42 protein-coding genes are annotated in these 57,671 nt (G+C 72.5%); 19 read left to right on the top strand and 23 right to left on the bottom strand.

Going from position 1 to position 57,671, the window contains the following annotated elements:
- The first annotated feature begins 194 nt into the window (after positions 1 to 194).
- The gene (locus CG740_RS06780; protein WP_100574029.1) at positions 195 to 2,537 is read left to right on the top strand and encodes an FG-GAP-like repeat-containing protein; all 2,343 of its coding nucleotides are present in this window, start codon (positions 195 to 197) and stop codon (positions 2,535 to 2,537) included.
- A gap of 302 nt (positions 2,538 to 2,839) precedes the next feature.
- Positions 2,840 to 7,180: a bifunctional nitrate reductase/sulfite reductase flavoprotein subunit alpha gene (locus tag CG740_RS06775; protein WP_234376103.1), complete on the top strand. Its 4,341-nt coding sequence runs from the start codon at positions 2,840 to 2,842 to the stop codon at positions 7,178 to 7,180.
- A 40-nt stretch (positions 7,181 to 7,220) separates the two neighbouring features.
- On the opposite strand, the gene CG740_RS06770 is transcribed toward CG740_RS06775, so the two are convergent.
- Both CG740_RS06770 and CG740_RS06765 read right to left on the bottom strand, forming a co-directional pair.
- Positions 7,221 to 9,176 (bottom strand): MFS transporter, encoded by a 1,956-nt coding sequence (locus tag CG740_RS06770; protein WP_100574027.1) that lies wholly within the window; start codon positions 9,174 to 9,176, stop codon positions 7,221 to 7,223.
- Between the two features lie 229 nt (positions 9,177 to 9,405).
- Positions 9,406 to 12,033: a serine hydrolase gene (locus CG740_RS06765; RefSeq protein WP_234376102.1), complete on the bottom strand. Its 2,628-nt coding sequence runs from the start codon at positions 12,031 to 12,033 to the stop codon at positions 9,406 to 9,408.
- A 145-nt stretch (positions 12,034 to 12,178) separates the two neighbouring features.
- On the opposite strand from CG740_RS06765, the gene CG740_RS06760 reads away from it, so the two are divergent.
- From CG740_RS06760 to CG740_RS06750, 3 genes are all read left to right on the top strand, one after another.
- Positions 12,179 to 12,943, top strand: a complete 765-nt coding sequence (locus tag CG740_RS06760) for a GOLPH3/VPS74 family protein (RefSeq protein ID WP_100574025.1) — start codon at positions 12,179 to 12,181, stop codon at positions 12,941 to 12,943.
- A 227-nt stretch (positions 12,944 to 13,170) separates the two neighbouring features.
- On the top strand, positions 13,171 to 14,040 hold the full coding sequence (locus CG740_RS06755; protein WP_100574024.1) for a helix-turn-helix domain-containing protein: 870 nt from the start codon (positions 13,171 to 13,173) through the stop codon (positions 14,038 to 14,040).
- A 171-nt stretch (positions 14,041 to 14,211) separates the two neighbouring features.
- Positions 14,212 to 14,415 carry a DUF397 domain-containing protein gene (locus CG740_RS06750; RefSeq protein WP_100574276.1) on the top strand — a complete coding sequence of 68 codons (204 nt, stop codon included), beginning with the start codon at positions 14,212 to 14,214 and terminating at the stop codon, positions 14,413 to 14,415.
- Positions 14,416 to 14,520: 105 nt separating this feature from the next.
- Here CG740_RS06750 and CG740_RS06745 read toward each other — a convergent pair whose 3' ends face one another.
- Positions 14,521 to 15,360: a hypothetical protein gene (locus tag CG740_RS06745; RefSeq protein WP_100574023.1), complete on the bottom strand. Its 840-nt coding sequence runs from the start codon at positions 15,358 to 15,360 to the stop codon at positions 14,521 to 14,523.
- An 81-nt stretch (positions 15,361 to 15,441) separates the two neighbouring features.
- Between CG740_RS06745 and CG740_RS06740 the strand changes: the two genes are divergently transcribed.
- Together CG740_RS06740 and CG740_RS06735 are read left to right on the top strand one after the other, a co-directional pair.
- A complete protein-coding gene (locus tag CG740_RS06740; RefSeq protein WP_100574022.1) occupies positions 15,442 to 16,224 on the top strand; it encodes an SDR family oxidoreductase in 783 nt (260 codons plus the stop codon).
- Positions 16,225 to 16,615: 391 nt separating this feature from the next.
- Positions 16,616 to 18,256 carry a sodium:solute symporter family protein gene (locus CG740_RS06735; RefSeq protein ID WP_100574021.1) on the top strand — a complete coding sequence of 547 codons (1,641 nt, stop codon included), beginning with the start codon at positions 16,616 to 16,618 and terminating at the stop codon, positions 18,254 to 18,256.
- 441 nt (positions 18,257 to 18,697) lie between these two features.
- Here CG740_RS06735 and CG740_RS06730 read toward each other — a convergent pair whose 3' ends face one another.
- The 3 genes from CG740_RS06730 to CG740_RS06720 form a co-directional block, all read right to left on the bottom strand.
- The gene (locus tag CG740_RS06730) at positions 18,698 to 19,822 is read right to left on the bottom strand and encodes an ADP-ribosylglycohydrolase family protein (protein ID WP_100574020.1); all 1,125 of its coding nucleotides are present in this window, start codon (positions 19,820 to 19,822) and stop codon (positions 18,698 to 18,700) included.
- 71 nt (positions 19,823 to 19,893) lie between these two features.
- Positions 19,894 to 22,413: a tetratricopeptide repeat protein gene (locus CG740_RS06725; protein WP_324901064.1), complete on the bottom strand. Its 2,520-nt coding sequence runs from the start codon at positions 22,411 to 22,413 to the stop codon at positions 19,894 to 19,896.
- 126 nt (positions 22,414 to 22,539) lie between these two features.
- The gene (locus CG740_RS06720; protein ID WP_100574018.1) at positions 22,540 to 25,164 is read right to left on the bottom strand and encodes a bifunctional FO biosynthesis protein CofGH; all 2,625 of its coding nucleotides are present in this window, start codon (positions 25,162 to 25,164) and stop codon (positions 22,540 to 22,542) included.
- Positions 25,165 to 25,366: 202 nt separating this feature from the next.
- Here CG740_RS06720 and CG740_RS40795 point away from each other — a divergent pair, with 202 nt between their 5' ends.
- A complete protein-coding gene (locus CG740_RS40795; protein ID WP_100574017.1) occupies positions 25,367 to 25,636 on the top strand; it encodes a CocE/NonD family hydrolase C-terminal non-catalytic domain-containing protein in 270 nt (89 codons plus the stop codon).
- A 65-nt stretch (positions 25,637 to 25,701) separates the two neighbouring features.
- On the opposite strand, the gene CG740_RS06710 is transcribed toward CG740_RS40795, so the two are convergent.
- On the bottom strand, positions 25,702 to 26,532 hold the full coding sequence (locus CG740_RS06710) for a TIGR03619 family F420-dependent LLM class oxidoreductase (protein ID WP_100574275.1): 831 nt from the start codon (positions 26,530 to 26,532) through the stop codon (positions 25,702 to 25,704).
- Positions 26,533 to 26,753: 221 nt separating this feature from the next.
- On the opposite strand from CG740_RS06710, the gene CG740_RS06705 reads away from it, so the two are divergent.
- From CG740_RS06705 to CG740_RS06695, 3 genes are all read left to right on the top strand, one after another.
- Positions 26,754 to 28,277, top strand: a complete 1,524-nt coding sequence (locus CG740_RS06705; protein WP_100574016.1) for a CehA/McbA family metallohydrolase — start codon at positions 26,754 to 26,756, stop codon at positions 28,275 to 28,277.
- A 128-nt stretch (positions 28,278 to 28,405) separates the two neighbouring features.
- Positions 28,406 to 28,993 carry a Uma2 family endonuclease gene (locus tag CG740_RS06700; RefSeq protein ID WP_100574015.1) on the top strand — a complete coding sequence of 196 codons (588 nt, stop codon included), beginning with the start codon at positions 28,406 to 28,408 and terminating at the stop codon, positions 28,991 to 28,993.
- A gap of 81 nt (positions 28,994 to 29,074) precedes the next feature.
- A complete protein-coding gene (locus CG740_RS06695; protein ID WP_100574014.1) occupies positions 29,075 to 29,398 on the top strand; it encodes a putative quinol monooxygenase in 324 nt (107 codons plus the stop codon).
- A 50-nt stretch (positions 29,399 to 29,448) separates the two neighbouring features.
- On the opposite strand, the gene CG740_RS06690 is transcribed toward CG740_RS06695, so the two are convergent.
- From CG740_RS06690 to CG740_RS06665, 6 genes are all read right to left on the bottom strand, one after another.
- Positions 29,449 to 30,909: an aldehyde dehydrogenase family protein gene (locus tag CG740_RS06690; RefSeq protein ID WP_100574013.1), complete on the bottom strand. Its 1,461-nt coding sequence runs from the start codon at positions 30,907 to 30,909 to the stop codon at positions 29,449 to 29,451.
- Positions 30,906 to 32,645, bottom strand: a complete 1,740-nt coding sequence (locus tag CG740_RS06685; protein WP_100574012.1) for an N-acyl-D-amino-acid deacylase family protein — start codon at positions 32,643 to 32,645, stop codon at positions 30,906 to 30,908. The genes CG740_RS06690 and CG740_RS06685 overlap by 4 nt, the downstream gene beginning before the upstream one ends.
- A gap of 460 nt (positions 32,646 to 33,105) precedes the next feature.
- Entirely contained in the window at positions 33,106 to 34,227 is a 1,122-nt protein-coding gene (locus tag CG740_RS06680; protein WP_100574011.1) for an LLM class flavin-dependent oxidoreductase, read from the bottom strand.
- A gap of 137 nt (positions 34,228 to 34,364) precedes the next feature.
- Positions 34,365 to 35,150 carry an SDR family NAD(P)-dependent oxidoreductase gene (locus CG740_RS06675; RefSeq protein WP_100574010.1) on the bottom strand — a complete coding sequence of 262 codons (786 nt, stop codon included), beginning with the start codon at positions 35,148 to 35,150 and terminating at the stop codon, positions 34,365 to 34,367.
- Positions 35,151 to 35,217: 67 nt separating this feature from the next.
- The gene (locus CG740_RS06670; RefSeq protein WP_100574274.1) at positions 35,218 to 36,126 is read right to left on the bottom strand and encodes an LLM class F420-dependent oxidoreductase; all 909 of its coding nucleotides are present in this window, start codon (positions 36,124 to 36,126) and stop codon (positions 35,218 to 35,220) included.
- Between the two features lie 209 nt (positions 36,127 to 36,335).
- Positions 36,336 to 37,556: an amidohydrolase family protein gene (locus tag CG740_RS06665; RefSeq protein ID WP_100574009.1), complete on the bottom strand. Its 1,221-nt coding sequence runs from the start codon at positions 37,554 to 37,556 to the stop codon at positions 36,336 to 36,338.
- A 218-nt stretch (positions 37,557 to 37,774) separates the two neighbouring features.
- Between CG740_RS06665 and CG740_RS06660 the strand changes: the two genes are divergently transcribed.
- Positions 37,775 to 40,786 (top strand): AfsR/SARP family transcriptional regulator, encoded by a 3,012-nt coding sequence (locus CG740_RS06660; protein WP_100574008.1) that lies wholly within the window; start codon positions 37,775 to 37,777, stop codon positions 40,784 to 40,786.
- 206 nt (positions 40,787 to 40,992) lie between these two features.
- The gene (locus CG740_RS06655; protein WP_234376101.1) at positions 40,993 to 41,196 is read left to right on the top strand and encodes a hypothetical protein; all 204 of its coding nucleotides are present in this window, start codon (positions 40,993 to 40,995) and stop codon (positions 41,194 to 41,196) included.
- A 239-nt stretch (positions 41,197 to 41,435) separates the two neighbouring features.
- On the opposite strand, the gene CG740_RS06650 is transcribed toward CG740_RS06655, so the two are convergent.
- From CG740_RS06650 to CG740_RS06640, 3 genes are read right to left on the bottom strand one after another with little or no spacing between them, the layout of a single operon-like run.
- On the bottom strand, positions 41,436 to 41,807 hold the full coding sequence (locus CG740_RS06650) for a fic family toxin-antitoxin system, toxin component (RefSeq protein WP_100574006.1): 372 nt from the start codon (positions 41,805 to 41,807) through the stop codon (positions 41,436 to 41,438).
- Positions 41,804 to 42,022, bottom strand: a complete 219-nt coding sequence (locus CG740_RS06645) for a hypothetical protein (RefSeq protein WP_100574005.1) — start codon at positions 42,020 to 42,022, stop codon at positions 41,804 to 41,806. Before CG740_RS06645 ends, CG740_RS06650 begins: the two co-directional genes overlap by 4 nt.
- Before the next feature lie 32 nt (positions 42,023 to 42,054).
- Positions 42,055 to 43,647, bottom strand: coding sequence for a FadD3 family acyl-CoA ligase (locus CG740_RS06640; protein WP_100574004.1), 1,593 nt, complete (start codon positions 43,645 to 43,647; stop codon positions 42,055 to 42,057).
- Between the two features lie 94 nt (positions 43,648 to 43,741).
- Here CG740_RS06640 and CG740_RS06635 point away from each other — a divergent pair, with 94 nt between their 5' ends.
- The 3 genes from CG740_RS06635 to CG740_RS06625 are packed head-to-tail and all read left to right on the top strand — an operon-like array spanning position 43,742 to position 46,095.
- A complete protein-coding gene (locus CG740_RS06635) occupies positions 43,742 to 44,890 on the top strand; it encodes a lipid-transfer protein (RefSeq protein ID WP_100574003.1) in 1,149 nt (382 codons plus the stop codon).
- 3 nt (positions 44,891 to 44,893) lie between these two features.
- On the top strand, positions 44,894 to 45,325 hold the full coding sequence (locus CG740_RS06630; RefSeq protein WP_100574002.1) for a Zn-ribbon domain-containing OB-fold protein: 432 nt from the start codon (positions 44,894 to 44,896) through the stop codon (positions 45,323 to 45,325).
- Complete coding sequence (locus CG740_RS06625; RefSeq protein WP_100574001.1) at positions 45,322 to 46,095, top strand: enoyl-CoA hydratase/isomerase family protein; 774 nt, start codon at positions 45,322 to 45,324, stop codon at positions 46,093 to 46,095. Before CG740_RS06630 ends, CG740_RS06625 begins: the two co-directional genes overlap by 4 nt.
- A 51-nt stretch (positions 46,096 to 46,146) precedes the next feature.
- Here CG740_RS06625 and CG740_RS39565 read toward each other — a convergent pair whose 3' ends face one another.
- Positions 46,147 to 46,737: a hypothetical protein gene (locus CG740_RS39565; RefSeq protein ID WP_159030246.1), complete on the bottom strand. Its 591-nt coding sequence runs from the start codon at positions 46,735 to 46,737 to the stop codon at positions 46,147 to 46,149.
- A 100-nt stretch (positions 46,738 to 46,837) separates the two neighbouring features.
- A complete protein-coding gene (locus CG740_RS06615) occupies positions 46,838 to 48,037 on the bottom strand; it encodes a DNA glycosylase AlkZ-like family protein (RefSeq protein ID WP_100573999.1) in 1,200 nt (399 codons plus the stop codon).
- Positions 48,038 to 48,171: 134 nt separating this feature from the next.
- Here CG740_RS06615 and CG740_RS40790 point away from each other — a divergent pair, with 134 nt between their 5' ends.
- Complete coding sequence (locus CG740_RS40790) at positions 48,172 to 49,011, top strand: hypothetical protein (RefSeq protein ID WP_234376100.1); 840 nt, start codon at positions 48,172 to 48,174, stop codon at positions 49,009 to 49,011.
- 76 nt (positions 49,012 to 49,087) lie between these two features.
- On the opposite strand, the gene CG740_RS06605 is transcribed toward CG740_RS40790, so the two are convergent.
- The 3 genes from CG740_RS06605 to CG740_RS06595 form a co-directional block, all read right to left on the bottom strand.
- Positions 49,088 to 49,888 (bottom strand): putative protein N(5)-glutamine methyltransferase, encoded by an 801-nt coding sequence (locus CG740_RS06605; protein ID WP_100573998.1) that lies wholly within the window; start codon positions 49,886 to 49,888, stop codon positions 49,088 to 49,090.
- A gap of 79 nt (positions 49,889 to 49,967) precedes the next feature.
- Positions 49,968 to 52,328, bottom strand: coding sequence for an outer membrane protein assembly factor BamB family protein (locus tag CG740_RS06600; protein ID WP_100573997.1), 2,361 nt, complete (start codon positions 52,326 to 52,328; stop codon positions 49,968 to 49,970).
- 209 nt (positions 52,329 to 52,537) lie between these two features.
- Positions 52,538 to 53,329, bottom strand: a complete 792-nt coding sequence (locus tag CG740_RS06595) for a VOC family protein (RefSeq protein WP_100573996.1) — start codon at positions 53,327 to 53,329, stop codon at positions 52,538 to 52,540.
- Between the two features lie 475 nt (positions 53,330 to 53,804).
- On the opposite strand from CG740_RS06595, the gene CG740_RS06590 reads away from it, so the two are divergent.
- Positions 53,805 to 54,452: a TetR family transcriptional regulator gene (locus CG740_RS06590; protein WP_100573995.1), complete on the top strand. Its 648-nt coding sequence runs from the start codon at positions 53,805 to 53,807 to the stop codon at positions 54,450 to 54,452.
- A 154-nt stretch (positions 54,453 to 54,606) separates the two neighbouring features.
- Here the strand turns inward: CG740_RS06590 and CG740_RS06585 are convergent, their stop codons facing one another.
- The gene (locus CG740_RS06585; protein WP_100574273.1) at positions 54,607 to 55,065 is read right to left on the bottom strand and encodes a nitroreductase/quinone reductase family protein; all 459 of its coding nucleotides are present in this window, start codon (positions 55,063 to 55,065) and stop codon (positions 54,607 to 54,609) included.
- A 38-nt stretch (positions 55,066 to 55,103) separates the two neighbouring features.
- A complete protein-coding gene (locus CG740_RS06580) occupies positions 55,104 to 56,291 on the bottom strand; it encodes an acyl-CoA dehydrogenase family protein (protein WP_100573994.1) in 1,188 nt (395 codons plus the stop codon).
- Between the two features lie 183 nt (positions 56,292 to 56,474).
- Between CG740_RS06580 and CG740_RS06575 the strand changes: the two genes are divergently transcribed.
- Positions 56,475 to 57,656 carry a thiolase C-terminal domain-containing protein gene (locus tag CG740_RS06575; protein ID WP_100573993.1) on the top strand — a complete coding sequence of 394 codons (1,182 nt, stop codon included), beginning with the start codon at positions 56,475 to 56,477 and terminating at the stop codon, positions 57,654 to 57,656.
- Positions 57,657 to 57,671: the final 15 nt, after the last annotated feature.

Genomic DNA, 57,671 nt, shown 5'->3' with positions numbered 1-57,671 from the left:
TGTCGTCCCAACGGACGGCAGGGCTTGCGTCGTGTTTGCACAGCTCACGGGCGCTAAATCCCCCCGACCTCCCCGTTGTTAGCATTTAAAGTGATCACCTACGGGGGGAGGGGCGCAGGTTCCGTCGGTTGTGGGGGGGGTCCCGCCCCGGCCGCTCTCCGATGCACACGTATCGCGCATCGCCTGGAGGGCACATGCACCACTCCGCCGTACCGAGCCGGTCCCGCACGTCCCGTACGCCGCGGCCGTCCGGACGCTCCCGTCGGCTTGTCACCGCGGCGACCGTACTGGTCCTGGCCGTGACGGCCGGCCCGCTCGCCGCTCCTGCCCTGGCCGCGTCGCCCGCGAAGCCTGCCGCTCCGGGCGCCCCCGAGGCCCCGGCCGCTCCGGCGCTGAAGATCGCCGCCGACGCGGAGGTCCTCAGCGCGGGCAGGACCGGCTTCCTGTCGATCGCCGGGGCGGGCAGCGCACGCAGCGTGCAGTGGACGCGCTACGCGGACGGCGGCACGACGGTGCTGGCGCAGGAGGAATCCAAGTACGGCCCCATGGAGATGGCCTATGGCGGCGCGTCGGACGTCGTCGCGCTGAACGGCGCCTCGGGAGTGGACGGCTACGCGAAGATCACCCTGCGCGACATGGCCACCGGCTCGTCGAGCGTCGTCGACCTCGGCACGTACGGCTACCGCTACCTGGGCACCCTCGGATCGCGCATCGTCGCGTACAAGGACACCGGCAAGGACGTGGAGGTCCACGTCCTTGAGGCAGGGGACCAATCCGGGGACCAGGCCGGGGAGCAGAAGGTGACCGACCGGGTCGTCACCGGCCTGCCCGCCGGCGCACAGGACGTGAAGCTGGAGTCCGGCGCCGGCGACCTGGCCGTGCTGCGGTACAGCCGCACGCCGGGGAGCCTGGACTTCTGGTACTACACGGCGATCGACCTCTCCGCCGCCAAGGTGGTCACCGGCAACGGCATGCTGGGCGACTACGTGGCCCGGGCCGCCGTGTCGCCGACCCACCTGGCGGTCGTCGGCGGATTGATCATGGCGGACACCTCGGCGTCGGTGCGCACCAAGGAGCTCGGCGGCGAACAGAAGCAGTGGTCGCGCGAGATCGGCCGCCACGGCGGGGCCGACCTGGTGGGCCTGGTCGGCGGCTGGGCCGTGTACGGCGTCCAGGGCAGGCTCAACGAGGGTGACCCCTACGCGAGTTCGGCCTTGCGGGCCACGCCGATCGGCGGCGGCGCCGAGCGCAAGGTCATGGACCACGCCAGCTCCGTCGCCCCCGCCCCGGACGGCAGTCTCCTGGTGATGGGCGGCACCCTCGCCGACGGCGAGGGCCTCTACCGGGTCTCCGCCGGAGCCGACGGCGCACCGGTCGCCGCCCTCGTCGCGACCGCCGGCCACCCCACGAGGCTCGCCCTGGAGGAGTCCCAGGTCCCGCCGGTGGCCGAGCTCGACAAGGGCGCCTGGCAGCCGAAGTGGCGGCTGACCCACAACAACGCCGATGTGACCGTCACCCTGCGCCACACCGCCTCCGGCGCCCAGCGGGAGGTGGAGCTGCGCAACGAGCGCGGCTCGGAGTCCACCGAGCCCGCCTGGCAGGAGCTGAAGTGGGACGGCCTGGTCGGGCCCTCGTACTCCCCGGACCGGTCGGCCCCCAACGGCAGCTACACCTGGACGCTGACGGCCAAGCCCCGCAACGGCATCGGCCCCGACCTGGTCGAGACCGGCACCTTCAAGGTGTCCCGCAAGGCCGCCCCGCACGACTACACGGACAACGGCTCCCCCGACCTGCTGCGCCGCACCAGCTGGGGCGACCTGACGCTCGACGACACCTACCGCGAGCCGGAGAAGGGGCTCCTGAAGAGCGGCTCGGCGAAGTCCATCGGCACGAACTGGAACATCTACGACCAGGTCACGGCGGTCGGTGACGTGGCCGGCGCCTCCGCCGGCGACGTCGTGGGGCGGGACAAGGACGGCGTCCTGTGGCTCTACCTCGGCAAGGGCGACGGCACGCTGGACTCCCGCGTGAAGATCGGCGCCGGCTGGGGTCAGTACGACCGGATCACCGCCGGAGGTGACGTCACCGGCGACGGTCGCGGCGACCTGCTCGCCCGGGACGGCGCCGGAGTGCTGTGGCTGTACAAGGGCACGGGCAACTGGCGGGCCCCCTTCGCCCCCCGGGTGCGGGTCGGCGGCGGCTGGGACGCCTACAACGAGATCACCTCGGTCGGTGACGTGGCCGGTGGCCCCGGCGGCGACGTCGTGGCGCGGGACAAGGACGGCGTCCTGTGGCTCTACCTCGGCAAGGGTGACGGCACCTTCGACTCCCGCGTGAAGATCGGCGCCGGCTGGGGCGAGTACCCGCAGATGGTCGGCATCGGCGACTCGGACTCCGACGGCAAGGCCGACCTGTTCGTCACCACGGGCCGGGGCGACTCGTACGTCTACCGCGGTACGGGCAACTGGCGGGCCCCCTTCGCCCCCCGCGAGCTGACCGGTCTGTCCAGTACGTGGTCCAGCGACACCTACAGCTAGGCCCTCGGTCCTTATCGAGGGCCTCTCCCGAGGGCCGCTCCCGAGGGCTCCTTCCGGCGGCCCCTTCCGGCGGCCCCTTCCGAGGGCGTCACCCCGACCGTCGGCGTTCATCCAACCCCGTTGCCTCCCAAGGGAGTTCGCGGTCACCCGGCCGCCCCGCCGCGACCCTGCGGCGGACGGCCGGGCCACCCCGCCCCGACCCCGCCTCACACCCCCCGCCCCCACCCCGTGCGCCCCCCGTAACCCCCCGCCCGCCCGGCCCGTGACGGCGGGGAAATCCGGGGTTTCTAGGCTGCTCGTACGTGGGGTCGGGCGAGGCGGACGGAAGCGGGGACGTGGTGGACGGAGGTGGGGTGCGTACGGTCTGTTCGTACTGCGGGGTCGGGTGCGGGATCGTGCTCGACGGGCCGGCCACGCGCCGGGACGCCGAAGCGCGGCCCGGTGCCGACCCGGCGCCCCGGGCCGACGGGGCACCCGGGGGTGCCCCCCGCCGGAGCCTCACGGTCGCCGGCGACAAGACCCACCCCGCCAACCACGGCCGCCTCTGCACCAAGGGGGCGACCAGTGCCGACATGATGAGCGCGGCCGGGCGGCTCACGCGGGCCCTGGTGCGTGATGAGCGCGGCGGGCAGGCGGTCGGGGCCGATGTCCACGAGGCCGTCGCGGGCGTCGCCGCCCGGCTGCGGGCCATCCTCGACGCGCACGGCCCCGACGCCCTGTCCTTCTACGTCTCCGGCCAGATGTCCCTGGAGGCCCAGTACTTGGCGAACAAGCTGGCCAAGGGGTTCGTGCGGACACGGCACATCGAGTCCAACTCCCGTCTGTGCATGGCCTCCGCGGCCTCCGGCTACAAGCTGTCGCTCGGGGCGGACGGGCCGCCCGGCTCGTACCAGGACTTCGACCGCGCGGACGTGTTCCTCGTCATCGGCGCCAACATGGCCGACTGCCACCCCATCCTCTTCCTGCGCATGATGGACCGGGTGCGGTCCGCCGGGGCGAAGCTCATCGTCGTCGACCCCCGGCGCACCGCCACCGCCGACAAGGCCGACCTCTTCCTCCGGATACGGCCCGGCACGGACCTCGCCCTGCTCAACGGCCTGCTGCATCTCCTCGTCGCGAACGGGCACACCGACGACGCGTTCATCGCCGAGTTCACCGACGGCTGGGACGAGCTGCCGGGCTTCCTCGCGGACTATCCGCCGGACAGGGTCGCCGACATCACCGGCCTCGCCGAGGACGACATCCGGCGGGCGGCGCGCTGGATCGGCGAGGCCGGCGCGTGGATGAGCTGCTGGACGATGGGGCTCAACCAGTCCACCCACGGCACCTGGAACACCAACGCCCTGGTCAACCTGCACCTCGCCACCGGCGCCATCTGCCGCCCCGGGGCCGGCCCCCTCTCGCTCACCGGCCAGCCGAACGCCATGGGCGGACGCGAGATGGGCTACATGGGGCCGGGTCTGCCCGGTCAGCGCTCGGTGCTCGTCGACGCCGAGCGCGCCTTCGTCGAGGAGCTGTGGAACATACCCGGGGGCACCCTGCGCACGGACGTCGGGAGCGGCACCGTCGAGATGTTCGAGCGACTGGCCGCCGGGGACATCAAGGCGTGCTGGATCATCTGCACCAACCCGGTCGCCTCCGTCGCCAACCGCAGCACCGTCGTGGCGGGCCTCGAAGCGGCCGAACTCGTCGTCACCCAGGACGTGTTCGCCGGCACCGAGACCAACGCCTACGCCGATGTCGTCCTGCCCGCGACGCTCTGGGCCGAGTCCGACGGTGTCATGGTCAATTCCGAGCGCAATCTGACGCTCAGTCAGCGGTGCGTGGATCCGCCTCAACAGGCACTGCCCGACTGGGAGTTGATCGCTCGGGTCGCCTGCGCCATGGGCTTCGCCGACGGCTTCACCTACGCCTCCTCCGAGGAGGTGTTCGAAGAGCTCAAGCAGGCCTGGAACCCCAGGACCGGCTGGGACCTGCGCGGCGTGACCTACGAGCGGTTGCGCGCCACCCCCGTCCAGTGGCCGGCGCCGAGCCTCGACGGGCCGGACCGCAATCCGATCCGGTACGTCAACGACGGGGTCAGCCAGGATCTCCTGGAACGCCCGGACGGGACCCGGCCCCGGCTCGCCTTCCCCACCGCGAGCGGACGTGCGCGGTTCTTCGCGCGACCGCACCTGCCGCCGGCCGAACTCCCCGACGGCGCCTACCCGTTCACCCTCAACACCGGCCGTCTCCAGCATCAGTGGCACACCCTGACCAAGACGGGGAAGGTCGCCAAGCTCAACCGGCTCGACCCCGGCCCGTTCGTCGAGGTCCACCCCGAGGACGCCGCCGCCCTCGGGATCGGGGAGGGCGACCACCTGGAAGTCGCCTCGCGGCGCGGACGGGCCGTCCTGCCCGCCGTGCTCACCGACCGGGTCCGACAGGGCGAATGCTTCGCGCCGTTCCACTGGAACGACTTGTTCGGCGAGTACCTCAGCGTCAACGCCGTCACCAACGACGCGGTCGACCCCCTCTCCCTCCAGCCGGAGTTCAAGGTGTGCGCCGTCGCCCTCGCCCCGATCGACACACCCCGTCCCGCCGCACCGCAAGCACGCCAGGCACCTGACGCAGAGGAAGGCCCGGGAGGGGAAGGAGTCCGGGGTCAACTCGCTCTGCTGGCAGGGCTGTTCGGGGTATCCGGTGCTGCCGCCGCCCCCACCCCGCTCACCGAACCCGAGCGGCGCTATCTGTCCGGCTTCCTCTCCGGGCTCGCCCTCGCCCCGCCCGACGGGCGCGTCCCCGTACTGCCGCCCGGCGCGCCCATCGCCCCGGACCGTGCGCCGTGGGTCGACGGCGTCCTGGCCGGCATGTTCTCGCGGGCCGACGCGGGAACCACCACGGGAGCCGCCACAGGAGCCGCCATGGGAGCCGGAACCAGGGCCGCCACCGGGGCCACCGCAGGGGCCACCGCAGAGGCCACCGCAGGGGCCACCGCCCAAGCCCCGGCGAAGGCCGGCACGGCGGCCACCGCCCCCTCGCCCCCGTCCCGGCGGCTGCTCGTCCTGTGGGCCTCGCAGACCGGCAACGCGGAGGACTTCGCCACCACCGTCGCCGCGCGCCTCGCGGAGCCGGGCCGTGAGCCCGAACTCCTTCCCATGGCGGAGGCGAGCCCCGCCCACCTCGCCGCCGCGCCCGCCCCGGACGTGCTCGTCGTCACCAGTACGTTCGGGGACGGCGAAGCCCCCGACAACGGGGCCGCGTTCTGGCAGGCGCTCGCCGCCCCGCAGGCGTCCCGGCTCGACGGGGTCCGGTACGCGGTGCTCGCGCTCGGCGACTCCTCCTACGCCGAGTTCTGCGGCCACGGCCGCCGCCTCGACCAGCGCCTCGGCGAACTCGGCGCCGCCCGCCTGCTCCCCCGCACCGACTGCGAGCCCGACTACGCGGAGGCCGCCGAGCGCTGGCTGGGCGAGGTCGGGGCCGCACTCGCGAAGGCCCCGCCCGCCGCGGCGGCGCCGGTCCCGCAGCGGGCCGCGTACACCAGGGCCTCGCCGTTCGCCACGCTCCTGGTCGGCAACAGGCTGCTGAGCCGCCCCGGTTCGCAGAAGGAGGTGCGGCAGTTCGCCCTGGACACCCGGGACGGCGAGCTGACGTACGAGGCCGGGGACGCGCTCGGCGTCTGGCCGGTCAACAGCCCGGCCCTGGTCGCGGAGTGGCTCGCCCTCACCGGTCTCGACCCCGGGGAACCGGTGGAGGCCGGGGATGCGGGCGACAGCCTTCGCCTTCCGCTCGAAGAGGCGCTGCGCACCCGCCTCGACCTCACCGGGATATCCACCGGCCTGCTGCGCTTCGTCGTCGACCGCACCGGCGCCCACGACCTGAAGCGGCTGCTCCGGCCGGACAACAAGGACGCGCTGGCGCAGTGGAGTTGGGGCCGGCAGGCGGCGGACGTGGTCGGGGCGTACCCGGTACGCGCGTCCGCGGCGGACTGGGCCGGGGTCCTCAGGCGGCTGCAACCGCGGCTGTACTCGATCGCGTCCAGCCCGCTGGCGCACCCGGGCGAGGTCCGGCTGACCGTGTCCGTCGTGCGCTACAGCAACGGCCTCGGCCGCGACCGCAAGGGTGTCTGCTCGACCTATCTCGCCGACTGCGCGGACGACGGCCCGGTGCAGGTCTTCGTGCGGCGCTCCGCACACTTCCGCCCGCCCGCCGACCCGGCCACGCCCATGATCATGGTCGGCCCGGGCACCGGCGTCGCCCCCTTCATCGGCTTCCTCGAAGACCGCGCGGCCCGCGGCCACACCGGCCCCAACTGGCTCTTCTTCGGCGAGCAGCGCGCGGCTACGGACTTCTACCACCGCGAGGAGCTGGAGGCGTACGTCTCCCGTGGGCATCTCACCCGGCTCGACCTGGCCTTCTCGCGGGACCAGCGCACCAAGGTCTACGTCCAGGACCGGATGCGCGAACACGGGCCGCGCCTGTGGCAGTGGCTCCGGGACGGCGCCCACTTCTACGTCTGCGGCGACGCGTCCCGCATGGCCAAGGACGTCGACCGGGCCCTCAGGGACATCGTGGCCATGCACGGCGGCATGCCCGAGGACGAGGCGGCGGCGTATGTACGGCGGCTCGCCACGGACAAGCGCTACGTCCGGGACGTGTACTGAGCGGACCCCCACCGCCTGCCGAGCGCCCCGCGCGGGCGGCTCAGGGCGCCGCCAGCTCCGGCGGGCACCCCGTTCCGCGGGGAATGCTGTACGGGGCGGCCACGCGGTACGTGCCCGGCTTCGGCGCGAGGAGTTCGGTCCACTCGTCGTCGGCATCCGTCGGCCGGGCCTTGCGCAGACAGCCGTTCGGGTTGGTGTACTCCTTCGGGCCGTGGCCCCGGAGCTTGGACTCCGGAGTCTCCTGCGGCGGCACCACGCCGTCGCCCTTGTCGTCGACCAGCTTCAGCCACGGCGAGTACGGGACGCGGATCAGGATCGTGCCCGGCGTGCGCACGTCGACCGTGACCTCGCCCTCGCCGAAGTGCTTGACCGTGGCGGGCGGGTCCACGAGCGGGGTCGGCTTCTCGACCGCGAACAGCCGCCAGTGCTCGTCCGACCACACCTGCTTCAGATACGGCAGGCCCTGCTCGATCAGCTTGCCCTCCTGCACCGCGCCGTTGCGGTCGGCCGGACCGAGCGGCAGCACCACGTACCGGACCGCCCAGCGGTTCAGCCAGGTGTGATAGTTCTCCGCGTTCAGGGTGTCGTCGTAGAACAGCGGGTTGCGCTGCATGTCCGCCTGCCGGTTCCAGCCGCGGGCGAGGTTCACGTACGGGGTGAACGCGGAGGCCTCGCGATGGCTGGAGGCGGGGACCACCTCGACCCGCCCGATCGCGGCGTCGCGCCCCTGCAACTGGTCGACCAGGGGCGCCAGATCGCGTGCCCAGGTCGCCGCGGGGGCGGTGTGCACGATGTCGTCCACCGACTTGAAGCCGATCCACACGTTGAGCCCGACGAAGGCGAGCACCAGCGCGTACCACTTGCGGGACTTCGGCACCGTGTACGGCAGCGCGGCCAGGAGCAGCACTCCGGCGAACAGCATCGCCAGCCGGGTGATGTTGGAGCCGATCTGCGAGTTGATCGCGAAGCAGAGCAGCACCCCGATCCCGTAGACCAGGGCGGCCGTGCGGACCGTCCGCCAGTCCTTCGGGACGAGGAAGAGGATGAGGACCGCGAACAGGAACGGGCCGGAGGTGGTCGCGAGCGACATCGGCTGGGTGCCCGAGAACGGGAACAGCCACGCCGACAGGGCCACCACGGCGACCGGCGGCAGGCCGATCGCGTACGCGCCCGGGCGGCGCTTGTTGAGGAACAGGGCGGCCGCGACGATGCCGAGGAACAGTCCGGCGACCGGGCTGCTCGCGGTGGCGAGCGCGGCACAGGGCGCGGCCACGGCCGCCTTCGGCCAGCGGTTCTCGCGCTTGTTGTGCGGCCAGCAGAACACGGCGGCCACCGCGCCGAGCGCGAACATCGTGCCGAGCCCGAAGGTCACCCGGCCCGACATGGCGTTGCACAGGAAGGCGAACAGCGCGGCGAAGGAGCAGGCCAGCGGATTGCGGACGGCCTTCACGCGGACCAGGATCAGCGCGGTGAGCCCGGCCGACACGGTCCCGGCGATCATCATCGTCGTACGGACGCCGAGCACCGACATCAGATACGGCGACACCACGCTGTAGGAGACCGGGTGCATCCCGCCGTACCAGGCCAGGTTGTACGCGGACTCCGGGTTGCGGCCGACGAACTCGGTCCAGGCGTCCTGCGCCGCGAGGTCGCCGCCGCTGTTGGCGAAGAGGAAGAACCAGAGGATGTGGGTGACGGCCGCGACGGCCGTCACGAAGGCGACGGGGTGCCGCTTGGGCCAGGAGTCGGGGCCGAGCCGTATTCGCGAGAACCGGGACGTGCCGGACGAGCCCGAACCGGAATCGGGTACGGGGGTGCCGGATCCCGAGGCGCCGGCGCTGCCCGGCCCGGTGCCGGATCCCGAGGTGCCGGCGCCATCCGGCCCGGCCCCGGTGGGGTTCGTGCGCGTACGCGCGCTCGCCGCGCTCGTCGCGCTCGTCGTGCTCGTACTGGCGGTGCTGTCGGCGCGGGTGGGCGTCGGCTCAGCGGTGGTCACTGCGGCTCTCCCGGCTCACGCTGTCTCACCTGGCAAGGCGCGACCGTGTGCGGCTGCACACGGTCCGCGGGGGCCGTCCGGCCGGCCCTTGCTTCTGGATTGCTGGGTCCGGAAGTCTCTCCGGAAATTCTGCCCCGATTCCAAGGACGCCGTCCCCGCGTCCCCAGTTGCCCGAAGCTAGCACGGGGGCGCCCCGCAGGTCGGGGCGCCCTCGACGCGCTCGGGGCGGTCAGCCCAGTCGGGTGAGCTTGTCGCCCACGCCCGGCTCGGCCAGCGCGGTCTTCAGCTGGACCGGCGCGGTCAGCTTGCCGTTGCCGCTGCCGATGGACAGCTCGCCGACGACGTCACCCGCCTTCGCGGAGTGCGGGACGGGCTTGCCGCCGCCGCCCAGGGTGACGTCGACCTTCAGGCCCGGCCAGCCGACCGCCTTGAGGTCCTTGGCGGCCACCAGCGGGGTCTTCCCGCCGAGCCCGTCGTCCACGTACCCGACGACATCGCCCTTCTTGACGACGGTCGCCGACGTCACGGCGTTCTGCACGGACTTGATCAGGGTGTAGCTGTTGTTGATCGCGGCCTTCAGCTTGGCGTCCAGGGTGGTACCGGTGCGCTGGCCCATGACCACGCCGTAGATCCGCTGGTTCTTGCCGTCGACGATCGTGTCGGCCGCCCACAGCAGGTTGCCGCCGGCCGGTGTCGAAGAGCCGGTCTTGATGCCGCTGACGCCCGGCTTGAGCAGGATCGTGTTGTTGTTGTAGATCATCGAGTCGATGCCCGGGATCTTGATCTGGGGCGTGTTGACGATGCCCCGGAACACGTCGTTCTGCATGACCGCCTGGGCCAGCTTGAGCTGGTCGGTCGGCGTGGAGACCGTGGTCTCCTTCAGACCGCTCGGGTCGGTGTACGTCGTGTTGGTCATGCCGAGCGACTTGGCGGCGTCGTTCATCTTCGCGATGAACGCCTCCTCGCTGCCCGCGTCCCAACGGGCCAGCAGCCGGGCCGCGTTGTTGCCGGACGGGATCATCAGCAGTTCGAGCATCTGCTTCTCGGTGAACTGCTGGTTCTTGCGGATCGGCGCCGTCGACTCGTCGGGCTTCTTCGCGTCGTCCTCGGCCTGCTGGTCGACCGTGATCTTGTCGCCCTCCTGCTTCCCGCTGATCGGGTGGCCCTTGAGGATCACGTACGCCGTCATCGTCTTGGCCACGCTCGCCAGCGGCGCGGGCTTCTGCTCGCCGTGCGTGCCGATGGTGCCCACGCCGTCCACGGCGACCGCCGACTGGCCCTCGGCGGGCCACGGCAGGTCGAGCGTGCCGCCGTCGAAGGAGAACGTCGCCGACGAGGTGAGGGTCAGCTTCGGGTCGGGCAGCGGACGCATGATCTGTACGACCGCGAGGACGACCAGGAGCAGCAGGACCAGCGGGGTCCAGATCTTGAAGCGCCGGACCGTGGAGCGGACCGCGGTCTGCGCCGGGGGCGGGGTGTTCGTCAGCTCGGCAAGCAGGTCGAGCGGGGGCTTCGGCGGCAGCGGCTGCTGCCGGGTCCGCTCGGCCCGGTCGGGTACGGGCCCGGTGGTGCCCGGGGCGGAAGCCGCGCCGAAGCCGACGGACGGCGGCGGGGTCACCTTCGGCGCCTCGGGCCGTCTGATGGGAGCCGCGGGCTTCTTCGTGCCCGTCCCCGCGTCGTCGGAGCGCAGCGGCACGAACTGGCTGGTCCGCTCGGCGGCCCGCTCAGGGGCCGGCTCGCCGGTGCGCTCGGCCTCGGGCTCCCGCTGCGGCGCGGGCAGCTTGAGCATGGCCGTGGGCTGGTCGACGGCCGGGGGCTTGGGGGCCTTGAAGACGGCGGTGGGGTGGTCGACGCCGTCGCCCGCCTTGGGCTTGTCCGCCCCTTCGACCGCGCCGGCCTCACCCGACTTGCGGCCCTCAGCTGCCTCCCGGGACTCATCTCCCTTGGGGGCCTTGGACTCCTTACGGGCCTCGGATGCCTCGCGGGCCCCAGCTGCCTCGCGGACCTCGGACGCCTTACGGGCCCCAGCTGCCTCGCGGACCTCGGACGCCTTACGGGCCTCGGACGCCTCGCGGACCTCAGATGCCTTGCGGGCCCCAGCTGCCTCGCGGGCCTCGGATGCCTTGGCAGCGGGCACCTTGTCCGTCTCGGGCTTATCCACCTCGGGCTTGCGCGCCTCGGCATCTTCGGCCTTGGCGGCTGCCTCCGGCTCGGCGGGGCTCGGCTTTGCAGCCGCGACGGCTGCGTCCGGCTCGGCGCCCTCGGTTCCCTTGGTCGCGGCGGCCTTGGGCGCGGCAGCCTTGTTCTCTGCGGCTTCGGTCTCGGCGGCCGAGGACGACTCCTCGGACTTGGCGGAGGTGTCCGCGGCATCACCCTCGGACGCGGGCTCGGCAGGCGACGCGTCGGCCTCGCCCTTGCCCTTGCCCGGCTCGACGGACTGGTCCCCGGCGGCCCGCACCGGCTTCGCGGCGCCCTCGGCCTCGCCGACGGCGTCGTCCGCCTCCTGGTCGACCCAGGCGGCGACCGCCGCGCGGAGCCGGGAGTCGCCGTCCTCCTGGCGCGGGGCCCGGAAGACCGCGGTCGCCTGATCCACGGAACCCGCGACCGAGCCCGAGCCCGTACCCGAATCGGCCCCGGAACCATTCACCGCCCGAGCGGCGTCCTTCCCCGTGCCGGACGGGGACCCGGAAGGGGACCCGGAAGGGGACGGGGAGTGGGAGCCCGCGATGCCCGGATCGCGTTCGCTCGTAGTCGTCTCCCCCGACGACTGCTGCTGCTCCGACTTGTCGGGGGACTCGCCCGCCACCGATGCCTCCTCCAGACGCCGGGTGGCGTCATTCGAAACTGTCCGAACCATGTACCAGTGTCCCGTGTGCCGGGTAGGACCCCCCGGCTAGACGAGAACGACATACCTGTCGGTTCCCGTACGAACCGCCCAGGCGCTCTCGACAGATGAATGTGAGAGGGGTCACCCTGTCATTCATCCACGCGGGGAGGCATGGATGGGCAGGAGCCGCAGAACTATTCCGGAAGAGTTGTTGCTGCTCGCTCTGGACCCGGCCACGGGTACCACAGCGCAGCCGCAGTCGCTCGACCTCGGCCTCGCCGGAGCCCAGCTAGTGGAGCTGGCTCTGGCAGGACGGATAGCCCCAGACGGGGATCGTATCGCCGTGGTGATGGCACGGCCGACAGGAGATCCGACCTTGGACTCCGCACTGGAACTGCTGCGCAGGCGCGGCAGCCCGGTACGGGCCGTCCACTGGATCGGCGGACCCCGCCTCGGGCTCCGCCAGATTTACCTCGCGCATCTGGAGCGCTGCGGCATGGTCCATGCCGTGTCGGGCCAGATGTGCGGAGTGCTGCCGACGACGCGCTACCAAGCGACGGAGACGGCGATCAGCCGGGACATCAGGGCCCGTCTGGACAGTGCGATCCGCACCGGCGTACCGCCGGACCCGCGGACCGCGGCGCTTGCCGCGCTGGCCCACGCAGTCGGGCTCGGCAAGCACTTGTACCCCGGCAACGAGGGGCGGTCATCGCGCTCCCGTCTCCGGGACCTGATCAGGCACGATCCCATGGGCGGTCTCGTCGCGCACGCCGTGATGGACGTCCAGAACGGTGTGGCCGCTCAGCCACGCCGCAACGGCCAGGCCGGCACTGCCGCGCCGGACCCCGGAAGCCGTCACGCGGCGGCGGCCGGCGTCCCGATGCAGACGCATCCGCAGACGCATCACGGGGTGATGGCCAGGGCCGTGGCTCACCACTAGCAGCACCGGCACCAGGCATCACCGGTGCCAGCAGTCGTACCACCGCCGCACCGACGTCCCCATGACCCGGTTCGGGAGCCGCATTCAGGAACGCGCGGGGCTGTCCCAACAGCCCCGCGCGTTCGCGTAGTCGCTGTGTGTGGCCGTTTTCCAGCGCGTGCCGGGATGTTGGTGGCAGTCTGCTGAGCAGAAGAACAGAAGAGCCGTGAGCCGGAGGTGCGTTACCCGTGGCGTCCAACGTCAATCCCACCGTCAGGCGGCGCCGACTGGGCCAGGAGCTGCGCAGACTCCGCGAGCTGAAGGGCATGACGGCCGAAGAGGTCGCCGAGCGCCTGCTGGTGTCCCAGTCGAAGATCAGCCGTCTGGAGAACGGCCGCCGCTCGATCAGCCAGCGCGATGTGCGCGATCTGTGCGGGGTCTACGAGGTCGAGGATCACCGGATCGTCGACTCGCTGATGCAAATGGCCAAGGACTCGCGCCAGCAGGGCTGGTGGCACGCCTTCGGCGACATCCCGTACAGCGTCTACATCGGTCTGGAGACGGACGCGGCGAGTCTGCGCGTCTACGATCCGCAGGTCGTGCCCGGTCTTCTGCAGACCCGGCAGTACGCGGAGGCCCTGATCGCCGGGGCGCTTCCGGAGACCGCCCCGACCGACGTCGAGAAGCGGGTCAACGTCCGCCTGCGTCGGCAGGAGCGGGTGAAGGCGACGGAGAACCCGCTGCGCCTGTGGGTGGTCATCGACGAGGCGGCGCTGCGCCGCAGGGTAGGCGACAAGCAGCTGATGATCGACCAGCTGGAATTCCTCATCGACCAGTCCCAACTCCCGCACGTCACCGTGCAGGTGCTGCCGTTCAGCATGGGCGCGCATCCGGGAATCAACGGCCAGTACGCGATTCTGGAATTTCCGGATGCCTCGGACTCCAGCGTCGTCTACATCGAGGGCGTCACCAGCGACCTCTACCTGGAAAAGGCCAATGATGTCCAGAAATACAGCGTGATGTACGAGCATCTGCGGGCGCAGGCGCTGAATGTGGACCAGACTCGGGAATTCATTACGAAAGTCGCCAAGGAATACGCCGCCGGCACAGCCGGCTGACCGGGGCGCGGCACGGTACACCCCACGCGTACCGGGATGGAAGACCCAACCGGAATATGCCATCCGGTCGAGTGAATGGCCGCCGCACACTACGGAACCTGCGAGTAGCGTCGATCACGTCAACGAAGACCGTTGGACGAGAACGACCAACTGGCAAGAACCGGAGCGATCATGGCCATTCTTCAGGGCGCCACGGACACTTGGACCAAGTCCTCGTACTCCACCGGAAACGGCGCATGTGTCGAAGTCAAGTCTCCCGAGACGCACGCCATCGCCGTGCGGGACTCCAAAGTCACCGCGGGCCCCTCGATCTCCTTCGCCCCCGGCGCGTGGAACGCGTTCGTGGCCGAGGTGACCCGGGACTCCCTCAGCTGACGACCGCCGCAGTCATCGTGATACCCGCCTTACCGACAAGAGCCCTCTCGACTGGTCCGCCGTCCCGGCCGAGAGGGCTCGGCCATGTCCCCGGCACCGGCTCCGCTAGCGGAGTTCGTCCACGTAGCGGTCGGTGCCCGGCACGGTGGGGATGAACGGCGCCGCCAACTCCAGCCTCCCCAGGCCCGTTTCGGCCACGGCGGCGTCGAGGCCGCCGAAGTGGTCCGCCCAGACCTCGCGCGGGTCCCGCTCCAGGAACCAGAGCAGCGTGAGCCGGGTGCCGACGCCCTCGACCTGCTTCACATAGGTCATGCGGTCTCCCGGCAGCGGCGTCGGCCGGAACACCGTCACCATCGCGGCGGGGCCCCCGGAAAGGCGCCGGGGCAGCTCGCGCGAGCGCAGCCACTCCAGCAACTCCGGCCGGGCATCGGGACTTTCGGCGTCGATGACCTGGAGGACCAGGCCCGCATAGGGGTGGTCCAGGGCGTGGTAGTCACGCGGTCCCGCCGCGCCGTCCCGGTAGACGGTCGCCTCGTGGTCCTGGAACGCGGTGAAGACATGGGTGCGGTCCTGATACACCCGGCCGTCGCGGTTGAGGCGCTTGTTGATGCCGACGGTCCACTTCATGTGCTCGTCGTAGCGCCCGTCGGTGATCCAGTACGTCGACAGGTAGCAGCCCGCGCCGACCGGCTGGGCGATCGCCGACTTCTCCGGGTAGCGCAGCTCCTGGAGCTCGCGGGTGGCGACCCAGCGGCGCCCCGCGTACATCCAGGGCATGGCCATCGCGCCGGCGTAGTAGTGGTCGTCCTCGTACCAGCGGTTGTACGCGTACTCGTGCCCCGGATGCGGCTCCACCATGGTGATCAGCGCGTGCCCCGGGCGCACCCCGTAGGGCCCCACCGACGCCAGCTCCGCGTACGCCCCGGGCCGTGTGTCCTCCGTCATGCCGCATCCCTTCCCTCCACCACCGGACGAACTTACTCTGACGCCCCGTCAGAAGTTGCGCCAGAGCCGGGAGGCGACCGGATGTTGCTGAGTGGGAAGACCGTCATCGTGTCCGGGGTCGGGGCCGGGCTCGGGCACCAGGTCGCCGCCGCCGTCGTGCGCGACGGGGGCAACGCGGTACTCGGCGCGCGCACCGCGGCCAACCTCGCGAAGTCCGCGGCCGAGATCGACCCGGAGGGCGCCCGCACCGCGCACCTGCCGACCGACATCACCGACGAGTCCCAGTGCGAGGCGCTCGCCGCGCTCGCCGTGGAGCGCTTCGGCGGAATCGACGCGGTCGTCCATGTCGCCGCGTGGGACAGCTACTTCGGCGGATTGCAGGACGCGGACTTCGCCACCTGGCAGCAGGTCATCGACGTGAACCTGCTCGGCACCCTGCGCATGACCCGGGCCTGTCTGCCCGCGCTCAAGGCGCGCGGCGGCTCGGTGGTCGTCATCGGCACGCAGTCCTCGGTGGCGGCGCCCTCGCAGGTGTGGCAGGCGGCGTACGCGGCGTCCAAGGGGGCGCTCACCTCCGCGATGTACTCCATGGCGCGCGAGCTGGGCCCCGACCGGATCCGGGTCAACACGGTGCTGCCGGGCTGGATGTGGGGTCCGCCGGTGCAGGCGTACGTCCAGTTCACCGCGCACACCGAGGGCGTACCCGAGGAGGAGGTGCTCGGGCGGCTCACCGAACGCATGGCACTGCCGGAGCTGGCCACGGACGGCGACGTGGCCGACGCCGCGGTCTTCCTGGCGTCGGACCGGGCCCGCGCGATCACCGGCCAGTCGCTCCTGGTGAACGCCGGGGAGCTGATGCGGTGACGTCCACGCACCTCAACTGACTGTCATCTGTGGGCAGTTGGTCACCTGGCTCTCTCTCGACCGCACGGGACCCGCATCCCGTGCGGTCGTTCACGTCTGTACGCGCCGGGGTGGGCGGAGCCTGACGAAGCGCCCGCCCATCGTGTGGCCGCCGTCACGTGCACGACAACACCCCCATAGGTAAAGGCGATGCAAAATCGTTCTGCTTCATGACTCTCGTTCATATCCATGACCGGCAGATGTCTTGACCACTCCTCCGACGACGGGGTTCAATCCCCCCAAGTCCCCGCTCCCGCACGGGGTGCCGCTGACCCGGATCACTGACGAACGCATCCGAGTTCCTCGACGTCGTCCAGCGACGTTCACAAGGCGGACCCCTGGGAGGGGGCACATGAACAGTCTCGACTGGGCCGTGCTCATCGGTTACTTCGGCGTGATGGTCGCGATCGGCATCTGGTCCCACAAGCGGGTCGAGAACGTCTCCGACTTCTTCACCGCCGGCGGCAGGATGCCGTGGTGGCTGTCCGGCATCTCGCACCACATGTCGGGCTACAGCGCGGTGATGTTCACCGGCTATGCCGGCATCGCCTACCAGTACGGCGTCACATCCTTCGTGACCTGGTCCTTCCCCATAGCCGTCGGCATCGGCATCGGGGCCAAGCTCTTCGCGCCCCGGCTCAACCGGCTGCGCTCCAGGCTCCTGGTGGCCTCCCCGCTCGAATACCTCAAGAACCGCTACAACGTCTCCACCCAGCAGGCGCTCGCCTGGTCCGGGCTGCTTCTGAAGATCGTCGACGTGGGCGCCAAGTGGGCGGCGATCGCCACGCTCCTGTCGGTGTTCACCGGCATCTCGATCACCCAGGGCATCTTCATCACGGGCTGCATCACCGCCGTGTACTGCACGGTCGGCGGCCTGTGGGCGGACGCGCTCACCGAACTCGGCCAGTTCATCATCCAGTTGTTCGCCGGGCTCGCGATGCTGATCGCCGTCATGGGCAAGCTCGACGGCGTCTCCACGCTGTGGACGGTATGGGACAAGCTGCCCAGCGGCCACGGCCATGCCACCGCCGGCCCGTACACGGTCACGTTCTTGATGGCGTTCCTGTTCATCAAGACCTTCGAGTACAACGGCGGCATGTGGAACCAGGCCCAGCGCTACATGGCCACCGACTCGGCGCGCTCCGCGACCCGTTCGGCCCGGCTGTCCGCGATCCTGTGGGCGGTGTGGCCGACCGTGCTCTTCTTCCCGATGTGGTGCGCGCCGCTGCTCGTGCACGCCAAGAAGCCCGACGGGTCCGACAGTTACGCCCTGATGACCGAGACACTGCTGCCGCACGGCATGCTCGGCCTGGTCGTCGTCGGCTTCTTCTCGCACACGATGGCCATGTGCTCGTCGGACGCCAACGCCATCTCGGCGGTCTTCACCCGGGACATCATGCCCGTCCTGTCGAAGTCGGCCCGGGCCTGGAACCCGCGCGCGGGGCTGGTCGCCGCGCGGCTGTCGACGCTCGTCTTCCTCGGCCTGTCGATGACGGTCGCCACGCAGGTCGACTCGCCCGCGTTCAAGGACATCATCACCGTGGTGATCAAGTGGGTGGCCGGGCTCATGGGGCCGATCGCGATCCCGTTCATGCTCGGCATGCTCAGGTCGTTCCGCAGGTCCGGTCCGACGGCGGCGCTCACCAGCTGGGCGGCCGGGCTGCTCGCGTTCTTCTTCGTCAACTACGACCTGGACGGATCGCAGAAGACCGGTGTCGCGCTCCAGTGGCAGGTGTCGGTGCCGCTGGCGATCTCACTCGTCCTGTACATCGTGGTCGGCCTGCTCAAGCCGGAGGACACCCCGGAGCGGGACGCGCTGCTCGCGCGCATCAACTCCGATGGGGGCGGCCCGGGTTCGGGTCAGCCGACGATGTCGGGCTCGTCGTCCGCAGAAGCCGAACCCGATCCCGAACTCGATCCCGAGCCGGAGCCGGAGCCCGATCCCGGGCCGGGGGCCGCGCCGGAGCCTTCGTCCTCGCCGCGCGCCGGGTAGGCCGCGTCGCGGTGCGGACCCCAGCGGTCCCACTCGCCCTGCTCCTCGTCGTCGCGCTGCGGCGGGCAGTGCTGGCCGTCGGTGTCGTCGCGCTCGTCCATCACCATGTCGTCGACGGCCTGCTGGGCGTCCCGGGCGTCGTACGGGGGAAGTTCGTCGCCGCGCGCCGAGGGCTCGGCGAGGGCGGGCTCGTCCCCGGCCTGGACGTACTGCGACTGTTCGGCGTCGTCGGAGGGGGCCGCGTGCGAGGATCCGGCGCCGGTGCCGAGCAGCGCGAGCGCGACCAGCGGAGCCGTGAACCAGCGGGCCGCCCGGGGGCGGCGGCCGCACGCGGTGCGGGCGGGGGGAAACGGGGTCATGACGACGACACTGGCGAACCCCGTCGCGTGCGCGCGAGGGACACGCGGCATTTGCGCCAATCCTTCGTCCTTACGAGTGGTTTCAGCCCCTCGGGTAGCGCAGCAGCCAGCCCGCCGTGTTGACGGCGGGACCGTGCAGCGCGGGCCCCTGCGTCATCTCCATCGCGAAGTCGTCGGCGAGTTCGAGCAGCGTGGAGCGGCCTTCGAGCTGGGCGAGCCAGGCGGGCGGCAGCGCGGTCTCGCCGTGCATCGCCCCGAGCAGGCTGCCGCAGACGGTGCCGGTGGCGTCGGACGGGCCGTCGTGGTTGACCGAGAGCAGCAGGCCGTGCCGGATGTCCTCGCCGACGAGCGCGCAGTACACGCCGATCGCGAGGGCCTCGGGCGCGCTGTGGCCGGTGCCGAGCGTCGCGACAAGGGCGGGGCTCGGCATGCCCTGGCGTACGGCGCCGAGCGCGTGCTTGAGCGCCTCGGTGACCCGCTGGTGCCCGGGGCGCACGGCGAGCTGGGCCAGGGTGCGCTGGACGGCGCCGTCCATGGACTCGCCCCGGGCGAGCCCGTGCACGATGACGGCGAGGGCGCCCGCCGCCAGGTAGGCCGCCGGGTCGCCGTGGGTCTGGGCCGCGCACTCCACGGCGAGCTGGAGGACCAGCTGCGGCTCCCAGCCCACCAGGAGCCCGAAGGGTGCGGAGCGGGTGAGGGCCGCGGGGTCGTCCGCGTTCGGGTTCTTGGGCTGGTCCAGGGTGCCCATGATGGCGTCGCCGAGCCCCACCAGACAGGCCTTGGCCGGGTCGCGCCGGGCATAGAGCCACTCCTCGCGGGCCAGCCAGCCGTTGTCCTCGCGGCGCTCGTCGGGTCCCCAGTCGCGCTGGGTGGCGGCCCACCGCAGATGCGCCCGGTGCACATCGGTGGGCGGGTGCCAGGCGCCGGTGTCGCGGCGCACCTGGGCGCGTATGAGGCCGTCGACGGTGAACAGGGTGAGCTGGGTGGCCGCGCTCACCCCGCCCGGTCTGCCGTACACGGGGACCAGGTCGCCGAGCGCGTCCGGGCCGTACCGCTCGCGGATCTCGCTCAGGGCGAGGCCGGCGACGCCCGCGCCCAGCGTGTCCCCGATCGCCCCGCCCAGCAGAGTGCCCCGTACCCGGCTACGGAAGTCCTGCTGTTCGGCGCGACCCCAGACGGGTGCGGTGGCTCCGGCTGCTGCGCTCATGCCGCAGCACGGTACCTGAACGGATGCGCCCGTTTAAGAGGGCCAATTGACCGGCCCGGTACGAAGCCCGATCACGGCCGGGGCGTGGGGCCGGGCGCGGGCCGGCCGGCCGGATAGGCGGGGTCGCCCTCGTCGGCGGGCAGCGGGCCGCGCGGGATGCCTCGGGCGATGTCCGCCTGCGCGGCGCGCGCCAGGTCGGCGAGCGCGTCCCGCTCCCGGCCCTCGGCCCGGTGCAGCCGGGCCCGCTGCTCGTACGCCCACCGGTAGCCCGGCACCAGTGCCACCGCCCGGTCCAGGTCGGCGAGCGCCTCGGCGCGACGGCCCAGCTCGGCGAGCGCCACCGCCCGGCTGCCGTACGCCCACGCGTACCCGGGGTCGAGCGCGAGGGCCCGGCCGTAGGCGGCGACGGCCTCCTCGTAGCGGGCCGCGAACCGGTAGACGTCGCCGCGCTCCCCCAGCACCCACGCCCACGACGGCGACAGCCGCTCGGCCCGGTCCAGGTCGGCGAGCGCGCCCTCGGTGTCCCCCAGCTGCCCCCGCACATGGGCCCGGCGCACCAGCGCCCAGCCGTAGTCGGGGTCGAGCGCGAGGGCCCGGTCGAAGTCCTCCAACGCCGGTACCGGGCGGCCTAGTTGGGCATGGGCCTGGCCCCGGCTGCCGAGCGTGAGGGCGTCGGCGGGGTCGAGCACGAGGGCCCGGCACAGCTCGGCGACGGCGTCCTCGTAGTGGCCCGCGCGCCGGTGCGTCTCGCCGCGCTCGCGGGGCGCGCGGGCGCGGCCGGGCTCCAAATCTTCGAGCCGGTCGAGGTCGGCGAGGGCCGCCGCCCAGTCGCCGACGGCCCGGTGTGCCACGGCCCGGCCGTGGTGCGCGTCGGCGCTGGACGCGTCCAGGGTGAGGGCCCGGCGGTAGTCGGCCAGGGACTGCTCGTACGCCTCGGTCCTGAAGTGGCCCCAGGCGCGGGCGATGTACACGGCGACCCGGTCCGCGTCGGTGAGTTCGGGGCGGGCCAGCATCATGCCGAGCACGTCGATGCCGTGCCTGCGCTCGGCGGCGAGCGCGGCGAGGCAGGCGGCGCCCCACTTGCGCAGTGCCTCCCGGTTGCCGTCCTCGCCGGCCTCGGCGATCGCCCGGGCCCAGCGGCGCGCGGTGACCGTGCCCTGGCGGCAGGCCTCGATGCCGTCGCGCAGTGCGTCCGCGAACGCGCCGGCCGGTTCGGCGCACAGCCGGTGGTAGAGCTCCTCCAGGCGCGGCTCGCGCCAGGCCTCGTCCCGCCAGCGCCCGCAGGACGGCCCTTCGGCGGCGGCCCGCTCGCGCCCGTACCAGTCGGCCAGCCGCTCGTGCCCGGCCCGCCAGCGCTGCGGCGACGAGGTGCGCTGGAGGCGCTGCATCGGGGCGCGGACCACGTCGTGGTACTTGATGCGGCCGCCCTGGTCCCGTACGAACGGCAGGGAGCGCAGCCAGTCGAAGAGACCGGCCGCGTCCCCGGTGACGGCCGCCCGGAAGACGTCCTCGTCGAGCCGGCGCGGCAGCGCCCCTTCGAGCGCGGCGGAGCGGCGCACCGGGTCGGGCTCCCACTTCAGGAACCGCTCCACCGCCGTGGCGCTCGGGTCCCCGATGTCGCCCGGGGTCGCCGGGCTGCTCCCGGCGAGGGTACTGACGAGTACCGGGAGGCGCCCGGAGAGGCGCAGCACATCGCGGACGACCTCCTCCTCCAACACCCCTTTCGTGGCCAGCAGTTGACGGGCCTCGTCCTCCGTGAAGGGTTCGAGCGGGAGGTCGGTGGCGTAGTCCGTGGCGGCGGGCCAGCCCAGGGGGTCGGGGCGGCCCTGGCCGGACAGGGTGAGGACGGTGTTGGCCGGCAGACCGCCGTAGCGGTCGGTGGTGACCAGATCGCGCAGCCAGCCGTCGAGGTAGGCGCCGGTGCGCTCGTAGGTGTCGAAGAACAGGGCGATCCACGGCACCTGCGCGGCCACCCGGCCCAGCTCCTCGACGAACACCGGCGTGAGCACGCGCAGCGGGTCGAGGACGAGCTGGACGTCCTCCTGGCGCCCCAGACGCGCGCTGAGCGCCGCCCTCAACCGCTCGGCGCCCTCCGCGAGTTGAGCCGGATCGACGGTGCTCGCGAGCACCCCGACGCCGGGCACGAGCCCGATCCCGGCGAGGCTCGCCTGCGCCGCGACGACCGCCCCCGCCGAGGGCCCCGAACCCGATCCGCCCCCGCCGCCCGCACCCGCCGCCTCGGCCTCGTAGCGGCGTTGGCGGTAGGTGGCCAGAATGCGATCGAGCGCCTTGAGCGGCGAGCCCTGGCGGGCGAACCGGGCACTGATCGCGCCCATGGCCTCGGGGACGCCGTCCACGCCCTCGTCGGTGTAGGCGGTCAGCGCCCCGCGTTCGACGGCCGCCTGCTCCAGCTCCCGGACCAGGAACGTCTTGCCGACCCCGGCGTTGCCGTGCACCCGGAACACGAACCGGTGCCGCTCGTCGTCGACGGGAATGTCGAAGTTCCGCCTGAACAGGGCGAGTTCATCCCTCCGCCCGACGAATCCGGCGCGCTTGCGCCGCCGAATGAGCTCCTGCATCGAAGGCCGCACGCCCCCCACCTCTCCCCCCACTCCCCACCGGCCGAGGCCGGGTCGCTCCCCACCTCGACCCTATCGGGCGGCGCCGGACCGCACCTGTCCGAAACCGGCCTGGTGCGCGCCGCCCGACGGGGCAGCTCAGTCCCCCAGCACCGGCAGCAGCTCCGGCAGATGGCCGTCCGAGGCGTGTGCGGCCGTCATCCGCTCCGGCGGGACCTCGCCGTACAGCGTGGTGCGCGGGCGGGAGGGCCGGCCCGCGGCGTCCGCGATGGCGACCAGGTCCTGGATGGAGCGGTACGAGCCGTAACTGGAGCCCGCCATCCGGGAGATGGTCTCCTCCATCAGCGTGCCGCCCAGGTCGTTGGCGCCCGAGCGCAGCATCTCGGCCGCGCCCTCCTGGCCCAGCTTCACCCAGCTGGTCTGGATGTTGGGGATGTGGGGGTGCAGCAGCAGCCGCGCCATGGCGGTCACCGCCCGGTTGTCGCGGGCCGTGGGGCCCGGCCGTGCGATGCCGGCCAGATACACCGGGGCGTTGGTGTGGATGAACGGCAGCGTCACGAACTCGGTGAAGCCGCCGGTCTCCTCCTGGATGCGGGCCAGTGTGCGGAAGTGGCCCAGCCAGTGGCGGGGCTGGTCGACATGGCCGTACATCATCGTGGAGGAGGAGCGGATGCCCAGCTCGTGGGCGGTCTTCACGACCTCGATCCAGGTGGCGGTGGGCAGCTTGCCCTTGGTGAGGATCCAGCGGACCTCGTCGTCCAGGATCTCGGCCGCCGTGCCCGGAATCGAGTCCAGACCGGCCGCCTTCGCCTCGGTCAGCCACTCGCGGATCGACATCCCGGTGCGGGTCGCGCCGTTGACGACCTCCATCGGCGAGAAGGCGTGGACGTGCATGCCGGGCACCCGCTCCTTGACCGCCCTCGCGATGTCGAAGTAGGCGGTGCCGGGCAGGTCGGGGTGGATGCCGCCCTGCATGCAGACCTCGACCGCCCCGACGTCCCAGGCCTGTTCGGCCCGGTCGGCGACCTGCGAGAGCGAGAGCGTGTACGCGTCCGCGTCCGTGCGGCGCTGCGCGAAGGCGCAGAAGCGGCAGCCGGTGTAGCAGACGTTGGTGAAGTTGATGTTCCGCGTGACGATGTACGTCACCTCGTCGCCCACCACCGACCTGCGGACGTCGTCCGCGACCTGGCAGAGCGCGTCGAGGGCTTCGCCATCGGCGTGCAGCAGCGCGAGCGCCTCGGCGTCGCTCAGCTTCGTCGGGTCGTCGGCGGCCACCGACAGGGCCTGGCGCACGTCCGCGTCGATGCGGGACGGCACCATGCCCGGGGCCGCCGCCTCGCGCAGCGCCCCCCAGTCCCCGTAGACGGAGTCGAAGTCCTCGCGGCGGTCGCCGGTGCGGCCCTCGGTGTCGATGGTGCGGTGCAGATCGGTGCGGCCACTGGCGCTGAAGCCCTCGTCGGGCTCCTGCCAGGGCAGCCCGCGCACCTCGGCATCCTCGTTCGCCAGGCCGGTCTCCGGGTCGGCGAGCGCGCGCACGTGCGGCAGCAGCCGGGGGTCCAGCCACGGCTCGCCGCGCTGGACGAACTCCGGGTAGATGCACAGGCGTTCACGCAGCGAGAACCCGGCCGCGCCGGACTTCTCGGCCAGCTCGTCGATGCGCGGCCAGGGCCGCTCGGGGTTGACGTGGTCGATGGTGACCGGCGAGACCCCGCCCCAGTCGTCGATGCCCGCCCCGATCAGCCGGCCGTACTCGCCCGCGACCAGGTTCGGCGGCGCCTGGAGGCAGGCCGACGGGCCCATGATGTGGCGGGCCACGGCCACCGTGGCGACCAGGTCGTCGAGTTCGGCGTCGGGCATGCCGCGCATCGCCGTGTCCGGCTTGGCGCGGAAGTTCTGGATGATCAGTTCCTGGATGCCGTGGTACGAGCGCGCGATGCGGCGCAGCGCGAACAGCGAGTCCGCGCGCTCCTCGTACGTCTCGCCGATGCCGATGAGCAGCCCGCTGGTGAACGGCACCGACGAGCGGCCCGCGTCCTCCAACACCCGCAGCCGCACGGCCGGTTCCTTGTCCGGTGAGCCGTGGTGCGGGCCGCCCGGCTCGGACCACAGCCGGGTCGCGGTGGTCTCCAGCATCATGCCCATGGAGGGCGCGACGGGCTTGAGCCGCTGGAAGTCGGTCCACGAGAGCACCCCGGGGTTGAGGTGCGGCAGCAGGCCCGTCTCCTCCAGGATGCGGATCGCCATGGCGCGTACATAGGCGATCGTGTCGTCGTAGCCGTGCGCGTCCAGCCACTCGCGCGCCTCGGGCCAGCGGTCCTCGGGCTTGTCGCCGAGCGTGATCAGGGCTTCCTTGCAGCCGAGTTCGGCGCCCTTGCGCGCGATGTCGAGCACCTCGTCGGGGGACATGAACATGCCGTGGCCGGCCCGGCGCAGCTTGCCGGGCACGGTGACGAAGGTGCAGTAGTGGCACTTGTCCCGGCACAGCCGGGTGAGCGGGATGAAGACGCTCTTGGAGTACGTGATGACGCCCGGCCGGCCGGCCGCTTCGAGTCCCGCGTCCCGCACGCGCGCGGCGGAGGCGGCGAGGTCGTCGAGGTCGGCGCCGCGCGCCTGGAGCAGCACGGCCGCCTCGGCGACATCGAGCGCCACCCCGTCCCTGGCGCGTTTCAGCGCGCGCCGCATCGAGTTGGCGGTCGGTGCGGCGGAGGGCCGGTGGGCCGCGTCCGGTCCTTCTGCCTGCGGGGGCTGCGCGCTGGAAGTCATCCTCCGAGGATACGAGCGCGCCTTCGCGGCGGGGCCCCCGGCGTCCCGCCCGGCCCTCCGCCCCCACCCGGGGAGCGTTTCCGGCCGATCCCTGCGAAAAGCCCGCAATACGCTGCGCGTTCACCCGGATACCGGGTGTCGCGCTCCGGGCCCGGGCGGCGACACCCGTGCAAGTCGGCGAACTGGACGGGGACTCGACGTCGTGGCGTGCCTCTTCGACGTCAACGCGTTCGGGATCGCCCGCATCATCACGCACGCCCCGTACACCGTCCTCAGCGACGCCCCCGAGGAGCCGGCCGCCGTCGACATCGCGCTCCAGGTCACGGGGTACGACGTGAGGGCCGGGCACCGGCTGATGCTGGTCCTGGACTCGGTGGACCCGTTCTACGGCCCCGCCGCCGAGACCCCCGGCACGATCGCGGTCAGCTCGCCCGACGAGGACCCGTCGTACCTGGAGATCCCGCTGGGCTGAGCGCGGACCGGGGGCGGTCCCGCGTTTCGGGGCCGCCCCCGCCCCGCCCCGGACACCCGGGCCGCCTACAGGTACCGGGCGTACTCGTCGAGCACCTTGAGCACCGAGGTCTCGTCGGCGGACGGCAGCTGGAGCACGACCTCCTCGATGCCGAGGTCCGCGTAGTGCGCCAGCTTGCCGGCCTCCGGCAGAACCGCGTACGGGACGACCTGGAGGTCGCCCTCCGCGCGCCCGGCGTCCGCCCACACCTGCCGCAGCACGGGCAGCGACTCGCTCAGGCCGCGCCCGCCGATGGGCAGCCAGCCGTCCGCGTACTCGGCGATGCCCGCGAACAGCTTCGGCCCCGCGGCCCCGCCGACCAGGGTGCGCGGCGCGCCGCCGCGGTGCGGCTTGGGGTAGGCGTACGAGGCCCTGACCGACCCGAACTCACCTTCGTACGCGGTCGGTTCATCGGCCCACAGGGCGCGCATGAGGGCCATCCGGTCCCGGACGAGGTCGCGCCGGGTCGTCCACTCGACGCCGTGGTCGGCGGCCTCCTCCTTGTTCCAGCCGTAGCCGAGCCCGAGCGTGAAGCGCCCGCCGGACAGCTGGTCGAGCGTGGCGATCTGCTTGGCGAGGTCGATCGGGTCGTGCTGGGCGACCAGGGTGATCCCGGTGCCGAGGTGCAGGTCTTCGGTGACCGCGGAGGCCTGGCCGAGTGCCACGAACGGATCGAGGGTGCGCCCGTACTCCGCCGGCAGCTCGCCGCCCGCCGGGTAGGGGGTGGCCCGCTCCACCGGGATGTGGGTGTGCTCGGGCAGGTAGAGCCCGGCGAAGCCGCGCTGCTCCAGCTCACGGGCGAGGCGGACGGGGGTGACGGTCTGGTCGGTGAGGAAGATCGTGACGGCGATGCGCATCGGCATACCTTCCGGTCGGTCTGCGGTGGGGATCACTTCCTATCCCCAGCGCCGCGAGGCCGCAAGGGATGCCCGCCGGCCGCGTCCGCGTCGCCGCGTGAATCGGACACGGTCCCTCAACTCCCGGACTCCTCGCGTTCACACGCGGGTACGACAGTGGGCAGGCATCCGGCAGGGGGCGACCCCCCTCCCACCCTCTCGACCCGTTGGGAGCTCAGCTCATGACCGAGAACGGATCCGGATCCATCGGCAGACGCGGTCTCATCGTGACGGGCGCGGCCACCGCCCTTACCTTGGGAAGCGTGAGCTTCGCGAACGCCGCGCCGGGCGGCGGGGCCGGCGGCGGCCGCCCCGACGAGACCAAGGTGGTGCGCGGCACCCTGCCGACCGGCTCGCCCGACTTCGTCTACCTGCCGGTGGAAGTGCCGCGCGGAGTACGGGAGTTGGCGGTCTCGTACACGTACGAGAAGACGCCGGTACCGGCCGGCACCCAGGGCAACGCGCTCGACATCGGCATCTTCGACGAGCGGGGCACCGCCCTGGGCGGAGCCGGGTTCCGGGGCTGGTCGGGCGGGGCGCGCAGCTCGTTCTTCATCCGCGCCGACGACGCGACCCCGGGGTATCTGCGCGGCCCGGTGCGCGCCGGGACCTGGCACATCGCCCTCGGCCCCTACACGGTGGCCCCGCAGGGCCTGCCGTACACGGTGACGGTCACCCTGAAGTACGGCGAGCCCGGCACCACCCCCGCCCCGGTCTATCCGCCGGTCCGGGCCAAGGGCCGGGGCCGGGCCTGGTACCGGGGCGACTGCCATCTGCACTCGGTGCACTCGGACGGCGGGCGCACCCCGGCCGAGATCGCGGCGCTCGCGCGCGCGGCGGGCCTGGACTTCATCAACACCTCGGAGCACAACACGACGTCGGGCCACCGGGCCTGGCAGGGCCTGTGGGGCGACGACCTGCTGATCATGACGGGCGAGGAGATCACCACCCGCAACGGCCATGTGGTCGCCCTCGGCACCGAGCCCGGCCACTTCATCGACTGGCGCTACCGGGCCCGGGACAATCGCTTCGGCCGCTTCGCGCGCGAGGCCCGCGCGGCGGGCGGCCTGGTGGTCCCGGCCCACCCGCACGCCACCTGCGTCGGCTGCGGCTGGAAGTTCGGCTTCGGCGACGCGGACGCGGTGGAGGTGTGGAACGGCCCCTACACCCCCGACGACGAGGTCACCCTCCAGGAGTGGGACAACTCCCTTGTCGCAGCGGCTCGTTCGGGCCGACCGTGGCTCCCGGCGATGGGCAACAGCGACGCCCACCGCGACCCGGACCGCGTCGGCGGCCCGCAGACGGTGGTGCTGGCCGACGACCTCTCCCGCGCGGCGATCCAGGCGGGCCTGAAGGCGGGCCACTCGTACGTGGCGGAGTCGGCCGCGGTGTCGCTCTCGTTCTCGGTCTCCGGCGGCCACGGCCAGCACGCGGGCATCGGCGAACGTCTGCGGGCCGGCGCGGACGAGCCGGTCACGGCCCGCCTGGAGGTGACCGGCGCCCCCGGCTGCTCGGCATCCTTCGTCACGGACCAGGGCACCCTGTACACGACCCGGCTGCCCGCCTCCGGCACCGGCACGGCCGAGTGGGGGACCACCCCCTCGTACGCGACCTACATCCGCGCCGAGGTCCGCCACGCCCCCGTGACCCCGGGCCTGCCGGGCCCCCTGACGGCGTTCACCAACCCGGTGTTCCTGACGGGCTGATACGGCGGCCCCGACGCGACGGCCCTGAGGGCGGGGGCCGGCACATCCGTCTGTAACCCCGTCACCGTGCGTATCGTTGTACCGCGCGGCCGCCTGTAACCACGCACGCGGCGGGGAGGAGTGCCACGGTGACTGCTGTCGACGACAGGATCAAGATGGCCAACCAGAGCGACGAGCTCACACTCGACATGATGTTCGAGTTCGTTGAGCACATGGGCGTCCCCGAGGGATACAAGGTCGAGGTCGTCAAGGGGGCCATCCACGTGTCGCCGCAACGCGATGCCCACTGGGACATCACGTCCAACATCCTCAGTCAGCTCGGGGCCAGGTACCCACGGCAACGCCTCAAGTCCGACGTCCGCATCGACTTTCCCGGGCGGCTCAACGGTTTCGCCGCGGACGTGACGGCCCTGGCCGCAGGCGCGGAGAAGAACGAGAAGGGACTCTGGCGGTACCAGGACATCGAGTGTGTCGCCGAGGTGATCTCCGAGAGCACCGCGGCCAACGACTACGGCACGAAGAAGGAGACGTACGCCTCGGCCGGCGTCCCCGTTTACCTGATCGTGGACCCCTACACCGGCGAGTGGCACCTCCACACACTGCCCAGGGACGGCAAGTACCGCAGCGAACTCACCCTTGACTTCGGCACCCCCATCGACCTCGAAGGAACCGTCGTCGGCCTGATCCTCCAGAGCGACGACTTCGCCCGCGACTGACCAGTCGGTCCCGGGCCACCCAGCCGACGTCCGGTATGGCCGGTTTCGCGGGGACCGGGTAGGCCTGGCACAGTGAAGGACATGATCTTCATCGCTGTCCGTTTCACCGTCCGCCCCGAGCATGCCGACAACTGGCTCACCATCGTCGACGACTTCACCCGCGCCACCCGCGCCGAGCCGGGCAACCTGTTCTACGACTGGTCGCGGAGCGTGGACGACCCCCAGCAGTACACCCTGCTCGAAGCCTTCGCCGACGACGCCGCGGGGGCGGCGCACGTCGACTCCGAGCATTTCCGGGCCGGGATGGAGGCGATGGCCGGTGCCATCGCCGTCACCCCGGACATCATCAACGTCCAGGTGCCCGGCCAGACCTGGAACAAGATGGCCGAGCTCCAGCCCAAGTAGCGCCCGCGCAGCGCGAGGATCCCGGGGAGCCCGCGCAGCCCGGGGAGCGGTCAGCCGGGCCAGACGATCGACTGGATCTCGCTGTACGCGTGCAGCGCGTACGAGCCGACGTCCCGGCCGACCCCGCTCTTCTTGAAGCCGCCGAAGGGCGCCTCCATGTTGCGCCCGATCGTGTTCACGCCGACCCCGCCCGCGCGCAGCCGGCGCGCGACGCGGAAGGCGCGGGCCACGTCCCCGGACCACACATAGTCGAGCAGGCCGTAGTCGCTGTCGTTGGCCAGCGCGATGCCCTCCTCCTCGTCGTCGAAGGGGATCACCACGACGACGGGGCCGAAGATCTCCTCGCGGGCCACCCGCATGTCGTTGGTGCAGTCCGCGAGGAGGGTGGGGGCCACATAGAAACCCCGGTCCAGTGGTGGGCGCTCGCCGCCCGCGACCACCGTGGCCCCTTCCTTGCGGCCCAGTTCCACATAGGACTCCACCCGGTCGCGGTGTGCGGCCGAGATCACCGGGCCGACCACCGTGTCCCTGGCGGTCGGATCTCCGACCTTCAGATACCCGGCGTACCCCGCGAGCTTCTCGACCAGCCGGTCGTGCACGCCGCGCTGCACCAGGACCCGGGTCGGGGCGGTGCAGATCTGGCCGCTGTAGAAGGAGAAGGTGGTGCCGATGCCCTGGACCGCCGAGTCGAGGTCGGCGTCGTCGAAGACGAGGGCCGCGCCCTTGCCGCCCAACTCCATCAGCTGCCGTTTCATGTGGCGCCCGCACACCTCGGCGATGCGCTGCCCGACGGCCGTGGAGCCGGTGAAGGACACCATGTCGACGTCCGGCGAGTCGACCGCGGCCTCCCCCACGGCGGGCGCGGACCCGGTGACCACGTTCACCACCCCCCGCGGCACCCCCGCCTCCGCCAGCGCCTCGGCCATCCTGAACACCGACAGCGGATCCTGCGGGGCCGGCTTCACCACGACCGTGTTGCCCATGGCGAGCGCGGGCGCGACCTTGCCCGCCGGATTGGCCCACGGGTTGTTGTACGAGGTGACACAGGTGACCACACCCACCGGCTGCCGCACGGCGAGCGCCCCGAACACCCCGGCCCTGCCCATCGGCCCGGCCTCGTTGATCTGCGGCACGAGCGGCTGCTCCACCGGCTCCAGGGCGCCCCGCGCATACCGCCGGAACCGCGAAACGCCCACGGCCACCTGCATGCCGCGCGCGGTGGCGGTGGTGGCGCCGGTCTCGGCACGGGCGAGCTCGGCGTTGGCGGCGAAGTCGCGCTGCATGAGTTCGGCGGCGCGGTCCAGGATCGCGGCCCGCTCCTCGGGTCGCGTACGCGACCACGGCCCGAAGGCCTCCCGCGCGGCGGCCGCCGCCTGGTGGACCTGCTCCCGGCTCGCCTCGGGCGCCGGCCCGACGACGTCCCCGGTGGCCGGGTCGAGGACGGGATAGTGCCCCCCGGCCGGCGCGACCCACTCACCCCCGATGAACAACTTGCCTTCGTTGGTCGTCACTTGGTGCTCACCGTCCTGGTGTCGCGGCCCGAACGCAGCACCGTGCCCGGCACGGCCCCCGTCACCCGGTCGTCCCGGAGGGTCTCGACGCCGTTGACGCGGACCGAGACGACACCGATGGCCTTGGAGTCGAGCCGGGGGCTGTCGCCCGGCAGGTCGTGCACGAGGGTCGCGGGGCCCGCCTCGATGCGCTCGGGGTCGAACAGGACGAGGTCGGCGTGGAAACCCTCTTCGATGCGGCCCCGTTCCCGCAGCCCGAAGAGCCGGGCCGGGTCGTCGGTGAGCATCTGCACGGCCCGCTCCAGCGGGACGAGCCTGCGCCCGCGCAGACAGTCCCCGAGGAAGCGCGTGGTGTACGGGGCGCCGCACATCCGGTCCAGGTGCGCCCCCGCGTCGGACCCGCCGAGCAGCACGTCCTCGTGCTCCCAGGTCTCGCGCCGCAGCGCCCAGGTGGCGGGGTCGTTGTCGGTCGGCATGGGCCAAAGCACCGTCCGCAGGCGGTCGTTGGCACAGATCTCGACGAGGCAGCGGAAGGGGTCGATCCCGCGCTCGGCGGCGATGTCCTGGACCACGCGACCGGACAGCCCCTCGTTCTCGGGACTGTAGGTGTCACCGATGACGTACCGGCCGAAGTTCGCCAGGCGGCGGAAGATCCCGGCCTCCTTGCTGTCGGCGCGGCGCAGCATCTCGGCCCGCACGTCCGCGTCGAGCAGCCGGGCGATGCGCTCGGGGACGGGCAGGGCGAGGATCTCGCCCCAGCCGGGGATGAGGTTGAGGGCGCAGAAGGTGCCGAGCGACATGTTCATGGGCGTCAGGATCGGCATCGTGAGCGCGACGATGCGTCCACCGGCCTTGCGGGCGCGCTCACTGGGGACGAGCTGGCGCGGTACCCGCTCGGGTACGGCGGCGTCGATGGTGAGGACGTTCCAGTTGAGCGGGCGCCCCGCGGCGGCGCTCATCTCGACGAGCAGGTCGATCTCGTCGTCCGCGAACTGGTCGAGGCAGCCGGCGACGATGGCTTCGAGCTGGGTTCCCTCGTGTTCGCCCACTGCCCGGCTGAGGGCGAGGAGTTCGGCGGGCTCGGCGTGCCGTGAGGCGACGGGCTTCCCGTCGCCGTCGGAGTGCGTGGAGGACTGGGTGGTGGACAGCCCCCAGGCCCCGGCGGCCATGGCGTCGTGGAGGAGCGCGAGCATGGCGTCCAGCTGCTCGGGGGTGGGCTGCCCGCCGACCGCGTCCGGGCCCATGACGTGCCGGCGCAGCGCGCAGTGGCCGACCATGAACCCGGCGTTGACGGCGATCCGCCCGTCGAGCGACCGCAGGTACTCGTCGAAGGTGGACCACCCCCAACTGACGCCGTCCTCAAGGGCCTTGAGGGACATCCCCTCGACCTTGGACATCATGCGGCGGGTGTAGTCGGCGTCCTCGGGACGTCCGGGGTTGAGCGGGGCGAGGGTGAATCCGCAGTTGCCGCCGGCGACGGTCGTGACGCCGTGGTTCATGGACGGGGTGGCGTACGGGTCCCAGAAGAGCTGGGCGTCGTAGTGGGTGTGCGGGTCGACGAACCCGGGGGCGAGGACGAGACCGGTGGCGTCTTCGCTGCTCGTGGCCTCCTCGGTGACGGTGCCGGGCGCCGCGATGACCGCGATCCGGCCGCCGCGGATCCCGACGTCGGCCCGGCGGGCCGGGGCGCCGGTCCCGTCCACGAGGGTGGCGCCCTTGATCAGGTGGTCGAGCATGGGTTCCCTTTCTAGACGGTTCTGGCCTGCTCCGTGCGTGCGGGCATGGGTTTCGCCCCCGGCCGGGGGCCGCCGCGAATGGCCTCCGGCCGGGGGCGGTGACGAGGCGGCGGTCCGGGAAGACACCGCCCCGCGCCTTACACGGGCCCACCCCCCGGGCTCCGCCCCGGGCCCCCTCTTCGGCTGCGAACCGCACGCGGCTGATCGCGCAGTTCCCCGCGCCCCCAACCCCGCTCTCATCCGCCCACCGTGGGTGGCTGATCGCGCAGTTCCCCGCGCCCCTAAAGGCCTCGGTGCGGGCCCACATCGGGCACTTCAGCCCGTCCGGCGATTGAGGACGAGCGCCGTTCAGGCGCGACGGGGGTGCAGGGGGCGGAGCCCCCGCAGGGGTCTGGGGCGGAGCCCCCGCAGGGGTCTGGGGCGGAGCCCCCGCAGGGGTCTGGGGCGGAGCCCCAGGGGGCTATGCGGAGGCGCGGAAGCGGGACGTGCGGTGGACCGGATCCGTGTCGATCCGCGGAATCACATGCTCCCCGATCAACCGAATCGTCTGCATCGTGTCCTCGAACGGCACCCCGATCGGCAACCCGAACGACAGCTGATCGGCCCCCGCCTGCTCCCACCGCTTGCACTGCGCGGTGACCTCGTCAGGATCGCCGCAGATCATCAGCTCCTCCGCGATGAGCAGCTCGATGATCTCCGCGTTGTACTCCGGCAGCAGCTCCGGCCACTCCGGAATCCCCTCCGGCCGCGGGAACGTGTCGTGGTAGCGGAACACCAGCGACTGGAGCCGGTTGAGGCCGCCCTCGACGGCGATCCGCACCGCCTCGTCGTGCGTCGGCGCGCAGATCGCCGTGGAGGTCACCATCACGTTGTCGTTGACGAAGTCCCCGATCGGCTCGGCCTCCTGGATCGCCGTCTTGTACTGCTCCAGGACCCACTCCATGTCGGAGACCTTCTGCACGGAGAACCCGAGCACCCCGAGCCCCTTGCGCGCCGCCATGGCGTACGAGGGCGGGGACCCGGCCGCGTACCACATGGCCGGGTGCGACTTCCCGTACGGCTTGGGGAAGATCTTGCGGGGCGGGAGCGACCAGTGCTTGCCCTGGAACCCCGGGTACTCCTCCTGGAGCCACATCTTGGGGAACTCGGCGATGGTCTCTTCCCAGATCTCCTTGGTGTAGTTCATATCGGTGACGCCCGGTATGAACCCGAGGATCTCGTGGGAGCCGGCGCCCCGGCCGCTGCCGAACTCGAAGCGGCCCTCGGAGAGGTGGTCCAGCATGGCCACCTTCTCGGCGACCTTGACCGGGTGGTTGACCTGGGCCAGCGGGTTGAAGATGCCCGAGCCGAGGTGGATGCGTTCGGTGGCGTGGGCGAGGTAGCCGAGGAAGACCTCGTTGGCCGAGAGGTGCGAGTACTCCTCCAGGAAGTGGTGCTCGGAGGCCCAGGCGTACTTGAAGCCGGACTTGTCGGCCTGGATGACGTACTTCGTCTCCTCCATCAGCGCCTTGTGCTCCGCCATGGGGTCGACCGCGGACCGTGCTGCCGGCACGTATCCCTGCACAAAGAGTCCGAATTCCAAGGGACTTCTCCTTCATGGGAATCACTTGTTTCTGACGCATCGTCAGATTGTGACGAGCTCGACTGTTCCACCGGCCGCGAGGACCGTCAATACCTGACGCACAGTCAGATAGCGCCTCGGAACCGGCTCGTACCGCCTCAGAACAGGGAGACCCCGGCCAGCCAGCCCCCGTCGATCACGAACGGCTGCCCGGTGACGTACGAGGAGTCCGCACCGGACAGGAACAGGGCGAGCGCCGCCACCTCCTCGGGCCTGCCCACCCGCCCGAGCGGCACCAGCTTGCGGTACAGCTCGTCCAGGGCGGCCGAGGTCTCCGAGGCGTCCGCCGTCGGGTCCAGCTGGGCCGGGTTGGACATCGCCGTGTCGATGGCCCCCGGGCACACCGCGTTGACCCGGATCCCCAGATGCGCGAGCTCCATCGCGGCGACCCGGGTGAGTCCGAGGATGGCGTGCTTGGTGGCGGCGTACGTGCCCACCGCGCTCATGCCGGTCATCGCCGTGTAGGAGGCGGTGTTGACGATCGTGCCGCCGCCCGCCGCGCCGATCTCCGGCGCCACCGTCTTGATGCCGAGGAAGCAGCCGACCTGGTTGACCTGGACCACCTGCATGAACTCGTCGAGCGGGGTGTCGACGAGCGCGTTGAACCGCAGGATCCCGGCGTTGTTGACCAGACCGTCGATCTTCCCGAACGCGTCCTTCGCGGTGGCCACGGCGGCCGCCCACTCCTCCTCCCGGCTCACGTCGAGGTGGACGAAGAGCGCGTTCCGCTCCCCCAGCTCCTTGGCCAGCGCCTCGCCCTGCCCGTCGAGCACATCGGCGACGACGACCCTGGCCCCTTCGGCCACGAAGAGCCGCGCCTCCTGCTCGCCCTGGCCGCGCGCGGCACCGGTGATGAAGACGACCCGCCCATCGAGCTTGCCCATGCGGTCCTCCTGTTCCTCGGGGTGTACTGGACGTGCGTGACGTGCGTGACGTGCGGGACCGGCATGCTCAGTCGTTGAGGTGCGGGGCGATCTCGGCCCCGAACGCGCCCATCTGGTCGATGAGTTCGGTACGCGAACGGGACCGGAAGCGCACCTGGATCTGGTCCACGCCCATCGCGCGGTAGGCGCGCAGCGACTCGGCGAGGGCCTCCGGCTTGCCCGTGAGGGCGCGGCGCCCGGTGTCCCAGCCGGGTTCACCGACGTACAGCGCCTCGGTGATCGCGCCGACGGTGATCGGGTCGGCGACTCCGGCCTCCTCGCGCAGTCTCCTCAACTTGGCTATCTGGGAGGGCAGTTCCTCGCGCGGGTCGCCCTGCGGAAGCCAGCCGTCACCGCGCAGCGCGGCCCGGCGGACGGCGGCCGGGGACGAGCCGCCCACCCAGATCGGCACCTGCCGCTGGGCGGGCCGGGGCCGCTGCCCGAGCCCCTCGAAGGCGAAGCGCTCGCCCTGGAAGGAGGGGTACTCCTCGGGCCCGAGCGCGGCCCGCAGCGCGTCGATCGTCTCGTCGAGAACGGGTCCCCGTCGCTCGAAGTCCGCCCCGACGGCGTCGAACTCCTCCCGCACGTGCCCGGCCCCGACCCCCAGGATCAGCCGGCCCCCGCTGAGGTGGTCCAAGGTCGCGTACTGCTTCGCGGTGACGAGCGGATGGCGCAGCCCGACGACCGCGACATGGCTCATCAGCAGGACCCGGTCGGTGATGCCCGCGAGGAAGGAGAGCGTGGCGACCGGGTCGTACCAGATGGTGCTCATCGGCCCCGCGAGCCGTCGCGGGACGCCGACGTGGTCGCAGCTCGCGAGGTAGGCGAAGCCGGACCGGTCGGCGGCCCCGGCGATCTCGGCCAGGTCCTCGGGACCGGCCCCGGCCTCCCAGCCCTCCGCGTAGATGGTGCTCTGCGACTGGACCGGGAGCTGCATCCCGTACACCAGTCGCCCGTTCGGCAGTATCGGCACCGCGCGCCCGCCTCCAGCCTGATCTGACGATCCGTCACATGAGTTGGTGGGCTCATCGTCGTAGCTGACGGACCGTCAGGCAAGGGGTGTGCGGGCACTGGCGCACCGCGGGAGCCGGAGCCCGGAGGCCGCTCCGGCAAGCAGCGGCGCCGTGCGGCCCGGCGTCCGGATCGTTACGCTCCCGTCCAGAGCCCCTCGGGGCTGAGCCCCAGCAGCTCGATCGCGTTGCCCCGCACGATCCGCTCCACCACCTCCGGCGACAGATGGCCCATCTGCGCCTCCCCCACCTCCTTCGACTTGGGCCAGGTCGAGTCGGAGTGCGGGTAGTCGGTCTCGTACAGGACGTTGCCGACGCCCACCGCGTCCAGGTTCTTCAGGCCGAACGCGTCGTCGAAGAAGCAGCCGTACACATGCTCCGCGAAGAGTTCGGACGGCGGCCGGTGGACCTTGTCGGCCACCCCGCCCCAGCCGCGGTTCTCCTCCCAGACCACGTCCGCGCGTTCCAGGATGTACGGGATCCAGCCGATCTGGCCCTCGGCGTACATGATCTTCAGCCGGGGGAAGCGTTCGAACTTGCCGCTCATCAGCCAGTCGACCATCGAGAAGCAGCAGTTGGCGAAGGTGATGGTGGAGCCGACCGCCGGCGGGGCGTCCGGCGAGGTGGAGGGCATGCGGCTGGAGGAGCCGATGTGCATGGCGATGACCGTGCCGGTCTCGTCGCAGGCGGCGAGGAAGGGGTCCCAGTCGTCGGTGTGGATGGAGGGCAGGCCGAGGTGCGGGGGTATCTCGGAGAAGGCCACCGCGCGCACTCCGCGCGCGGCGTTGCGGCGGACCTCCGCGGCCGCCAACTCGGCGTCCCACAACGGGATGAGCGTGAGCGGGACGAGGCGGCCGTGCGCCTCGGGGCCGCACCACTCGTCCACCATCCAGTCGTTGTAGGCCCGCACCGAGAGCAGCCCGAGTTCGCGGTCGGGGGCTTCGGTGAAGGTCTGGCCGCAGAACCGGGGGAAGGTCGGGAAGCACAGGGCCGACTGGACGTGGTTGACGTCCATGTCGGCGAGCCGGGCCGGGACGTCGTACGAGCCCGGGCGCATCTGCTCGTACGTGATGACCTCCAGCTTTATCTCGTCCCTCGCGTAGCCCACCGCCGTGTCCAGGCGGGTCAGCGGGCGGTGCAGGTCCTCGTACACCCACCAGTCGCCGATCGGTCCGTCGTCGCCCTTGGCGCCCATGACCGGTGCGAACTTGCCGCCCAGGAAGGTCATTTCCTTCAGGGGGGCCCGCACGATGCGCGGTCCGATGTCGCGGTACTTCGACGGGAGGCGGTCCCGCCAGACGTTGGGGGGCTCCACCGTGTGGTCGTCCACCGAGATGATCTTCGGGAAGGTCTCCATGCCGTTTACGGTAGACCCGATCTGACGATCCGTCAGCTAGTTGGGCCGCCCCTCCTGCCCCGCCCCGGCCGCCAAGTCCGCCGACGGGGGCCTGCGATGAGTGTGCAGACCATGTGTCTAGGCCTTGTGCAGAGCGTCACCCGTTGCTGACGCGGCCCCTCCGGACAGGGCAGACTGGCGGGGAGCAATCCAGGAGTACGGGGGTACAGGGGGCAGCTATGGACCGTGACGGCGAGCCGCGCGTACCGGAGCAACGCGCTCCGGTGCCGCCGCCGCAGCACGCGACGGGGCAGCCCGGCGAGCGGACACCCGGGCCGGCCCCGCAGGCCGCCGGGGCCGGGCTCCGCTTCGGTGTCCTCGGACCGGTACGGGCCTGGCGCGGCGATGAGGCGCTGCCGTCCGGCTCCCCGCAGCAGCGCGCCCTGCTCGCCGCCCTGCTGCTGCGGGACGGCCGCACCGCCACCGCCGCCGAACTCATCGACGCCATCTGGGGCGAGGACCCGCCCTCGCAGGCGCTGGCCGCGATCCGTACCTACGCCTCGCGGCTGCGCAAGGTCCTCGACCCGGACGTGCTGGTCAGCGAGTCCGGCGGGTACGCGATCCGGCCCGCGGCCGCCACCCTCGACCTCACCGCGGCCCAGGAGCTGGCGACGGCCGCCGAGAAGGCGCGGGCCGGCGGCGAGAAGGGCCGCGCCCGCGATCTGCTGAACGCCGCGCTCGCGCACTGGGACGGCGAGCCGCTGGCCGGGGTGCCGGGACCGTACGCCGAGAACCAGCGCACCCGGCTCGCCGAGTGGCGTCTCCAGCTCATCGAGGCGCGCCTGGACCTCGACCTGGAGGCGGGCTGCCATGCCGAGGCCGTCTCCGAGCTGACCGCCCTGACCGCGGCACAGCCGCTGCGCGAGCGGCTGCGCGAACTGCTGATGCTGGCCCTGTACCGCAGCGGCCGCCAGGCCGAGGCCCTCGCCGTCTACGCGGACACCCGCCGGCTGCTCGCCGACGAGCTGGGCGTCGACCCGCGGCCCGAGCTGGCCCACCTCCAGCAGCGCATCCTGCGGGCCGACCAGGATCTCGCGCGCCCGCCCGTCGACGCACCCGCGGCCGCCGCACCCGCACCGGTCCGCCCGGCCCAACTGCCCGCTTCCGTACCGGACTTCACCGGCCGGGCCGCGTTCGTGCGGGAGCTCACCTCGCGGCTCGCGGACGCCGGGACGACGGTGATGGCGGTGTCCGCGCTCGCCGGGATCGGGGGCGTCGGCAAGACCACCCTCGCCGTGCACGTGGCGCACGCGGCCCGCCCCCACTTCCCCGACGGCCAGCTCTACGTCGACCTCCAGGGCGCGGGCCAGCACTTCGCCGAGCCGGACACCGTGCTCGGCGCGTTCCTGCGCGCCCTCGGCACCCCGGACTCGGCGATCCCCGAGTCGATGGAGGAGCGGGCCGCCCTGTTCCGCTCCACGCTCGACGGCCGCCGGGTCCTGGTGCTGCTCGACAACGCCCGGGACGCGGCGCAGATCCGGCCGCTCCTGCCGGGCACGGCGGGCTGCGCCGCACTGGTCACCAGCCGCATCCGGATGGTCGGCCTGGCCGGCGCGCACCTCGTCGACCTGGACGTGATGTCCCCCGAGGAGGCGCTCCAGCTGTTCACCAGGATCGTCGGCGAGGAGCGGGTGTCCGCCGAGCGCGAGGCCTCCCTGGACGTGGTGGGCGCCTGCGGCTTCCTGCCGCTCGCCATCCGCATCGCCGCCTCCCGGCTCGCCGCGCGCCGCACCTGGACCGTCTCCGTGCTGGCCGCGAAGCTCGCGGACGAGCGCCGCCGGCTGGACGAACTCCAGGCCGGCGACCTCGCGGTCAAGGCGACCTTCGAGCTCGGCTACGGCCAGCTGGAACCCGCCCAGTCCCGCGCCTTCCGGCTGCTCGGGCTGCCCGACGGGCCCGACATCTCGCTGGCCGCGGCGGCCGCCGTCCTCGACCTCCCCGAGCAGGAGACCGAGGACATCCTGGAGTCGCTCGTCGACACGTCCCTGGTGGAGTCGGCCGCGCCCGGCCGCTACCGCTACCACGACCTCGTCCGCCTCTATGCGCGCTCCTGCGCCGAGCGCGACGACCTGCCCCCGGCGGAACGCGAGTCGGCCCTCTCCCGCCTGCTCGACTTCTACCTCGCGACGGCGTCCGGGGTGTACGCCCTGGAGCGCCCGGGCGACCGCCTGGTAGACCATCTGGAGCCCACCACCTACCGGGGTCTGTCCTTCGGCGACCGCCACCGCGCGCAGGACTGGCTGTACGCGGAGGCCGACCCGCTGCTCGCCTGCGTACGCCAGCTGTCGGGGCCCGGCACGCTGCGCCGGGCCGTCGACCTGCTGTACGCGGCGCTCGACCTGGGCGAGTCCGGCGCCAACTCGCGGCAGTACGAGGCGACCGCCGAGGCCGTGCGCGAGGCCGCCCGCACCCGGGGCGACACCCAGGCCGAGGGGCGGGCGGTGATGACCCTGGCCAATGTGCACCAGCTGGCCGGCCGGTTCGAGCACGCCGACCACGAGGCACAGGAGGCCATGCGCCTGGCCGGTCCCACACACGATCCGCTGCCGCTGTGCTGGGCCTCCAACGCACGCGGCATCATCGCGCTCTACCAGAACCGGCCCACCGACGGCGAAGGTCATCTCACGCGCGCCATCGAGGCGTTCCGGGCCGACGCCAACCGGCCCGGCGAGGCCAGCGCGCTGTGTAACCTGTCCCGTATCCACCTGGCGATGGGCCGCACCGCGAGCGCGGTCACCCTCGCCCAGGAGGGCATCGACATCTACGACGCGATGGGGCACGAGCTGCGCGGCGCCAACGGCCGTTACGCGCTGGGGCTCGCGCTCACCAAGAGCGGTCAGCTGCGCGCGGCGGCGGACCGGCTCAACGAGGCGCTGGCCGTCTTCCGGGACAGCCGGCAACGGCTGTGGGAGGGCATGACGCTGTTCCGGCTCGCGGAGGTGGACCTCGCGGGCAGGCGGCCCGCGCAGGCGGCGGCCAACGCCGAGATGGCGCTCACGGTGCTGCGCGGCATCGGCGGGGAGTGGCGGCGGGGCAATGTGCTCACCGTGCTCGGCCAGGCCCTGGCCGGCATAGGGCACGCGGGCCGGGCGCAGGTCTGCTGGCGCGACGCACTGGCCATCTTCGAGGAGCTGGGCTCGCCGGAGGCGGACCAGGTACGCGCTCTGCTCAGCCCCGTGGCGGCCGCATAACGCCCCCAGTCAGCGCGTTCATTGAACGTTTATCGGGGTCCGGCATTGTCTTACGTGTCGGCCCGCCGCGTCGGGGGGCGCGCGAGCCGACCGGAAGGCCGGACTCCACCTGTCGGCCTGGCAAGCCCGTCCGGCCACCCTCGGGGGAGTGGCCGGACGGTTTCGCCTCTTCCATCAGGCAGCGTCATCAACGGGAGATGAGAAACATGGGCGACGTGAAGAAGAACGAGCCGCCGATCGTCACGCCGCAGGACCAGCACGCCACGGACGAACCCGCCATCGCCACGCTCGACCAGCATGCGACCGGATCCCCGATCACCACGTTCGACCAGCACGCCACGGACGAACCGGCGATCACCACCATGGACCAGCACGCCACCTCGGAGCCCTTCAGGGCATCGGCCCAGTAGGACCGTCCGAGCGGGACCGGCCGCGGCGGCACGGAGGGGAGCCGCCACGGCCGGGTTATTCGGGGGATACGGGGGCCCGGGGGATACGGGGGACGGGGGACGCCCGGGGGATACGGGGGATACGGGGGAACAACTACGCGGTGCGGGTCCGCTGGGGGGCGGGTCCGTACGGCTTCACGACGCGGTGCGGGCCCGCTGGGGGTGGGTCCGCACCGCGGCACGTCCGGACGGCCTGCGCCTCACACTGCCCAGGTTTTGAGAACGGCCGCCACGCTGTGGGCGGTGCAGGTGTCCTTCTTCAGCTCGGCAGCAAGGGCGGAGACCCGCCGCTGGTCGAGTTTGGCGGGGACACCCGAGGCGATCAGGTAGGCGTGGGCCACCGCCACCGCCACCCGCAGGTTGGACCGCTCCAGCCACCGCATCCGGCCGAGGGTGTGCGCAAGCGCCGCGGCCCGGGCGTAGACACCCTGGTACACGTCCTGGCCCACCAGCACTGCCCGGTGCCGCTCGACGGCCGCGATGGGCACGCCGTAGTCGTCGATGGCGGGATCGTCCTGACCGGCGCGCTGGGCCACCTCCAGGATCCACGCCAGGTCGATGGTGACGTTCACTCGCCAGGAGCCCCTTCGATCTCATCGATCAAGTCGCCGTAGTGGTCGAGGACTTCCTGGGCGGCGGCCATGAAAACGGCACGGAGCTGCTCGTTGTCGTTCCGGATCAGCTGCTCGACGTACTCGTTGACCGCTATGCGTCGGGTGGCTGCCGCCTGTCGGGCCATCTCGGCAGTCTCGTCATCCATACGAATGTTGATCTGAGTCTTGGCCATGAGGCCAAGGTACCACCTGATACCAGGATCGACTATCCCCTGGCACCAGAGGATCGCAACTCCCCCTTCACCACCTTCCCGCTCGCGTTCCGCGGGAGTTCCGGCACGAACTCGACCTCCCTCGGCACCTTGTAGTTGGCCATCTCGCGGCGGGACCAGGCGATCAGGTCGTCGGCGGTCAGGGGCGAGCCGGGGCGGCGGACGACGTAGGCGCGGCCCACTTCGCCCAGGCGCGGGTCGGGGACGCCGATCACCGCCACGTCCGCCACCTCCGGGTGCAGGCCCAGGAGTTGCTCTATCTCCGCCGGGTAGGCGTTGAAGCCGCCGACGATGAACATGTCCTTGATCCGGTCGGTGATGCGCAGGTTGCCGGCCTCGTCCAGGACGCCGATGTCCCCCGTGTGCAGCCAGCCGTCCGGGTCGATCGCCCGGGCCGTCTCCGCCGGGTCCTCGAAGTAGCCCCGCATGACGTTGAAGCCGCGTACCAGGATCTCGCCGGGCTCCCCCGGCCCGGCCAGGACGCGGACCTCGGTGCCGGGTATCGCGCGGCCGGAGGTGGCGGCGATGACGCCGGCCGGGTCGCCGCGGCGGCACATCGTGACGATGCCGCTCGCCTCGGACAGGCCGTACGCGGTCAGGACGGTGTCCACGCCCAGCTCGCCGCGCAGCCGCTCGACCAGGCGCAGCGGCACCACCGCCGCCCCGGTCACCACCAGGCGCAGGGCGCTGAGGTCGTGCTGGTCGCGGGTGGGGTGGTCCAGGAGGGACTGGTGGAGGGTGGGCGGTCCGGGCAGTACGGAGATGCGTTCGGCGGCGATGTTGGCGAGGGCGGTGTCGATGTTGAACACGGGCTGCGGCACCATCGTCGCGCCGCGCATCAGACAGGCGATGATGCCCGCCTTGTAGCCGAAGGTGTGGAAGAACGGGTTCACGATCAGATACCGGTCGCCCTCGCGCAGCCCCGCCAGCTCCGACCAGATCGCATAGCCGCGCAGCGTCTGCGCGTGGGTGATCACCGCGCCCTTGGGGCGGCCCGTGGTGCCGGAGGTGTAGACGATGTCGGAGGGCGCGTCCGGGGCGATGGCGTCGGCGCGGGCCGCGACCTCCGCGCCCGGGACCCCCTCCCCGCCCGCCAGGAAGTCTTTCCACGTACGGAAGTTGTCGGGGGCGTCGTCCGAGAGGACGACCACCTGCTCCAGGTGCGGGAGCGAGGGCAGCGGGCCGGGCCCGGGCCCCTCGGCGGTCGCGCGGCGCAGCGAGGCCACGTAGGAGGTGCCGAGGAAGGTGCCCGTCACGAACAGCAGCTTGGCTCGACTGCTGTCGAGGACGTACGCCGCCTCCGCGCCCTTGAACCGGGTGTTCAGCGGCACCAGGACCGCCCCCGCCGTGACCGCGCCGAGCGCCGAGACGATCCAGTCGGCGGTGTTGGGCGCCCAGATGGCGACCCGGTCGCCGGGCTCGACACCGGCCGCGATACAGGCCGCCGCCGCGCGCTCCACCCGCTCCCCCAGCTCCGCGTACGAGAGGCGGCCACGGCCCTCGACCACCGCCTCGCGCTCGCCGTAGCGGACGGCAGCGCCGCGCACCAGCTTCGCGATCGTGCCCCACTCCAGGTCGCCGCGCATCAGAAGCCCCCTCCGTACTGGTAGCTGACTAACCGTCAGATTAGCTGTAGCCTCCTCCGCTGTCAGTACTGGTGACGCTCGTGGAGGTGGGGCCATGGCCACCCTGAAGGACGCGACAGCCATAGTCGGGATCGGGCAGACGCCGTTCGCCAAGCAACTGCCCGAGTCCGAGAAGACGTTGGCGTGCCGGGCGATCCTCGCCGCGCTCGACGACGCCGGCATCAGCCCGGCCGAGGTGGACGCGTTCGCCTCGTACACGATGGAGGAGACCGACGAGGTCGAGGTCGCCAAGGCCATCGGCGCGGGCGATGTGACCTTCTTCAGCAAGATCGGTTTCGGCGGGGGCGGCTCCTGCGCGACCGTCGGCCATCTCGCCTCCGCGATCGCCACCGGCCAGGCGAGCGTGGGCGTCGCCTGGCGCTCGCGCAAGCGCGGCAGTGGGCCGAGGCCCTGGAAGAACACGGCGGTGCAGCTGCCGACCCCGGGCCAGTGGACCCGCCCCTTCGGCCTGCTGCGGCCCGCCGACGAGATCGGCATGCTGGCCCGCCGCTACCTGCACGAGCACGGCGCCACCCGCGACCACCTCTTCAACGTCGCCCTCGCCTGCCGCAACCGCGCCAATCAGAATCCGGCCGCGATGATGTACGAGCGCCCGCTGACCCGCGAGATGTACATGACCTCGCGGTGGATCAGCGACCCGCTCTGCCTCTTCGACAACTGCCTGGAGACGGACGGGGCACTGGCGTGCGTCGTCGTCTCCGCCGAGCGGGCCCGCGACTGCCGGCAGAAGCCCGTCTACGTGCACTCCGCCGCCCAGGGCCTGCCCTCCCAGCACCACGGCATGGTCAACTACTGGAACGACGACCCGCTGACGGGACCGGCGTGGACCGCGGCCCGACACCTGTGGAAACAGGCCGACTTCGGGCCCGACGACGTCGATGTGGCCCAGATCTACGACGCGTTCACCCCGCTCATCCCGCTCTCCCTGGAGGGCTACGGCTTCTGCGGGCGCGGCGAGGGCGCCGCGTTCACCGAGGGCGGCGCGCTGGAGATCGGCGGGCGACTGCCCATCAACACCGGGGGCGGCGGCCTGAGCGAGGCCTATGTGCACGGGTTCAACCTCATCAACGAGGGCGTGAAGCAGCTGCGCGGCGTCAGCACCGCCCAGGTCCCGAACGCCGCCACCTGCCTGGTCACCGCGGGCGAAGGAGTCCCCACCTCCGCCATTCTGCTGAGGAGTTGAGAGATGCTGTCACCCGTTGTGGACGACGACGGCGCCCCCTTCTGGGAGTACGCGGCCCGCGGCGAACTCCGCGTCCAGGCCTGCGCCGCCCCCGACTGCGGCCGGCTGCGCTTCCCGCCCCGCCCCTGCTGCCCGCACTGCCAGTCCTTCGACAGCGAGTGGCGCCGGGTCTCGGGCCGCGGCCGCATCTGGTCGTACGTCTTCCCGCACCCCCCGCTGCTGCCCGACTACGCGGACCAGGCCCCCTACAACGCGGTCGTCGTCGAGCTGGCCGAGGACCCCCTGATCCGCCTGGTCGGCAACGTGGTCGCCGAACCGGACGCGCCGCTCGACTCCGTCGACCCGTCCCGGCTGAAGATCGGCGCCCGCGTGCAGGTCGCGTTCACCGAGGTCGACGGGGTGACCGTGCCGCGCTGGCTCCTGGAGCGCGCGTGAGCGTCCTGGTGACCCGCGACCCGGAGACCGGGGTCGCGATCGTCACCCTGAACCGGCCCGAGCGCCTGAACGCGATCGATCTGGAGACGGCGGCTCAACTCGCCTTCACCTGGCGGGAGTTGCGAAGCGACGACACGGTACGGGCCGTCGTCCTGACCGGCGCCGGCGAGCGGGCGTTCTGCACCGGGATCGACCGCTCGGCCGAGGTGCCGCAGCCCTCGTCCCCGTACTCCACGGACGACCCGCTGCTCGCGATCGGCCCGAAGGCGAACGACCTGTGGAAGCCGGTCGTCGCGGCCGTCCGCGGGATGGCCTGCGGCGGGGCCTTCTACCTCCTGGGCGAGGCCGAGTTCGTGATCGCCGCCGAGGACGCCGCGTTCTTCGACCCGCACACCACCTACGGGATGGTCAGCGCGTACGAGTCCATATACCTGGCGCTGCGGATGCCGTACGGCGAGGCGGCCCGGCTCGCCCTGATGGGCACGGCCGAGCGGATGTCGGCGCGGCGCGCCCACGAGATCGGCTTCGTGAGCGAAGTGACGGCTCCAGGAGGGGAGTTGGCCGCCGCCGTGCGGTGCGCCGGGACGATCGCCTCGTTCCCGACCGAGGCGGTGCAGGGAACGGTGCGCTCGCTGTGGGCGACGAGGGAGGCCACCCTCGCCCAGGCCCACTCCCGCGCCCCGGCCTTCGTCGCCCTCGGCAACCTGCCGCCGGAACGGCAGGCGGAGCTGTTCACCGCGCGCCGCTCGAAGGACTTCCGGATGCGGTGACCGGGGAGGCGCCAGGACCGCGTGTCCCGGACAAGATCCGCCGGACCGGCCCTAGGCCGTCGCCCGGGCGGCGCAGCGGCTCACCCGGGCGGCGAGTGCGGGCCTGCCCATCCGCACGTCGAGGCTCCGGGCGGCGTCCGGGCCGAGGGTCACCGAGGTGGTGGCCTGGTCGACGGTGGTGCCGGCGGCGTCGGTGAAGGTGACCGTGACCCCGTAGCTGTGGCTGCCGCTGCCCGAGCCGGTACTCACCCGCACCGTGGCAACGCCCCTCGTGTCGACCGAGGCGCAGGTCGTGACGGACGCGGAGGCGCCGGCCGTGGAGCCGGACGAGCCCCTGCCGGACGAACCGGTCGTGCTGCCCGTGGTGCTGTTGTAGCCGGAACCGGAGCCATAGCCGTAGCGGTTGCCGCTGTAGCCGCCGCCGGTGCTCGTACTGGTACCGGTGCTGGCGCCGCTGCCGCTCGCATCGCTGCCATCCGTACTGCCATCGCTGCCACTACTGCTAGAGCCGCTGCTGCTGCTCGAACTGCCGTTGCTCTTGTGCGAGTTGGAGCAGCCTCCGCCTGAACTGTGACTCGATCCGTGACCGTGACCGCCATGGCTGGAGAACCCGGTCAGCGCGAGCCCCAGACCTGCCGCCATGGCGGCGCACTTCATGCCGCGACGTATCACCGTCGCACCCCCTCCGAAGACCGGCCGACACTTTAACAGCGCCTGACCAACCGATCCGGGCGGTCAAGCATCAGGCCCCGGACCGGAGTTCGGCGATGCGCGGGGCCCGGGCCCTGGGCGAATCCAGGCTGAATCCCCGCGCATCGCCCAGCTCGTCACGGACGAACGCGGTGACCCGGTCGACTTCCGCACGCAGGGCCGCATCCGCCTTCCCGAACGCCTGCCACACGATCTCCGCGCCCTCCACGTCGTACTCCCACAATCCGACGATCCGCCCCCGGTCCACGATCGCGTGGGCCGGCAGATCGGGGCGCGCGTTCAGCGCCTTCTTCTGGAAGACCCGCTCACCGTCCGCCGGGTCGAGCAGCCGGGGCAGGTCGCGGTGGAGCAGATGGATGCCGTCGATCCCGGCGAGCAGGGCGTACGCCGGCGCCGTCGGCCGTTCGTACCCGGCGAACTCCTCGCGCAGCGCAGCGGGCAGCAGCAGTCCGCCTCCGTCGGCCACCGGCTCCAGGCCGAGACCGGCGACGGCCGCCTTCGCGGCGGCGGCGGTGAACCCGCTGAACCACCGGAAGTGCTGGAGGGACGCGGGGGCGGCCCAGTCGAAATAGCGCCGGGCCAGCTCGGCCGCGGCCCGCTCGGGCGTCCACTCCCCCGTGTCGAGACCCCAGCGCACATAGCCGTAACGCTGCTGGTCGAGGCGGCCGTTGACCGGCACCCGCCGGATCGCGCCGCTCGCCTGCAACCGGCCGAGGGCGAGCGGCAGGGGCGTGGCGAGGCTGCGCCTGCGGCCCGCGTCCCCGAGGTCCCGCACGGTGCCGCCCAGAGCGGCCTTGATCGCGGCCGGGTCCAGCGGGGTGTCACCGAGCACGGCGACGACGGCCGCGCACAGCTCGTCGACCTCCTGTCCGGTCACCCCGAGGTGCTTGGCGGCGGCCCGGATCTCGGCCTCCGGGGGTCCGGCCGCCAGGGCGAGGCCGAGCGCGAAGTCCTGGCTGGGCAGCACATACGTACAGCCGCGGGCGGAGGGCAGCTCGTGCACGTCCAGCCGGGCGACCGCCTCGTCCACGGCCGCCCGGCTCGCGCCGCAGCGGGCGTACAGGCCGAGGTAGGGAGCCGAGCCGCCCACCGAGCGGGCCCAGCCGGTGCGCGCGAGCACCTCGGCGGAGGGCCGCCCGGACAGCGCCCCGTCGAGCCCCTGCCGATGCGCCCACCAGGCACGCAGCCGCGCGCGCTCCGCCGTCGTCCCGTCCCGCGTCGCCTTCGTCATGGCGTCAGTGTCACGCGCGGGACTGACAACGGGCGAGCGCGGGACCGGCCGCCGGGACCGGCCGCCGGGTAGCGGGGCGGGCACGCCGGGCGTAGCGTCGGCAGCGAGAGCCGCTCTAGTTAGGAGGGCCGGAGATGGCCCGCAACGTCCTCGGCTCGATCCTCGCTCTCATCGGAGCGACGGCCGCCGTCTGGAGCCCCTTCCGTGCCTGGTACGACGGCCGTCACGGCAGTACCTACCGCATCGACGACCTGTTCTCGGGCGTCTCGGCCGACAAGGCCGCGGTGGCCGGCTCGGTACTGCTCCCCCTCGCCTTCGCGGCGCTGGTGGCCCTGGTGGGCCTGGCGCTGCGCTCCCGTGTGCTGGTCGCCGTGGCCGGGCTCGTCGTGCTCGGCTTCACCATCCTGTGGATGGTGCGTCAGGGGCAGGCCGCCGGCAGCCTCACGGTCGACTCATCCGGCAAGGGCCTCGGCCAGGGCGTCGCGATGGCCCTGGGCGGCGGCGTGCTGCTGCTCCTGGCGGCGGCCCTGATGTCGGGGCGGCGCCGGACCGTACGGGAGCCCGCCGGCTACGGGGTGCCGAGCGCGGACGCGCCGCGGTACGGCGCCCCCGCCGAGCGCCCGCCGGAGCCGCCCGCCGCAGCGGATCCCGCTTACGGGACCCCGGGTTACGGTGGCCCTGCTCACGGTGGCGCTGGTTACGGGGACCCCGGCGGTTACGGGAGCGCCGCTCACGATGGCCCTGGTTACGGGGGCGCGCAGGCACCGGGCCACGGCGGTCACCAGGAGCCGCCCGCGTCCGGGGACCCCGACGCGGGCACGCGTGAGTTCCCGCGGTACGGGGCCACGGACGAAGCTCCTCCCCACGGGGGCCCGCGCGAAAATCCGCGCCCCGGCACAGCGCAGGGTCCTTACGAGGGCCCGCCCCGCCGAGGCCCCTACGAGGGCCCGCACGGCCCCCCGCCGCGCGACTGACCTGACCGGTGGCCGGGCGCCGAAGGGCCGGCCACCCGCCCGAAGGGCTGGGCACCCGACGGCCCGGGCGGCGCCGCTACCGGCGCACGCCGGTCACCACGTTCGCGTACAGCTCTTCCGAGGTGACCAGGCCGGCTCGCAGGCCGCCCGCGGCCATCGCGGCGAGGGCGCCGGGCACTTGGCGCTCGCTGGTCTCGGTGAGCAGAATCCCGCCGGGGGCGAGCCAGTCGGGGGCGGCGAGGGCGACCCTGCGCATGATGTCGAGCCCGTCCGAGCCGCCGTCGAGGGCGACGAGCGGCTCGTGTTCCCGGGCCTCCGCGGGGAGCAGGCCGACCTCGTCCGAGGGGACGTAGGGGACGTTCGCGGTGAGGATGTCGATACGGCCGCGCGGCTCGGCCGGGAGCGCGTCGAAGAGGTCGCCCTCGTAGACACGGCCGCCGTACGGGGCCACATTGCGGCGGGCGCAGCGCACGGCGGCCGGTTCGATGTCGGCGGCGTACAGCTCGGTGCCGGGCAGCGCCGCCGCGAGTGCCGCGCCGAGTGCGCCCGAACCGCAGCACAGGTCCACGACGACGAGCGGCCGGGAGGCGTCGGCGAGCGACCGGGAGGCGGCGAGCGCCCGGTGCACCAGGAACTCGGTGCGGCGCCGCGGCACGAAGACACCGGGGTCCACGGCCACCCGCAGGCCGTGGAACTCGGCCCAGCCCAGGACGTGTTCGAGCGGCAGCCCCGACGCCCTGCGCTCCACCATCGAGGCGACCTGGTCGGGCCCGTCGGCGGTACCGAGTATCAACTCGGCCTCGTCCTCGGCGAATACGCACCCGGCGGCACGCAGCCGGGACACGACCTCCGACGCGATGATGGGCTCAACTGCCATAGGGGAAAGGCCCTTTCGGCCACGGCACGGACAGGCGAACGGACAGCCGGCGCGACGGCGCGCCGACAGACAGGCCTCTCTAGCGGGATCCGGAAGTGGCCGTCCCCTTCACCGCGTCCAGCGCGTACACGCACCGGTCCTTGCTGCACGCGTAGACGACCCCGGCACGCACCACGGGCGACCCCGTGATCTCACCCCCGGTGGCGAGCTTCCAGCGCAGCTGGCCCCCCGCCGCGTCCAGCGTGTAGAGGCAGTGGTCGGCCGAGCCGAAGTGGATGCGGCCGTCGGCGACGACGGGCGTGCCCACGACCTCCCCGCCCGCGGCGAAGCGCCACTTGGGGGTCGAGGTGACCGCGTCCAGGGTGTAGAGCGCGTTACCGCTGCCCACATGGACGTTGCCGTCGGCGACCAGGACCGGCTCCACGGAGTTGCGCGACTCGGTGGCGATGCGCCAGCGGTCCTTGCCGGTGGAGGCGTCCAGGGCGTACACCGTGCCGAGGTAGTCGGCGAGGTACACCCCGCCGCCCGCCACCGCGGGACCGGGCGCGAACGTGGGCGGACACAGGAAGACCGCGGGGGCCTCGAAGTGCCAGCGGACGTGCCCGGAGGCGCTGTCCACGGCGAGCACCCGGGTGCCGGCCGAGACGTACACATAGCCGTCCTGCGCGGGCGCGACCCGGACCGGGACGCCGCCGCAGGAGGCCGCGTCGCCGACCGGGTAGGACCAGCGCTCGGCGCCGGTGCGGGCGTCGAGCGCGCGCAGCCGGGCGTCCTGCCAGACGTAGACCGTGCCGTCGTGGATGGCCGGACCGGCCTCGGGGGTCTCGAAGTCGCTCTGGGCGCCGGAGAGCTCCCACAGCTTCTCGCCGTTCGCCGCCTCCCAGGCCTGGACGCCGCCGCCACGGGTGCCGGTGACGACCGTGCCCCGGTCGGCCTTCAGGGAGTACACCCAGGCGTCCGCGGACAGCCGCCACAGCTCGCCGCCGTCGCTCGCGTCCAGCGCGTACAGGCTGGGCCCGTCGGAGGCGTGGATGCGGCCGGCCTCCACGGCCATCGCCCACGCGACGTCCCGCGTCTTGAACTGGCGGCGGCCGGTACCCACGTCCAGCGCGTGCACCTCGAAGGAGGTCACGTACAGCAGGTCGCCGGCCACGGCGGGGGTGCCCCACACATCGTTCGACATACGGAAGCGCCAGGGGCGCCAGCGGCCCGGGGCTTCGGGCGGATGGGCCGGCGGCGGCACGGGCGCGGTCTGGGTGCTGACGGCCGCGGGCGCTCCGGGCCTGCGCACCCAGCCGGTCGCGGAACCGGCCTCCACGGAGACGCGGGAGGCGTCCGAGGCCCGGGGGCCCGGTCCGATGGGCACCTTCGCGCCGGGCAACCGCACCGGCTCGTCGGCGTGGACGGGCGGATAGGTGACGGCGGAACCGGCGTGCCGGGCCGCGTACGGGGGCTCCGCGGGGCGCGGCGGGGCGGGGTGGCCCGTGCGGCCGGAGCGCGGTGCCGGGTTCGGCGCGGGCTCGGCGGGCGGCAGGACGTGCATGCGGCCGCCGCCCCGGCGCTGCTCGATCATGGCCACCGAGCGGGGTGGCAGCCAGGCCGAGGCGGTCCCGCTGTCGTCCGAGCCGGAGGCGAAGAGATGGGGTGCGAGCTGGGCCTGGAGGTCCTCGGGCGAGGGGCGGTTGGGGTGCTCCATCTGCATGCAGGCCTCGATGAGCGGGCGCAGCTCGTCCGGCAGGCCGGTGATGTCGGGGCCCTCGCGCAGCAGCATGAACACGGTCTCGACGGGGTTGGCGCCGTGGAAGGGCGCGTGTCCGGTCGCGGCGAACACGAGGGTCGAGCCGAGTGAGAACACGTCGGAGGCGCCGGTGACGCTGCGCGAGTCCTTGGCCTGCTCGGGCGACATGTAGGCCGGGGTGCCCACCGCCACGTTCGTCATGGTCAGGCGGGTGTTGGAGACCCCGGACGCGATGCCGAAGTCGATCACGCGCGGCCCGTCCTCGACGACGAGGACGTTCGACGGCTTCAGGTCGCGGTGGACCAGGCCCGCACCGTGGATGGACTGGAGGGCCTCGGCGATACCGGCCGCGAGCCAGCGCACGGCCTGGGCCGGCAGCGGCCCGCACTCATTCACTATTTCTTCGAGGGAGGGCGCCGGTACGTAGGCGGTGGCGAGCCACGGCACGGGGGCGCGGGGGTCGGCGTCGACGACGGCGGCGGTGTAGAAGCCGCTGACCGCGCGGGCCGCCTCCACCTCGCGCGTGAAGCGGACCCGGAAGAGCTGGTCCTCGGCGAGTTCGGTGCGCACCGTCTTGATGGCGACGCGACGGCCCGACGCCGAGCGCGCCAGATAGACGAGGCCCATGCCGCCGGCCCCGAGCCGGCCAAGGACCTCGAAGGGGCCGATCCGCCTCGGGTCGTGCTGCGTCAGCTGCTCCACTTGCCTGCGACCTCCCCGTACGGGCCGTGCCTGAATGCGGCCCCATGCAGCGTCTCACGCGGCACCCCGATTCTCCCTGCCGGAGGTGGCCGGTGGCCAACCCGGGTCGAGACCGGGATGTTCCCGATCGATCCGGGACACCTCGGACAGCCCGGGGGCTGCACGCGTCGGTTCCGCCCGTCAGTCTTACGCGTGCCGACCCTGAGGAACTACGTGTCCCGACCCTGGAGGACGGCGAACTGGGCGCCCTGGTTGTCGGTGAGGACGGCCATCCGCCCGTACGGGATGTCGAACGGCGGCGCGGTGACCCGGCCGCCGAGCCGGACGCAGGTGGCGGAGGCGGCGTCGCAGTCGGTGACGCTGAAGTAGACGAGGAAGTGGTCGGGCAGCGCCGCGGGGAAGGCGTCCGACATCAGGCTGCGGCCGCCGATCGCGCCTTCGGGCCCCGGTTCGGTGCCGGGCAGCGACCAGGTGCGGAAGTCGGCGCCGATCTCGTCGGGGGCGCCCGGGTCGCCCCCGAGATAGCCGAAGACGGACTCGTAGAACGCGTCGGCCTGGTCCTTGTCCCGGGTGTAGACCTCGGTCCAGCAGTACGCGCCGGGCACCCGGGTCAGCTCGAAGCCGGCATGGCCCTCGCCCTGCCACAGGCCGAACACCGCGCCGCCGGGGTCCGCGGCGACCGCCAGGGTGCCGTGCGGCGGCACCGGCAGCGGGTCGGTGATCAGCCGGCCACCGGCCTCGCGGATGCGGGCGGCGAGCGCCCGCGCGTCCGGAGTGGCGAGGTAGACGGTCCAGGAGGTGGGCATCCGGCCGTCCCGCTTGGGCTGGAGGGCCGCGACACTCCTGCCGTCCTTGTAGGCGCGGGTGTAGCGCCCGTGCCGCTCCGCGGTGTCCTCGTCAAAGGTCCAGCCGAACAGCTCGCCGTAGAACCGCTTGCCAGCCGCCAGGTCGGCCAGCGAGACGTCGGCCCAGCACGGCGCGCCTTCCGGATATCCGCCCATGCGCCTGTTTCCTTCCTGAGGTGCCCCGCGGTGGGACCGTCGTGGGACCGCGTCGGGGCCAAGCTAACGAGCCATCACGTGCGACGCGGACGCATAATTCGAACATATGGCCAGATTGGGGCGTACGGCGGGTCATTCGGTCAAGTCCCGCACGGGTTGTCCACCAAAGTTGTCCACAGGGTGTTGATAACACCATTCGAGTGGCAGGCCCGGTCGTTCACGGGCGGCACGGCCTTCGCACGCCGACGGGGCGGCCCGCTGACGGCCGGAGGCCGGCCGACGGGCAGCCGGGCGGACAGCCGGCAGTCATCGGACGGACTTCAGACGTCAGACGGACATCGGACGGACGTCAGACGGCTCCTGGACGGTCACGCGGGGCGACCGGTTTCCCGCGCCCATCGGTACATACCGCCCCTGGGCCCCCATTTGCACTCGGCCGAATCGCGCTCCGATCACCCCTCGGTAAGCTGACGGCATGACAGGACAAGTACGCACCGTCGACGGCCGCGTGGCCGGCCGACGCGGGCAGGCGACACGGCAGAAGCTGCTCGACTGCCTCAGTGAAATGCTCAGCTCGTCGCCGTACCGGGACGTCAAGGTCATCGACGTGGCCCGGAAGGCGGGCACTTCACCCGCGACGTTCTACCAGTACTTCCCCGATGTCGAAGGGGCCGTCCTGGAGATCGCGGAGGAAATGGCCAAGGAGGGCGCCGGGTTGACCGCTCTGGTCGAGGGCCGCTCCTGGGTCGGGCGCGCGGGCTGGCAGACGGCGGAAGAACTCGTGGAGGGGTTCCTCGACTTCTGGCGCAAGAACGACGCCATCCTCAGGGTCGTCGATCTGGGCGCCGCGGAGGGCGACAAACGCTTCTACAAGATCCGCATGAAGATCCTGAACTCGGTCACCAACTCCCTTACGGACGCGGTCACCGAACTCCAGGCCAAGAACAAGGTCGACAAGGACGTCAGCCCCGCGGCGATGGCGGGCTCGCTCGTCGCGATGCTGGCCTCGGTGGCCTCGCACCAGAAGGGCTTCCAGACCTGGGGCGTCAAGCAGGCCGAACTGAAGCCGAACCTGGCGCTGTTGGTCCACCTGGGCATCACGGGCAAGAAGCCGACGAAGTAGCCACGGGCACGTCGGTCGATACCCAAGTCCTGTCGCGCCGACGGCGGTTCACCCCTAGGGGGGCAACCGCCGTCGGCGTTCCCGTCCCGGGCCCCCTGCGCGCCAAGGCCCGATTCCCCGCAGGCCCCGAACCCGCGCCAGGGCCCGAACCCCGTCAGGCCTCGCGCCGCTCCAGCCGGAACAGGCGTATCTCCCGCTCGATCCGGGACTGGTAAGTGGCGTACGGGGGCCAGAACTTGAGGGCAGCCTCCCACACCGCGGCCCGCTCCTCGCCCTCCAGCAGCCGGGCCCGCACCGGTATGTCCCGGCCCTTCCAGCTGATCTCGGCGTCCGGATGGGCGAGCAGGTTCGCGGTCCACGCCGGATGGCCCGGCCGCCCGAAATTGGACCCGATGAGCACCCACGAGGCCCGGCCCTCCTCGGGCATGCAGGCCAGCGGGGTGGCGCGCGGCAGGCCCGACTTGGCCCCGTACGCGGTCAGCACGGCACCGGGCAGCATCTGTGCGCTGAGGATGACCCGGCCCCGGGTGAGGCGGTGCACCGCCCGGTCCATCGCGGGCACGAAGTGCGGCGCGACCCTGGCGAACGCCCGCGTCGACGACACCTTCCGCATCAGCCGCACCCCGGGCGCGGGTCTGTCGGTCCCGGCGCTCACGCCCGCACCTCGGAGGCGGCCGGATCGAAGAGGCCGGCCTGTTCGGCGGCCCGGCCGCGCAGCCGGTCCACCGGCCCGAAGAGCAGCTCGTCGGACGCGGCCCGCTTGAAGTAGAGATGCGCCTCGTGCTCCCAGGTGAAGCCGATGCCGCCGTGCAGCTGGACCGCCTCCGACGCGGCGGACCGCAGCGCGTCGAGCCCCTGGGCGAGCGCGAGCGCCCCCGCTGCGGGGTCCCAGGCCGCGTAGTACGCCGCCGATCTGGCGGCCTGCACCTGGACGTACAGGTCCGCGAGGCGGTGCTTGACCGCCTGGAAGGAGCCGATCGCCCGCCCGAACTGCTCCCGTTCCTTGACGTACGCCACCGTCCGCTCCAGCGCCTCGCCCGCGGCCCCGACGGCCTCGGCGGCGAGACAGGCGGCGGCGGTACGCCCGGTGGCGGCGAGCGCGGCATGGATGTCGGCGGAGTCGTCGGCGCCGAGCAACTCGGCTTCCACGTCCCGCAGTTGTACGCGGGCCTGGGTGCGGGTCTCATCGAGGGTGGTGCGCCGGGTGCGCCGCAGCCCGGCCGTCCCGCCGTGCACCACGAACAGCAGGGCGCGGCTGCGGGCGAAGCCTCCGGTGTGGGCGGCGACGAGCAGCAGCTGGGCACTGTGCCCGTCGAGCACCTGGTCGGCCTCGCCGTACAGCCGCCAGGCCCCTTCGGGCGAGCGTCTGGCCTGCACTCCGCCGGCCCGGCCGCCACCGGCCCACTCGGCGTCCGTGTTCGCGCCGGTGAGCCCGAGCGCGCGGGCGAGGCCGGTGCCGGGAACGGCGAGGGTCGCGGTCCGCTCGCCACGGGCGACGAGCGGGAGCAGGGCGCGCTTCTGGGCGTCGGTGCCGAGCGCGGTGATGAGCGGGGCCGCGAGGACGGCGGTGGCGAGCAGCGGGGAGGGCAGCAGGGCGCGCCCGATCTCCTCGCAGGCCAGGGCGAGTTCGGCGGTGGTGCAGCCCACGCCCCCGTACTCCTCGGGCAGGGCGAGCCCCGGAAGCCCGAGCTCGGCGGCGAGCCGCCCCCAGAGCGCGGCGTCGTGGCCGACGGGGGTGCGCACCGCGCTCTTCACGTCCGGTGGGCCGCAGTGCTTGGCGAGCAGTTCGTGCAGGGTGCGGCGGATCTCGTCCTGTTCCGCGGTGAAGGCGGCGTCCATCCGGCGGTCTCCTCCCCCAGAGGCGAGGCCTCTGAACTGACGGGGCGTCATGTTAGGTCCGGGCCCGCCAAATGCACAGACCGGGGGAGGACCTGTCGCGACCGGGGGCGCCGCGAGCCGGGCAGCGTGCGGCAGGCGGCATTCGGCGCCGTACCGCACCCGATCTGATGTACCGTCAGATTCATGCCATCACCCTCAACGCGCCGCCCCCGCAAGGTCGCTGTGGTCGGGGTCGCGCTCTCCGACACGGGCCGGGTGGACGACGCCACCCCCTACGCCCTGCACGCCCAGGCCGCCCGGCGCGCGCTCGCGGACTCCGGGCTCGACCGCTCGGTCGTCGACGGGTTCGGCTCCGCGGGGCTCGGCACGCTCGCGCCGGTGGAGGTGGCGGAGTACCTCGGGCTCCGCCCGACCTGGGTCGACTCCACCACGGTCGGGGGCGCCACCTGGGAGGCCATGGCCGCGCACGCCGCCGACGCGATCGCGGCCGGGCACGCCAACGCGGTCCTGCTGGTGTACGGCTCGACCGCGCGCGCGGACATCAAGGCGGGGCGGCGCACCTCCAACCTGTCCTTCGGCGCGCGGGGACCGCTCCAGTTCGAGGTGCCGTACGGGCACACCCTGATCTCCAAGTACGCGATGGCCGCGCGGCGCCACATGCATCAATTCGGCACCACCGTGGAGCAGTTGGCGGAGGTGGCGGTGCAGGCGCGGGCGAACGCGGCGGCCAACCCGGACGCGATGTTCCGCGATCCGATCACCGTCGACGACGTACTGTCCGGCCCGATGATCGCGGACCCGTTCACCAAACTGCACTGCTGCATCCGCTCCGACGGGGGCTGCGCGGTGCTGCTCGCGGCCGAGGAGTATGTGCCGGACACCGCCAAGTCACCGGTGTGGGTGCTGGGTTCGGGCATGTCGGTGTCGCACACGACGATGTCGGAGTGGGAGGACTTCACGGTGTCCCCGGCGGCGGTCTCCGGCCGCCTCGCCTTCGAACGGGCCGGGGTGGGTCCGGCGGACGTGGACCTGGCGGAGATCTACGACGCGTTCACGTACATGACCCTGGTGACCCTGGAGGACCTCGGCTTCTGCGGGAAGGGCGAGGGCGGCGCGTTCGTGGAGAAGGGGCGGCTGCTGCGCACGGGTGACCTCCCGGTCAACACCGACGGGGGCGGGCTGTCGGCCTGCCATCCCGGGATGCGGGGCCTCTTCCTCCTGGTGGAGGCGGTACGGCAGCTTCGGGGGGAGGCGGGGGCGGGGCAGGTGCGTAAGGCCGGGGGGCGGCTTCCGGAGCTGGCGGTTGCGTCGGGGACGGGGGGTTGGTTCTGTTCCTCCGGAACGGTGGTGTTGGGGCGGGGCTGAGGGGGGGGGTTGGCC

The sequence above is a fragment of the Streptomyces sp. CB01201 genome (assembly GCF_002803085.1).
Taxonomy (GTDB): Bacteria; Actinomycetota; Actinomycetes; order Streptomycetales; family Streptomycetaceae; genus Streptomyces; species Streptomyces hundungensis.
Note: the sequence above shows the minus strand (reverse complement) of the source record. Positions and strands in the feature narration are given on the sequence as shown.

What these genes read in the sequence shown, in the direction of transcription:
- CG740_RS06635 (WP_100574003.1), top strand. Translation starts at nt 43,742, where the DNA reads ATGGCCACCCTGAAGGACGCGACAGCCATAGTCGGGATCGGGCAGACG.
- CG740_RS06780 (WP_100574029.1), top strand. Translation starts at nt 195, where the DNA reads ATGCACCACTCCGCCGTACCGAGCCGGTCCCGCACGTCCCGTACGCCG.
- CG740_RS06765 (WP_234376102.1), bottom strand. Translation starts at nt 12,033, where the DNA reads ATGGTTCGGACAGTTTCGAATGACGCCACCCGGCGTCTGGAGGAGGCA.
- CG740_RS06605 (WP_100573998.1), bottom strand. Translation starts at nt 49,888, where the DNA reads ATGGCAGTTGAGCCCATCATCGCGTCGGAGGTCGTGTCCCGGCTGCGT.
- CG740_RS06590 (WP_100573995.1), top strand. Translation starts at nt 53,805, where the DNA reads ATGACAGGACAAGTACGCACCGTCGACGGCCGCGTGGCCGGCCGACGC.
- CG740_RS06720 (WP_100574018.1), bottom strand. Translation starts at nt 25,164, where the DNA reads ATGACTTCCAGCGCGCAGCCCCCGCAGGCAGAAGGACCGGACGCGGCC.
- CG740_RS06655 (WP_234376101.1), top strand. Translation starts at nt 40,993, where the DNA reads ATGGGCGACGTGAAGAAGAACGAGCCGCCGATCGTCACGCCGCAGGAC.
- CG740_RS40790 (WP_234376100.1), top strand. Translation starts at nt 48,172, where the DNA reads ATGGCCCGCAACGTCCTCGGCTCGATCCTCGCTCTCATCGGAGCGACG.
- CG740_RS39565 (WP_159030246.1), bottom strand. Translation starts at nt 46,737, where the DNA reads ATGGCGGCAGGTCTGGGGCTCGCGCTGACCGGGTTCTCCAGCCATGGC.
- CG740_RS06615 (WP_100573999.1), bottom strand. Translation starts at nt 48,037, where the DNA reads ATGACGAAGGCGACGCGGGACGGGACGACGGCGGAGCGCGCGCGGCTG.
- CG740_RS06695 (WP_100574014.1), top strand. Translation starts at nt 29,075, where the DNA reads ATGATCTTCATCGCTGTCCGTTTCACCGTCCGCCCCGAGCATGCCGAC.
- CG740_RS06730 (WP_100574020.1), bottom strand. Translation starts at nt 19,822, where the DNA reads ATGAGCGCAGCAGCCGGAGCCACCGCACCCGTCTGGGGTCGCGCCGAA.
- CG740_RS06750 (WP_100574276.1), top strand. Translation starts at nt 14,212, where the DNA reads ATGGCCATTCTTCAGGGCGCCACGGACACTTGGACCAAGTCCTCGTAC.
- CG740_RS06685 (WP_100574012.1), bottom strand. Translation starts at nt 32,645, where the DNA reads ATGCTCGACCACCTGATCAAGGGCGCCACCCTCGTGGACGGGACCGGC.
- CG740_RS06735 (WP_100574021.1), top strand. Translation starts at nt 16,616, where the DNA reads ATGAACAGTCTCGACTGGGCCGTGCTCATCGGTTACTTCGGCGTGATG.
- CG740_RS06575 (WP_100573993.1), top strand. Translation starts at nt 56,475, where the DNA reads ATGCCATCACCCTCAACGCGCCGCCCCCGCAAGGTCGCTGTGGTCGGG.
- CG740_RS06595 (WP_100573996.1), bottom strand. Translation starts at nt 53,329, where the DNA reads ATGGGCGGATATCCGGAAGGCGCGCCGTGCTGGGCCGACGTCTCGCTG.
- CG740_RS06665 (WP_100574009.1), bottom strand. Translation starts at nt 37,556, where the DNA reads ATGGAGACCTTCCCGAAGATCATCTCGGTGGACGACCACACGGTGGAG.
- CG740_RS06740 (WP_100574022.1), top strand. Translation starts at nt 15,442, where the DNA reads ATGTTGCTGAGTGGGAAGACCGTCATCGTGTCCGGGGTCGGGGCCGGG.
- CG740_RS06705 (WP_100574016.1), top strand. Translation starts at nt 26,754, where the DNA reads ATGACCGAGAACGGATCCGGATCCATCGGCAGACGCGGTCTCATCGTG.
- CG740_RS06630 (WP_100574002.1), top strand. Translation starts at nt 44,894, where the DNA reads ATGCTGTCACCCGTTGTGGACGACGACGGCGCCCCCTTCTGGGAGTAC.
- CG740_RS06710 (WP_100574275.1), bottom strand. Translation starts at nt 26,532, where the DNA reads ATGCGCATCGCCGTCACGATCTTCCTCACCGACCAGACCGTCACCCCC.
- CG740_RS06585 (WP_100574273.1), bottom strand. Translation starts at nt 55,065, where the DNA reads ATGCGGAAGGTGTCGTCGACGCGGGCGTTCGCCAGGGTCGCGCCGCAC.
- CG740_RS06645 (WP_100574005.1), bottom strand. Translation starts at nt 42,022, where the DNA reads ATGGCCAAGACTCAGATCAACATTCGTATGGATGACGAGACTGCCGAG.
- CG740_RS06675 (WP_100574010.1), bottom strand. Translation starts at nt 35,150, where the DNA reads ATGGGCAAGCTCGATGGGCGGGTCGTCTTCATCACCGGTGCCGCGCGC.
- CG740_RS06745 (WP_100574023.1), bottom strand. Translation starts at nt 15,360, where the DNA reads ATGACGGAGGACACACGGCCCGGGGCGTACGCGGAGCTGGCGTCGGTG.
- CG740_RS06760 (WP_100574025.1), top strand. Translation starts at nt 12,179, where the DNA reads ATGGGCAGGAGCCGCAGAACTATTCCGGAAGAGTTGTTGCTGCTCGCT.
- CG740_RS06670 (WP_100574274.1), bottom strand. Translation starts at nt 36,126, where the DNA reads ATGCAGCTCCCGGTCCAGTCGCAGAGCACCATCTACGCGGAGGGCTGG.
- CG740_RS06640 (WP_100574004.1), bottom strand. Translation starts at nt 43,647, where the DNA reads ATGCGCGGCGACCTGGAGTGGGGCACGATCGCGAAGCTGGTGCGCGGC.
- CG740_RS06660 (WP_100574008.1), top strand. Translation starts at nt 37,775, where the DNA reads ATGGACCGTGACGGCGAGCCGCGCGTACCGGAGCAACGCGCTCCGGTG.
- CG740_RS06580 (WP_100573994.1), bottom strand. Translation starts at nt 56,291, where the DNA reads ATGGACGCCGCCTTCACCGCGGAACAGGACGAGATCCGCCGCACCCTG.